The organism is Brachybacterium phenoliresistens, from assembly GCF_039530785.1.
GTDB classification, from domain to species: domain Bacteria; phylum Actinomycetota; class Actinomycetes; order Actinomycetales; family Dermabacteraceae; genus Brachybacterium; species Brachybacterium phenoliresistens.
Window position 1 is genome coordinate 902,623 of sequence record NZ_BAAAOW010000001.1, and the last position, 50,094, is coordinate 952,716.

A 50,094-nucleotide genomic window follows, 5' to 3' on the forward strand; every position below is an offset into this window, starting at 1 on the left:
TGCCGTCGGCGGCCGGGACGCGCACGCGGCCCACGACGCCGGCGACCGCGAACAACGTCACGATATACGGCAGCATCAGCAGGAACTGGCTGGGGATCCCGGCGCCGGCGCCCGCGGGCACGGTGCCCAGGCGCAGCTGGAGCGCATCGGCGAAGGCGAACAGCAGCGCCGCGGCGAGCGCGCCGACGGGGTGGTACCGGCCCAGGATCATGGCGGCCAGGGCGATGTAGCCCTTGCCGGCGCTCATCTCCTCGCCGAAGGCGACACCGGTGCCGATGGTGAGGGTCGCCCCGCCCAGGCCCGCGACGGCCGAGCCCAGCAGGACGTTGGACCAGCGGGTGCGGTTGACGTCGATGCCGACGGTGTCCGCGGCGCGGGGGTGCTCGCCGACGGCGCGCACCCGCAGCCCCCAGCGCGTGCGGAACAGGGCGATGGTCAGCACGATCACGATGATCCACATGAGGTAGACCAGCACGGTCTGCTCGAACAGGACCCGGCCGATGAGGGGGAGGTCCGCCAGGACGGGGATGCGCAGGGTGGGCAGGCGCAGCGGGGCGTTGAAGGTCTGGGGGTTCTGCTCCATGACGGTGCCGAAGAAGAAGCTCGTCAGGCCGATCGCGAAGACGTTCAGCACCACGCCGACGATGATCTGCTGGACCTGGTAGCCGATCGCGAAGGTGGCCAGCAGGGCGCCGATGATCATCGCCATGATCGGCGCAGCGAGCAGGCCGATCCAGGCGCTGCCGGCCACCGAACCGATGAGCACCGCTCCGAAGGCGCCGAAGATCAGCTGGCCCTCGATGGCGATGTTGATGACGCCCGCACGCTCGGACAGCACCCCGGACAGGGCGCCGAAGGCCAGCGGCACGGCGAGCACCATCATGGTCTGCAGCATGGCGCCGAGCGCGACCGTGGAGCCATGGAAGGCCCACGTGAGGAAGGAGAGCACCCACAGCGCTCCGAAGCCGATCAGCAGCGGGGTGCGCAGCCGGGCCAGGGACGCGCGGGCGGCGGCGCCGAGGTACCAGAACGCGGCCGCCACGGCCAGCGCGAGCGCCGCCAGCGTGATCGCGACCGGGGCGGTGGGCACGGCGATGTCCTCGGGGATCAGCCCGCCGGGGTTGAGGTCGTCGGCATCGGCCAGGTGGTAGGCCGTGCTCGTCCCGCCCGGCGAGCCGAGCCCGAACACGATCAGGGCCAGCAGGCCGAGGGCGGTGAGGGCCGCCGGGAGGTGCCACCAGCCGCGGGGCCGCTCCGTCGCGCGGGATCGGGACTGCTGCGGCGCCGGGGCGGCGTCACGGTTCAGGGCCGCGGTGCTCATGCGGTCCCTCCCTTCGAGGTGTCGTCCGGGCTGTCGGCCGGAGGGGGCCCGATCGCGGGGTCCTCCTCCGAGGAGGGAGGCGCCGCCGTGCCCTCGGGCGTCGGGGCGGTGCCCCCGTCCGCGGCGTCGGCGCCGGCTCCGGCGGAGGCGGCCGCCGTGCCCGCCGAGGCGGAGGCGACGGCGGTCGGCGCCGCCGCCCGGCGGCGCGGGCGGGGGTCGCGGGGCCGGTCCACGGATCGCAGGCCGATGAGCGCACGCACCATCGGCGGAGCCGCGATGAACAGCACCACGAGCGCCTGGATCACCTGCACCAGGTCGATGGGGGTGCCCTGGCTGGTCTCCATGAAGCGGCCGCCGGTGGACAGGGCCGCGAACAGCAGGCCCGCCAGCAGGATCCCGACCGGGCCGGAGCGGCCCAGCAGGGCGACGGTGATCGCGTCGAACCCGATGGACCCGGCGATGCTGCCGGTCAGGCGCTGCTCGGTGCCGAGCACGTGGACGCCGCCGGCGAGGCCCACCAGGGCGCCGGCCACGAACATCACGCCGATGGCGCTGCGTCCCACGTCGATGCCGGCGACCTCGGCCGCGCGGGGGTTGGAGCCGACGGCGCGGAAGCGGAAGCCGAGGGTGGAGCGGTTCATCAGCCACCACAGGAACACCACGGCGAGCACAGCGAGCAGCAGCCCTGCGTGCAGGCGGTGGTCCTCCCCCGCCAGCAGCGGCAGGCGGGCGTCCGCGGAGATCGACGGGGAGGTCGGCTGGGCCCGGTTGGCGCCGGTGAACGCGGCCGTGGTCAGCGCGTAGGCCAGGGCGTAGGTCGCGATCCAGTTCAGCATGATGGTGGAGATGACCTCGCTGGCGCCGAAGCGGGCCTTGAGGAAGCCGGCGATCGCGCCGTAGAGGCCGCCGCACACGATCGCCGCGATCACGCAGGCGAGCAGGTGGATCACCGGCGGGAGGTCGACGGCGAAGCCGACGTACCCGGCGGCGGTCGCGCCGGCGATCAGCTGGCCGGTGCCGCCGATGTTGAACAGGCCGGAGCGGAAGGACACGGCCATGCCGACCGAGGCGATGATCAGCGGGGTCGCGACGGTGAGGGTCTCCAGCAGGGGCGTGAGGCCCGCGGCCAGGGCGGGCAGCAGGACGTAGAGGCCGGAGCCGCCGCGCTCGCGCACGTCCTCGGCGGTGCGGGAGAAGCCGTTGGGGTCGAAGATCGACCCGCGGAACATGTCCGTGTAGGCGGCGGAGATCTCCCGCCAGCAGGCCACGAAGGTGTCGGAGGGGCGGGCGAAGAAGTAGCCGAGCGCGGCGCGCACCTCGGTGCTGGCCACGAGGATCAGCAGCGAGCCGATCAGGAAGGCGAACACGAAGGCCATCACCACGACCAGCAGGTTGCTGCGGGCGATGCGCCGGGCGAGATCGGCGGAGGACGCGGAGCCCTCCGGAGCGCCGGGCGTGCCCGGGTCCCCGGGCTGCGCGGCGGTGCCGGGGGCGACGGGCCGCGCCTCCCCTGCGGACGTCTCGCTCATGCGATCTCTCCTTCGTCGACGAGCTGGGTGTCGGTGGTGCGCGCACCGGCGGCGACGGCCTCGCGGGCCGCCTCGACCGTGTATCCGGCCATCATCAGGCCCAGCACGTCGCGGTCCTCGTCGGCCGGGACGATGCCGAGGATCGCGCCGCGGTACATCACCGCGATGCGGTCGGAGAGCTGGATGACCTCGTCGAGCTCGGTCGAGACGATGATGACGGGGGTGCCGCGGTCGCGCTCGGCGATCAGCCGGCGGTGCAGGAACTCGATCGAGCCGACGTCGACCCCTCGGGTGGGCTGGGAGGCGATCAGCAGCGACAGCTCGCGGCCCAGGGCGCGGGCCATCACGACCTTCTGCTGGTTGCCGCCGGACAGGGTGGAGACGTGGTCGTCGATCGAGCCGGTGCGCACGTCGTACTCGGCGACGTCGGCGGTGGCGCGGGCCCGGATCGCCGCGGGGTGCAGGGCGAGCCCGGTGCCGAAGGGGGCGCGGCGGTGCTGGTCCAGGATGAGGTTCTCGGCGACCGTGAAGTCGGGGACCAGCGCGTCATGGGTGCGGTCCTCGGGGACGAAGCCGACGCCCTCGTCGAGGATCTGACGGGTGGTGCGGCCCACCAGCTCGGTCCCGTGCAGGCGCACGGAGCCGTGGGCGTTCTTCTGCAGGCCCAGCAGCGCCTCGGTGAGCTCGGTCTGCCCGTTGCCCTGGACCCCGGCGATGCCGAGGATCTCCCCCTCGCGGACCTCGAGGTCGATGCCGTCCAGCGGGGCGGAGCCGTCCTCGTCGGTGACGCCGAGCCCCCGGACCTCGAGGGCGACGTCCCCGGTCCGGGCGGGCTCCTTGACCAGGCTGAGCTCGACGGCCCGCCCCACCATCAGGGACGCGAGCTCGGTCTGGTCCGCCGTGGGCTCGGCGGTGCCGACGACCTTCCCGCGGCGGATCACGGTGATGCGATCGGCGACGGCCTTGACCTCGCGCAGCTTGTGGGTGATGAAGACGATGGAGGTGCCCTCGTCGCGCAGCTGGCGCATGATGCCCATCAGCTCGTCCGTCTCCTGCGGGGTGAGCACGGCGGTGGGCTCGTCCAGGACGAGCACCTCGGCGCGCCGGGAGAGGGCCTTGATGATCTCGACGCGCTGCTGGGCGCCGACGGGCAGGTCCTCGACGACGGCGTCCGGGTCCAGGTCGAAGCCGAAGCGCTCGGAGATCTCCCGCACCGCCCGGCGGGCGGCGCCCAGGTCCAGCAGCCCGCCCGAGGTCGGCTCGTGGCCCAGCACCACGTTCTCGGCCACGGTGAACGGCGGGACCAGCATGAAGTGCTGGTGGACCATGCCGATCCCGGCACGCATGGCGTCGCCCGGGCCGGAGAAGCGCACGGGGCGGTCGTCCAGCAGGATCTGCCCGCCGTCGGGGCGGTACAGCCCGTACAGGACGTTCATCAGCGTGGACTTGCCGGCGCCGTTCTCCCCCAGCAGGCTGTGGATCTCTCCGGGGCTGACCACCAGGTCGATCGAATCGTTGGCCACGAAGGTGCCGAAGACCTTGGTGATCCCTTGGAGCTCGAGCTTCACGCCTGCTCACTTCCTCGCGAGACGAGTCGGGGTGGCGGGGCGATCGTCTCGCCGTCCGTCACCGGGGATGCGGTCCCCCGCACCGGCCGGCGGGCGCCCGGCGGGCGCCCGGCGCGAGGCATCGGGGAGGAGGACCGGGGCGGCCCCCGGACGCGAGCGCGCCGGGGGCCGTCCCTGCGGGGCAGGGCCCGGGATCAGAGGTTCTGCGGGGACGCCGGGGACTCCACGACGATCGTCCCGTCGATGATGTCCTGGCGCAACTGGTCGACCTCGCCCTGGAGCTCGTCGCTGACCATCGACTCGAGCTCGTGGTACGGCGCGATGTCCACGCCGCCGTTCTCGAGGGTGCCGATGTACGGCTCGTTGTCGAACTCGCCGGAATGGGCGGCGACCGTCACGTCGTGCACCGAGGTGGTGATGCCCTTCTGGACGGAGGTGAGGATCAGCGGCTTGGCCTCGGCGTCGTCCAGGGACTCGTAGCCGTCGGTGTCGACCCAGATCACGTAGCGGCCCTCGCCCTCCTTGGCGGAGGCCAGGGTGCCCGAGCCGACCGGGCCCGCGACCGGCATGACGATGTCCGCGCCCTGGGAGTAGAACGTGTCCGAGAGCGCCTTGCCCTTGGCCTGGTCGGAGAAGTCGCCGGTGAAGGACCCCTTCTGCCCGGCCTTGTCCCAGCCGAGGAGCTCGACGTCCGTGCCGTGGACCTCGTTGTACTTGGCCACGCCGTCGGCGAAGCCGTCCATGAAGATGGTGACCGTGGGGATCTGCACGCCGCCGTAGGTGGCGACCTTGCCGGTCTTGCTCGAGCCCGCGGCGACGTAGCCGGCGAGGTAGGCGGCCTGGGCGGTGTCGAACGACAGCGGCTTGACGTTGTCCAGCTCGATGGGGCTGCCGTCGGCGTCCTGCGCGGTGGAGTCGATGATCGCGAACTCGACGTCCTCGTGCTTCTGCGCCTGCGAGCCGGTGGCCGGGGCCAGCATGAACCCGACGGTGAAGATGAGGTTGCAGTCCTGGGCGACGAGGTTGTCGATGTTGGTCGTGAACTGCGAGGGGTCGGTGGACTGCGCGGTGGCGGTGGTGATGCCGAGCTCGTCCTTCGCCGACTGCAGCCCGGTGTAGCCGGACTCGTTGAACGACTTGTCGTCGAAGCCGCCCTCGTCGGAGACCATGCAGGCCTTGAAGTCGGAGACGGCTGCGCCGCCGCCGTCGCTGCCCTCGCCCGCCGGTTCGGGGGCGGAGCCGCAGGACGAGAGGGCGAGGACGCCGGCCCCGGCGAGGGCGGCGACACGGGCGATGTTCTTCACGGAACCTCCAAGGAGCGGGACGACGGCCGATGCCCACCGGCTCCGGGGAGCTCGGCCTGTCGCAGGGATGCATCCGTGACTGTAGTCCGCCCCCTTAGCACAGGAGGCCGCTTCGCGGCGCGGCGGTCCGAACGTTATGAAATCGACGCTCAGGTGACCTGGCGGTAACGGCCCGGGGCCGCGCCGGATCGGGGCTCAGACCAGGGGCAGGTCGCGCTGGATGCAGGTCGCCGCGAGCACGGAGGCGCCGATCCCGATCGCCCGCTCGTCGATCACGAGGTCGCCCATGTGCAGGTCGTAGGTGCGCCCGCCGGGGGTGCGGGTGCCCAGCCGGGCCAGCGCCCCGGGGACCTTCTCGAGGTACCAGGCGAAGTCCTCGCCGCCCAGGGACTGCGCGGTGGGGTCGACGTTCTCCGGCCCGATCACGCTCCCGGTCGCGGCCTTGAGGACCTGCACGCTGAAGCGGTCGTTCTCCACCGGCGGGACGCCGCGGTCGTGGTCCACGTGCGCCTCGACCTCGTAGGGCCGCACCAGGTCCGACAGGAGCGTCTCGAGCAGCTCCTCCGCCCGGTCCCAGGCCTCGTGGTCCAGGCAGCGCAGCGTGCCCTCGAGGGTGCCCGAGGACGGGATGGCGTTGAAGGCGCTGCCGGCGTGCACCGAGCCCCAGGTGAGGTTGACGCCGCTGCGCGGGTCCATGCGCCGCGTCAGCGCGGCCGGCAGCTGGGTGATCACGGCGCCGAGGGCGTAGACGAGGTCCTGGGTCAGGTGGGGACGGGAGGTGTGGCCGCCCGCGCCGCGCAGCTGCACCCGCACGGGGTCGGTCGCCGAGGTGATCGGCCCGGCCTTCAGGCCGACGTGCCCCACGTCCACCCCGGGATCGCAGTGCAGGGCGAAGATCGACTCGACGCCTTCGAGCACGCCCTCCCCCAGCAGCTCGAGGGCGCCGCACGGGTGCTTCTCCTCCGAGGGCTGGAAGATCAGGCGCACGGTGCGGCGCAGCAGCCCGGCCTCGGCGACCTGCACCAGCGCCATCGCGGCGCCGAGCACCGAGCTCATGTGCACGTCGTGGCCGCATGCGTGGGAGACGCCCTCCACCTGGGAGCGGAAGGACATGGTGCCGAGCTCGGGGATGCCCAGGGCGTCCATGTCCGCGCGCAGGGCGATCGCGGGCAGGCTCGCGTCGCTGCCGGGGATGTCGCAGATCGCGCCGGTGCGCGGCATGCGCACCGGCCTCAGGCCCAGGGACTGGAGCAGCGAGACGACGTAGTCCGTGGTCTCGAACTCCTCGTGGCTGAGCTCGGGGTGGCGGTGCAGGTGGCGCCGGATCGCCCGCAGCTCGTCGCGCCGCGACCCGATCGTGCGCGCGATGATCCCGTCCGCGCCGAGGGCCGCCCTCGACTCCTGCTCCACCTGGGTCACGTGGTCCCGCCTCCTGCGCCGTCCGTCCGCTCCAGCTCCGGAAGACTAGCCCAGGTCCCCCAGGCCCGCCTCGTCCAGTCCGCGCACGAGGGCGCCGAGGTCCTGGGCGCGCTCGTCGGCGATCACCAGCAGCACGTCCTCGGTCTCGACCACGCTGATGCCCTGCACCCCGACCAGGGCGATCAGCCGGTCCGATGCGCCGTGGACGGTGGCATGCGATCCGGCGGCCAGCACCCGGGCGCCGCCGAGCGCGACCACGTCGTCCTCCGCCTGCGCCGCGGCCGGCCCGTCGGCCCGGGCGGCGCGCAGCTGCCGGGCCAGCGCCGCGAAGTCGCCCACGTCGTCCCAGGCGAAGTCCGCGGGGACCACGGCGACCCGCCCCTGGGCGGCGAGCGGCTCGGCGAGGGCATGGTCGATGGCGATCGCGGTCAGGGAGGGCCAGATCCGCGCGAGCGCATCGGCCGATGCCCCCTGGGCCGCGATCTCCCGCGCCCCGGCCGCCAGCGCCGGGATCTGCACGGCGAGGGCGTCCAGGAGCACGGCCGCCTTCACCACGAACATCCCGGCGTTCCAGAAGAACCGTCCGGTCGCCAGGAACGCCTCCGCGCGCTCCCGGTCGGGCTTCTCGACGAACTGGGCGACCGGCCGGGCGCCGGTCCCCGCGAGATCCGCCTGCGCGCGCTCGCCCCCGTGCTCGCCGGCCCCGCCGGGGGGACCTCCGGCCGCGGACTGCTCGATGTAGCCGAATCCCGTCGCCGGGGAGGTCGGCGTGATCCCGAGGGTGACCAGGTATCCCTTCTCCGCCGCCGCGCGGGCGCGGTCGACCGCGGCGGCGAAGGCCTCGTCGTCGCCCACCAGATGGTCGGCGGCGAAGGAGCCGATGACGGCGCCCGGGTCCTCGCGCTCGGCGACGGCGGCGGCCAGGGCGATGGCCGGCATGGAGTTGCGGGGGCTGGGCTCGGCCAGGACCCGGGCGCGCCCTGCGGCCTGCTCGGCGACCTCCGCCGCGTGGGTCGTCCCGGTGACGATCAGCGGGGGACGGTCCGCCAGCGGCAGCACCCGGTCCAGGGTCTGCTGGAGGAGGCTGCGGCCGCTCCCGGTGAGGTCCAGCAGGAACTTGGGGCGCGACCGGCGCGACAGCGGCCACAGCCGCGTCCCGGCTCCCCCGGCGGGGATCACGGGGACGAAGGGACTTTTTCTGACACCGGCGGCGTCCGCCGCGGCATCGAATGTCTGCCCGGACACATCCGGGGTGGCGGGGCTCGGCTGGGACCGTGGCATGACCGAAGCCTACTGGGCCCTCGGGGCCGGTGACGCGCCTGCTCAGGGCGCCCGAGGATGCTGACACGGTGTTAGGCTGAAGCAGCCCCAGCCGAAGGCGATGACGACGTCGCCGCGACACCGCTCGCATCGATGTCCCCGTCGCGCCCCTTCGGCACCGACTGTCGTAACTGGAGGACTCCGTGGCTTCTGCCCAGTCCGGGACGCTCTATCGCGGACGCGAGGGAATGTGGTCCTGGGTCGCCCACCGCATCTCAGGAATGCTCATCTTCCTGTTCCTCCTCGTGCACGTGCTCGACACCGCCCTCGTGCGCGTGTCCCCGGAGGCGTACAACGAGGTCATCGGCCACTACAAGCTGGTCGTATTCGGACTCGGGGAGATCGGCCTGGTCGGCGCGATCCTCTTCCATGCCCTGAACGGCCTGCGCATCATCCTGGTGGACTTCTGGTCCCAGGGCACGAAGCGCCAGCGCCTCCTGTTCTGGGTCGTCGTCGCGCTGTGGGTCGTCCTCATGGCCGGCTTCGTCCCCCGCCAGCTGATGCACATGTTCGGAGCGTGAGATGACCACCAGCACCATCCCTGACCCGAGCACCCGCTATCGCCGCACCGGCATGCGCGGCATGAACACCGAGTTGCTCTCCTGGCTGTTCATGCGCGCCTCCGGCGTGCTGCTGGTCTTCCTCGTGTTCGGGCACCTCTTCGTGAACCTGTGGCTGGGCGAGGGCGTCCAGCGCATCGACTTCGCCTTCGTCGCCGGCAAGTGGACCTCTCCCTTCTGGCAGACGTGGGACCTGCTCATGCTGTGGCTGGGCCTGATCCACGGCGGCAACGGCGTGCGCACCATCATCAACGACTACGCGCACCGCTCGACGCCGCGCCTCGTGCTCAAGGCGCTGCTGTACGCCGCCGTGCTGATCACGATCGTGCTGGGCACCCTGGTGATCTTCACCTTCGATCCCTGCCCCGTCGGGGCGGATCCGGACCTCCTTCCCTCCATCTGCCAGTCCTGAAGCGGAGCCCTCATCCATGCAGACCCATACCTATGACGTGGTGATCGTCGGTGCCGGCGGCGCGGGGATGCGCGCAGCGCTCGAGTCCTCGAAGCGCGCCCGCACCGCGGTCCTCACCAAGCTCTACCCGACGCGCTCCCACACCGGCGCGGCGCAGGGCGGCATGTGCGCCGCCCTCGCCAACGTCGAGGAGGACAACTGGGAGTGGCACACCTACGACACGGTCAAGGGCGGCGACTATCTCGTCGACCAGGACGCCGCGGAGGTCATGGCCAAGGAGGCCATCGACGCGGTGCTCGACCTGGAGAAGATGGGCCTGCCCTTCAACCGCACCCCGGAGGGCAAGATCGACCAGCGTCGCTTCGGCGGGCACACCCGCGAGCACGGCGAGGCGCCCGTGCGCCGCTCCTGCTACGCGGCCGATCGCACCGGCCACATGATCCTGCAGACGCTCTACCAGAACTGCGTGAAGCAGAACGTGGAGTTCTTCAACGAGTTCTACGTGCTGGACGTGCTCATGACCGGCGATCCTCGCGACGAGGCCGAGGTGCGCGCCTCCGGCGTGGTCGCCTACGAGCTCGCGACCGGCGAGGTGCACATCTTCCGCGCCAAGTCCGTGGTCTTCGCCTCCGGCGGCTTCGGCAAGATGTTCAAGACCACCTCCAACGCGCACACCCTCACCGGCGACGGCCCGGCGATGGCGCTGCGCCGCGGCATCCCGCTGGAGGACATGGAGTTCTTCCAGTTCCATCCGACGGGCCTGGCGGGCCTGGGCATCCTGCTGTCCGAGGCGGCCCGCGGCGAGGGCGGCATCCTGCGCAACGCGCAGATGGAGCGCTTCATGGAGCGCTACGCCCCCACCCTGAAGGATCTCGCCCCCCGCGACGTGGTCGCCCGCGCGATGGCGAACGAGGTGCGCGAGGGGCGCGGCTGCGGCCCCAACAAGGACTACGTCCTGCTGGATCTGACGCACCTCGAGCCCGCGCACATCGACGCGAAGCTCCCCGACATCACCGAGTTCGCCCGCACCTACCTGGGCGTGGAGCCGTACACGGAGCCGGTCCCGGTGTTCCCGACGGCCCACTACGGCATGGGCGGCATGCCCACCAACATCAGGGGCGAGGTGCTGCGCAACGAGACCGACGTCGTCCCGGGCCTGTACGCCGCCGGGGAGGTCGCCTGCGTCTCCGTGCACGGCGGCAACCGTCTGGGCACCAACTCCCTGCTGGACATCAACGTCTTCGGGCGGCGCGCCGGGATCTACGCGGCCGAGCATGCGGCGGGCGTGGAGCTGGCCGAGATCGAGCCGGGCCTGGAGGCTCCCACCGTGGAGCTGCTGGAGCGCCTGCGCGACCGCCCGGCGACCACCGATCGCATCGCCGACATCCGCCGAGACCTCCAGGAGACCATGGACGCCAACGTCCAGGTGTTCCGCACGGAGGAGACCTGCCGCACCGCCCTGGCGGACATCCAGCAGCTCAAGAAGCGCTACGAGACCGTCGCGGTGCAGGACAAGGGCCGCCGCTACAACCTCGACCTGCTCGAGGCGGTCGAGCTCGGCTTCCTGCTGGACCTCGCCGAGGTCGTCACCGTCGGCGCGCTGAACCGCAAGGAGTCCCGCGGCGGCCACTTCCGCGAGGACTTCGAGAAGCGCGACGATGTGAACTACCTGTGGCACACGATGGCCTACCGCACGCGGGAGGGCGAGGAGGGCTTCGAGGGCACGGACATCCGTCTGGGCACCAAGCCGGTCGTCATCACCCGCTACGAGCCGAAGGAGCGTACGTTCTGATGACCGCCGTCGCCGAGAAGCCCGAGACCCAGGGCGCCGCGGAGATCCCGTCCTTCGAGGTCACCCTGCGCATCGCCCGTTTCGACCCCGAGTCCGGAGCAGGCGCCGCCTGGCAGGACTTCACCCTCACCATGCACGGCACCGACCGCGTGCTGGACGCCCTGCACGAGATCAAGTGGCACCACGACGGGTCCCTGACCTTCCGCCGCTCGTGCGCGCACGGCGTGTGCGGCTCCGATGCCATGCGCATCAACGGCCGCAACCGTCTGGCCTGCAAGACGCTGCTGAAGGACCTGGACATCTCCAAGCCGATCACCGTCGAGCCCATCAAGGGCCTGCCGGTCGAGAAGGACCTCATCGTGGACATGGAGCCGTTCTTCGACTCCTACAAGGAGGTCATGCCGTTCCTGGTGGCCCGCGGCCAGGAGCCCAGCCGCGAGCGCCTGCAGTCCGCCGAGCAGCGCGAGGTCTTCGACGACACCACCAAGTGCATCCTGTGCGCGGCGTGCACGTCCTCGTGCCCCGTCTTCTGGACCGACGGGCAGTACTTCGGCCCCGCCGCGATCGTCAACGCGCACCGCTTCATCTTCGACTCGCGCGATGACGCCGGCGAGCAGCGTCTGGAGATCCTCAACTCGAAGCAGGGCGTGTGGCGCTGCCGCACCACCTTCAACTGCTCCGAGGCGTGCCCCCGCGGCATCCAGGTCACCAAGGCCATCGCCGAGGTCAAGCAGGCCGTGATCCGCGGCCGCGTCTGACCTGGCGCACCCCTCTCAGCACGCATCGTGAGGCCGGCGGCCGGGATCCGAGAGGATCCCGGCCGCCGGCCTCACGGCGTCCATGGACTCGACCCGGGCGAGCGCCACCGCGCCGGCCCCTTGACGGGTCAGGAGCAGCGGATCCCTCGGGGTACGGGACGGGACCGGCGGTCCGCCCGCGGCGGCACGGCGGGCAGGATCCGCTCAAGCACGCGCCCGGGAGTCCTCCGGCACGGTCCAGCCGGTGGCACGGATCCACTGGGACAGGTCCCGGACGGACGGCTCGATCTCCCGCACCGCCGCGATGTCCGAGGGGTGCTCGGACGCCTTCGCGAACTCGCGGAACATCACCCGGTCGAGCTCCGTGGGCAGCACGCTCAGGGGCAGGGCCTCGTAGCGAGCCGGGATCCCTGCGTGCGCTCCGAAGGCCGCGGCGATCTGCGCTCCCGTCAGCTCGTCGCCGATGACCTCGACGGCTCCGCCGGGGACGACCACGGTGCCGAGCAGGATCGCGGCGGCGATCCGGCCGATGTCTCGGATGGAGACCAGCTTGAGGGGGACATCCTCCGGCAGCGGCATCCTCACCAGGATCGTGCCGTCCTCCATCGTCGGCGCCATCACGGTCGTGAAGTTCTCCATGAAGCCCGTCGGACGGACCATCGTCGCCCGCAGGCCGGAGCGCCTCAGGTGCTCCTCGATCCGGTGCTTCGAATCATGGTGCGGCACTCCTGTCTCGCGCTCCGCCCCGAAGACGGAGGTGAACACGACGTGCGGCACGCGCGCCGCGACCGCCGCGTCGACGAGGGCGGTGCCGATGCGGACCTCCTCCTCGACCTGCTCGAGGCTGTCGGCCTCCGGGGTCATGAAGGAGAAGGCGTCGACCGCCGCCAGGGCGGCGACCACAGACGCCGGATCCTCGATCCGGACGCCGGCGAGCTCGACGCCGCGAGCCGCCAGCGCCTGCGACCGGTCGGACTCCGGGGAACGGACGAGGGCCCGCACCCGTGCACCTCGCTCCAGGAGCGCGTCGACGACCGCCCCGCCCTGCTGACCCGTCGCGCCGAAGACGGCGATCGTGTCTGTTCCCTGCATACTCATCGCTGCCACCTCTCATTAGTTCATGGCATGAACAACACTAGTTCATGCCGTGAACCATGACGAGGGGGGGTCCCGGGAACTGATCGACGGATCGAGGGAGGCGTCAGGACGACGAGGAGGCCGAGACGCCCGAGGCGTCCACGACCGCGGTGACGGTGCGCTCGAACTCCCGTCGGTCCTCGGGGCCGAGGCCCTCCGCGATGTCGGGCAGGAGCCTGTCGGTCTCGGCGTAGATGGCCTCGGCGAGCACCTTCCCCGTCGCCGTCACGCCGAGCGTGATCGCCCGCCGGTCCTGCTCCGAGGTCGTCCTGCTGACCAGGTCGCGCCGCTCCGTGCGGTCGACGAGCTGGCTCAGCGCGTTCTTGGTCATGCCGAGCGAGGCGGCGAGGTCCGTCATGCGGCGCGGCTCGTCCTTGATCGCGCACAGGAGGGTGGCCTGCGTGGGGGTCAGGTCGTGCTCAGCGCAGATCTGCGCGTACCGACGCTGGATCAGGACCGAGAGCCAGAAGAGCCTGTCGCCGTAGCCCACGCCCGCTTCCTCTCTTCCGGAGCCGAGGTCCCATCCTATCGCCGCGGGCCGACTCGCCCGATCGGTGCGCAGCAGCCAGCGTCGGCCGCCAGCTCGCTCCGCGTCATCCGGAGGCGCGAGGGTCGGTGCGACCACACCTCCGCGTCCACGTCCGGCGACGGCGGGCTGACGCCCTGCCCATCCGTCCGCCAGGTCGCCGGGACGCAGAGCGGTCGAGCTGCTCAGGAGTAGCTGATCACCAGCGGGGCGTGGTCGGACCAGCGGGTGTCGTAGCTCGGGGCGCGGTCGACCTGCGCCGAGGTGGCGCGGGCGGCGAGCTCCGGGGTGGCGATCTCGTAGTCGATCCGCCAGCCGGAGTCGTTGTCGTAGGCCTTCCCGCGCTGGGACCACCAGGTGTAGGGGCCGGGGCCGTCGCCGTGCAGGGTGCGGTGCACGTCCACCCAGCCCAGCTCGCCCATGAGGCGATCGAAGTAGGCCCGCTCCTCGGGGAGGAACCCGGCGGACTTCAGGTTGCCCTTCCAGTTCTTGATGTCCCACTCGCCGTGGGCGATGTTCAGGTCGCCGGTGAGGACCACGTGGCGGCCGTCGGCCCGCAGATCCGCCAGCCGCTCCATCATCACGTCGAGGAAGGCGTACTTGTCGGTCATCGTCTGCGGCTTCTCGACGTTGCCGGAGTGCATGTAGCAGGAGATCACCGTGAGCTCCTTCCCGTCGCCGAAGGGGTCGGCGAGGTCCGCCTCGAGCCAGCGGCCGGTGTGGGCGTCCTCCTCGAGGCCGGGCAGGCCGCGACGGACGGCGTCGAGGTCCACGTCCTCGCGCTCGGTGCGCACCGCGATCGCGACCCCGGCGCGGCCCTTGAGCTGCGAGGCCTCCGCCGCGACGGACCACCCCTCCCCCACCAGGTCGGAGACCAGCTCGTCGGGAGCCCTCACCTCCTGCAGGGTGATGACGTCCGCGGTGGTCGCGGCGATCCACTCGGGCATGCCCTTGCGGGCGGCGGCGCGCAGGCCGTTGACGTTGACTGTGGCGATCGTGAGGCTCATGCGCCCCAGTATTCCAGGGGGCGGGGACACCGCGCGGCCGCGCGCCGGGCCCGCGTCAGAGGATCGCGTCGCGGGGATCCCAGTTCTCCTCGAACCATTCGGCGAGCGCCCCGGTGTCCAGGTAGGTGCCCTCGGCCCGGCTCACGGAGATGTCGGCCGTGTCCACGAGGGCGGCCCCGGGCCCCAGGATGTTCTGCATCGAGGCGCTGTCCTGGAAGGAGGCGGCCACGCCGTCGGGGTCGTGCTCCAGCCGGTGCTCGACGCTCTCCTGGTAGCGCGGGATCGAGTGGTTGTCGCCGAGGTCGTAGGAGATCGTGGGCAGGTCGACCTCGTGACGGTGGGACGGGGTGCCCCACAGGTCGTGCGGGTTGCCGTCCAGGCCGGGCACCACGTCGGGCAGCCCGATCGCCGTCGAGGTGGAGGGGCCCAGGGGCGAGGAGCCCGGCAGCGGGATCGCCACCGGCTCGTGGGCGAAGTTCAGGGTGTTCGTCGTCGGCGGGACGGGGGCCAGCTCGACCGGGCTGCCGACGGTGACCACGTCGGTGATGCGCCATCCCTGCGGTCCTCCGTTGACGCTCGGATCCGCCGCGAGGTTGGAGGCGACGATGCCGCCCTGGGAGTGCCCGGCGAAGACGACCTCGGCGCCGTAGGGGATCCCCGCGGCCTCCATCGCGGCGTGCACCGCCTGCGAGGAGTCGGTCTCGTGCCCCAGCAGCGCGCCCGGGTTCTGGTTCCAGTCCATCGGGTTGCCGTCGAGGTCGATCGGCCCGAGGGTGTTGCTCATCCGACCGTGGGACCCGGGGACGTACACGATGTAGCGCGACTCGCCGTCGGCGCCGAGGATCTCCTGCACCCGGATCGCTGTGGCCTGGTCCGTCTGCGCCCGCGCCACGGTGTCGAGGTTGGCCAGCAGGTCCACGAGGTCGCGGGGCGCGGTGAGGTCCTCCGCATCGGGCCGGGTGATGTGCTCCGGGCCCAGCGGGGCGATGTCGTCGTGCGGGTCGTCGTAGGGTCCCGTCGCCAGCCCCCGGTGGAAGGCGTCGGGGACGCTCCCGCCGCCGATCCGGAGCGCCGCGGACCCGTCGCCCGCCGAGGTCGTCTCCTGCTGCGCGGCCTCGGCGAGCAGCGTGCTGCGCCGGGCACGGCAGAGCCCCGCCGCCGCGGTGACCTGGACCAGGTCGATCAGGGCCTGGTGACGGAAGGCGTCCGCGTCGGGGCCGGTCCAGGCGACCTCCCGCACCGTCGCGCCGAGGCGCTCCCCGAGCGCCTCGAGGCGCTCGGCACCGACGGCGAGGCGCTCGGCGTGCTCGCGCACCTGCTCGACATCCATCCCCAGGAACGTGCTCATCGGGCCTCCCCTGCTCGCGGCGCACGTGGGATCCCTCCACGTCCGAGAGCCACGATAGGTGCCCGGTGCCGCCGGGACCATGGGCAGAAGTCCCCATCGGCCGGCCGGCCCCGCCCCGGCGGGAGCAGCGCCCGGGGCCGGGAGCAGCGCCCGGGCCAGGGGCAGCGCCCGGGCCGGCGTCACCGCCCGGGGCGGGGCCCCGTGCGGGGATCAGGCGGTGCGGTCGATCCCGGCGGCGCGCTCGGCCGCCTCGACGACGTTGGTCATCAGCAGCGCGACGGTCATGGGGCCGACGCCGCCCGGGTTCGGGGACAGCCACCCGGCGACCTCGGCGACGGCCGGGTCGACGTCGCCGTGCACGGCGTACTTCCCGGTCTCGGGGTTCTTCTCCCCGCGGGTGACGCCGACGTCGAGGACGGCGGCGCCGGGCTTGACGTCATCGGGCGTGACGAGGTGCTTCACCCCTGCGGCGGCGATGATCACATCGGCGCGGCGCAGGTGCTCGGACAGGTCGACGGTGCCGGTGTGGGTGAGGGTGACCGTCGCGTTGATCGCGCGCCGGGTCAGCAGCAGCCCGACGGAGCGGCCGATGGTCACGCCGCGACCGACCACGACGACGTGCTTGCCCTTCAGGTCGAGGTCGTGGCGCAGCAGCAGCTCGATCGCGGCGCGCGGCGTGCACGGCAGCGGCGAGGTGATGGGGGCGTTCACGTTCAGCACCAGGCGGCCCAGGTTGGTGGGGTGCAGGCCGTCGGCGTCCTTGTCGGGGTCGATCCGCTCCAGGATCGCGTCGGTGTCCAGGTGCTTCGGCAGCGGCAGCTGGACGATGTAGCCGTGGCAGCTGTCATCGGCGTTGAGACGGTCGATGACCTCCTCGACGTCCGCCTGGGTGGCGTCCCCCGGCAGCTCGATCTGGATGGAGTTCATGCCGATGGACTCCGAGCGGCGGTGCTTCATGCCCACGTACAGCTTCGAGCCGGGATCCTCGCCCACCAGCACGGTGGCGATGCCGGGGGTGATGCCGCGCTCGCGCAGCGCGGCGACGCGCTCGGCGAGCTCCTGGGTGATGGCCTTCGCGGTGGCCTTGCCGTCGAGGATGGAGGCGGTCATGGCAGTCCTTTCCGGGGTGCCCCGTGCCGTGCGGCGACGCCCGGGGCCTGTCGACGAGATGGCCGATGCGGCCGAGGGGGCGGGACGCGCGCGGGCCCGGCGGAGGGCCGGGCCCGCGCGCGGCGAGCCGGGTGGGGCGGGAGGGCCCCGGTCGGCTCAGAACTGCTGCTCAGTACTGCTGCAGATCGGCGTACAGCGGCTTCGCGTCGGCGAGGGCGGCGGTGCGCTTGCGCAGGGACTCGAGGTCCGCGCCGCCGGTCAGCGCCAGGGCGATCACGTCGGCGATCTCGGTGAACTCCTCGTCGCCGAAGCCGCGGGTCGCCAGCGCCGGGGTGCCGATGCGCAGGCCGGAGGTCACGCGCGGCGGGCGCGGGTCGTTGGGGACCGCGTTGCGGTTCACGGTGATGCCGACCTCGTGGAGGATGTCCTCGGCCTGCTGGCCGTCGAGCTTCGACTCGACCAGGTCCACGAGCACCAGGTGGACGTCGGTGCCGCCGGAGGCGACCTTGACGCCGGACTCGCGGGCGTCGGCGGCCTGCAGGCGCTCGGCGAGGATGCGGGCGCCGTCCAGGGTGCGCTGCTGGCGGGCCTTGAAGTCCTCGGTGCCGGCGACCTTGAGGGCCACGGCCTTGGCGGCGATCACGTGCATGAGCGGGCCGCCCTGCTGGCCCGGGAACACGGCCGAGTCGATCTTCTTGGCCCACTCCTCCTTCGCCAGGATCAGGCCCGAGCGGGGACCGGCGAGGGTCTTGTGCACCGTGGTGGAGACGACGTCCGCGTGGGGGACGGGGCTGGGGTGCAGGCCCGCCGCGACGAGGCCCGCGAAGTGCGCCATGTCGACCCACAGCAGCGCGCCGACCTCGTCGGCGATGCTGCGGAACGCCGCGAAGTCCAGGTGACGGGGGTAGGCGGACCAGCCGGCGACGATCACCTTCGGCTTGGCCTCGAGGGCGAGGGCGCGCACCGCATCCATGTCGACGCGGCCCGTGGCCGGGTCCACCTCGTAGGCGGCGATGTCGTACAGGCGGCCGGAGAAGTTGATCTTCATGCCGTGCGTGAGGTGGCCGCCGTGGGCGAGGGACAGGCCCATGAGGGTGTCGCCCGGGCGGGCCAGGGCGTGCATCACCGCGGCGTTCGCGGTGGCGCCCGAGTGCGGCTGGACGTTGGCGTGCTCGGCGCCGAACAGCTCCTTGGCGCGGTCGATCGCGATCTGCTCGGCGACGTCGACCTCCTCGCAGCCGCCGTAGTAGCGCTTGCCGGGGTATCCCTCGGCGTACTTGTTCGTGAGCACCGAGCCCTGCGCCTGCAGGACGGCCCGCGGCACGAAGTTCTCCGAGGCGATCATCTCCAGCGTGCGCTGCTGGCGGGCGAGCTCCGCGTCCAGGACGCGGGCGATGTCCGGATCGAGATCGGCGATGGACTGGTCGGTGACGTTCACGGGGCCTCCTGTGAGGGGACGATGCAGCGGGCCGGAGGACGGCCGGACCCATCCTAGGTCGGGGGGGTCGGGCGTCGAGGTCGGTGGTCAGATGTCGATCCCGAGCCGGACGGGCTCCGGCTCGAGGCGGATGCCGAAGGCGGACTGCACGCCGTCGCGGACGGTCCGGGCCAGCTCGGCCAGGTCCTCGCTGGTGGCCCCGCCGCGGTTGGTCAGGGCCAGCGAATGCTTGGTCGACAGCGAGGCCCGCGGGCCCACGGCGAAGCCGCGGTCGAAGCCGGCGTGGCTGATCAGCCACGCCGCGCTGGTCTTGACCCGCCCCTGGCCTGCGGCGTAGCGCGGCGCGTCCGCCGGGAGCGCCGCCGCCTGCTCGGCGCCGAGGATCGGGTTGGTGAAGAAGCTGCCGGCGCTCCAGGTGTCGTGGTCCTCGGCGTCCAGGACCATGCCCTTGCCGCCGCGGATGGCGAGGACCTGCTCGCGCACCTGCTGCATCGGCGCGCGCTCCCCCGCGGCGACCCCGAGGCGCTGCGCGAGCTCCCCGTAGCGGATCGGGGCCGAGAGGCTGCCCAGCCGGTGCTGGAAGGTGACCGAGAGCACCACGTAGCGCCCCGTCGCCGAGGGCACGGGCCCCTCGTAGGGGGTGCGCTTGAACAGGGAGTCGCGGTAGGCGAAGCCGCAGTCCGCGGCGTAGAACGTGCGCACGGCGCGATCGTGGCGGTCCCAGGTGCGCACCCGGGTGATGGTCTGGGAGACCTCCTGCCCGTAGGCGCCGACGTTCTGGATGGGCGTGGCGCCGACGGTCCCGGGGATGCCGGAGAGGGCCTCGATGCCGATCATGCCGCGGGCGACGGCGTAGGCGACCGCGTCGTCCCAGCTCGTCCCGGCGAAATGCTCGATGGTGGCCCCGCCGCAGGTCGCCTCCAGCGGGGTGATCTCGGCCGGGTCGGCGGGGATGCCGTCGGGCTCCCCCGCCGCGGGGATCTCGCAGCTCGCATCGAGCAGCGGCGGGCTCCCGGGGTCGCGGACCAGCACGACGGTCCCCTCGAACGGGGCGTCCGAGGCCACGAGGTTGGAGCCGCCGCCGAGGACGAGCAGGCTCTCGCCGCGCTCGTCGGCGCCCGCGACCGCGGCGATTAGCTCGTCCTGCGTGCGCGCCTCGATCAGGGTGCGGATGCTGCCGCCGATGCGCAGCGTGGTGAGATCGGCCAGGCGCGCGGTGCTCACGCGGATCGCTCGTCGATCTGCACGCTCACCCGGGCGCGCCCCAGCACGGCGGTGCCGTCGACGCTCGCCTCGAGGCTGAGCTGGACGGTTCCCGCCTCCGGATCGATCTTCCCGACCACGGCGCGCACCGCGAGGGTGACGGATCCGGTCGCGGGCACCTCGAGGGGGGCGGAGAAGCGGGTCGAGCAGGCGGTGATCCGTGCCCCCTCGCCCAGCGCGTCCGCGACGACGTTCACGGCGGTGCCCATGGTGAGCATGCCGTGCGCGATGACACCGGGCAGGCCCGCCTCGCGGGCGGCGGTGTCGTTGTAGTGGATGGGGTTGAAGTCGCCCGAGGCGCCGGCGTAGCGCACGAGGCTGTCCCGGCTGATCTCGCAGGCGCCGGCCGCGAACTCCTGGCCGGTCTCGAGCTGGTCGAGGGTGAGGGGGGTGGTCGTCGTCATGGCTGCGGTGCGATCCTCTCGCGGGGTCGGCCGAAGGGCCGAGGGGCTCTGCGGGCTGGGGACGGGTGCGCTCACTCGCCGCGCACGACGAGCATGCTGCGCACGACGGCGACGGGGTCCCCGGCCTCGTCCGCCACGTCCACGCGGGTGGTGACCATGGTGTGGCCGCCGGCGGAGCGGACGCGCTCGACGGTGAGCGTGGGCACCAGGCGGTCCCCTGCCACGACGGGGCGGGCCAGCTCGAAGGACTCCTCGCCGTGGACGACGCGGGTGAAGTCGATCCCGGCGGCCGGGTCCTCGATGTACTGGGCTTCGGTGGCCTGGGCGAGGGAGACGAGGAAGGTCGGCGTGGCCACGACGCCCCGATGGCCGGCTGCGGCGGCGGCCTCGGGATCCGTGTGGATCGCGCTGGCGGCGCCGGTCGCGCGGGCGAACTCGGCGATCTTCGCGCCCGAGACGACGTGGACGGGGCCGGCCGGGTACGTGCGGCCGGCGAAGGAGGGATCCGGTGCGGATGCCATGGCAGTCTCCTCGGAGCGGACGCCCCCGCGTGCACGGGTCGCGTCAGAGAACGGGATTCACAGGGTCAGGAATGCGAGAAGGCCACACGGGAACCTGTCCCGGGTGGCCTCCACAATGCGATACCGCGTTCTCAGCGGGTCTCGCGATGCGCCGTCTGCTTGCCGCAGGTCGGGCAGAACTTGGACAGCTCCAGCCGATCAGGGGTATTGCGACGGTTCTTCTTGGTGATGTAGTTGCGCGCCTTGCAATCAACACACGCCATGGTGATCTTGGGACGCACGTCAGAGCTCTTGCTCGCCACGGCTGGCCTCTTTCCTCTGGGGCGCGCCTGCCGACGTGCCTCGTGGGTCCCCATGCTGGGGGGTGTGAACATGCACTCCGGCCGGAACCGGTGTGGTACCGAGGGCGGGGATCGAACCCGCGACCTCACGATTATGAGTCGTGCGCTCTAACCGTCTGAGCTACCCCGGCCTGACGGATCGAGCGGCCCGGTCTCGGAATGAGACCGGGCCGCCGCATCCATCAGAGCCCTGAAAGGGAATCGAACCCTTGACCTTCTCCTTACCATGGAGATGCTCTGCCGACTGAGCTATCAGGGCAAGCCCCGAGAACTTTACCTTCGTCCTGCCTCTCGTGCAAAACTCGGATCCGTTCCGGTGCCTGGGATCACATCTCTGCAATCCTCGGCGTGGCAGGTGAGGGATTCGAACCCCCGTAGGCATAGCCAGCTGATTTACAGTCAGCCCCCTTTGGCCACTCGGGTAACCTGCCAGGTCTGGACCGCCCGTGGCTTCCGTTGTCTCTCGGAGCCCCTCATGCGGACCTCAGCAAGCATACGGGTGATCGGTCCCGAGCGCGAACCGGAAGGGCCTCATCGGCCCATGAGGCTGATCACAGGCCCCCGAGGTGCGCCGGGAGCCTCCCGACTGCTAGGGCGGATCGGGCGCGGATGCCCCCGGCCACGAGGCCCCGCTCTCCGAGCCTCCGGCCCCCTCCCGATACCCTGGGGGCGTCGCGCGGGCGCCCGCGCGACGTCCGGATGCGGCGCCGCCGGCGCCCAGCAGCGAAAGGTGAGGTGGACATGGCCGACTCCTCGTTCGACATCGTCAGCAAGCTCGACCGCCAGGAGGTCGACAACGCCGTGAACCAGGCGGTCAAGGAGGTCGGGCAGCGCTACGACTTCCGCGGCACGGATGCGTCCCTCAAGCTCTCCGGCGACGAGATCGTCATGAGCGCCAATGCGGAGGAGCGGGTGATGGCGGTCCTGGACGTGCTCCAGACCAAGCTCCTGCGCCGCGGGATCTCCCTCAAGGCGATCGAGGTCGGCGAGCCGAAGCAGTCCGGCAAGGAGGTCCGCCTGGTGGCGACCCTCAAGGAGGGGATCGCCACCGACGAGGCCAAGAAGATCTCCAAGCTCATCCGCGACGAGGGACCCAAGGGCGTCAAGGCCCAGATCCAGGGCGACGAGCTGCGCGTGAGCTCCAAGAGCCGCGACGACCTCCAGGCCGTGATCGCCCTGCTCAAGGGCAAGGACCTCGACGTCGCGCTGCAGTTCATCAACTACCGCTGACGTCCCCCGACGTCCGCCGACGGTCCCCGGCCGCCGCGGGAACCGGACGCCGGGGCGCCCGGGACGCCCCGAGGCCCGGGGCGCGCCGGGCAGGGATCCGGCGGGCCCCCTCCCGTCCCGGGCGGCGGACCTGCCGGGACGACGACGAGCCCCACGCCGCAGATGCGGCGTGGGGCTCGTGCGCGAGAGCGGGCCTCGCGGCCCGGCGCTCACTGGCCGTTGGAGGCGGTGTCCTGCTCCTCGGCGTCGACGCGCAGCTCCTCGGCCTTGGCCGAGATGGCCTCGACGAGGCCCGCCACGGGACCGGAGACGAAGGAGTTCCAGTCCGAGGTGTACTGGTCGTAGTCGGGGCCGATCCACTCGACCGAGGTCACCACGGAGGTGACCGAGTCGATGATGTCGAGGATCTCGCTGCCGGTGGTGTCGATGAAGGTCGCGACCTCGAGGCCGGCCTCGGTGTCCATTCCCTTGAAAGCCATGGTGTTCTCCTGGAGTCAGATCTGTGCGAAGAGGTGGGGAGCCCGGACGGGCCTCACTGGGAGGAGGTGTCGGTCTGCTGCTGGGCGTTCTGGATGGCGCGGTCGGAGAAGTCCTGGGCGCCCTGCACGACCTGCTGCACGAGCTGGCCGATCTGATCGGCGAACTCGCCGCGGTAGCGGTCGGCGTCCTCGCCGGTCCAGTCGAGCTCCTGGATGCGCGCGTTGGCCCCGTCGAACTTGCCGCGCACGTTCTCGCCGGCGGTGCTGATCTGCGTGGCCATCTGCTGGACGGCCGCCGGGTTCATACCCTTCTTCATGATTTCCCCTTCGTGGTGATGTCACTTCGGTCCACCTGGTGCGTGGCCCGCCGCGGACCTTCCCGCGCCCCTCGGAACCTTGCCCCCGAGGTGATGCCTCAACACTAGGACGCCGCTCCACGCCGCACCATGGGGAGAAGTCCCCATCACTCCTCCCCACACAGAAGTGCAGGTCAGAGCACATTTCGGGGGGATCGGCCATCCACAGGGCCGTCTGCGGGCCCGGGATGCGGAACGGCCGCGCCCCGAGGGGGCACGGCCGTCGGCACGCGGAGATGCGCGGGTCAGTCGATCTCGATCGCCACGGAGTCCTGGATCGCGCGCAGCTGCTCGATCTCGGCGTCGGCGGAATCCGCCCCGCAGCTGCCCACCAGCTCGATCACGTCCACGGCGCTCTCCCCGCGCGGGATCACCGCATAGCGCGCGGCCTGGACCACGGTGGGCCGGCCCGGCTGCGTGTAGCCGTACTCGCTGGCCACCCAGGTGCGCCCGCCGACCTCGATCTGCCCGGTGCCGAGCTCCTCGAGCTCGGGCAGCTCCGCCTTGCGCTGGGCGAGCCCCGCCTCGGCCTGCGCGATACCGAACCCGGGCGCGAAGCGCTGCACGGTGACGACCACGTTGGCGCGGAAGCGGCCCTCCACGCGCGGCTGCGCGACGGCGATCTGGACCCCGGGCACGATCAGCGGCTCCCAGTGGTCCGGGACGTCCAGGCGGATGCGAGGATTCCCCGGGAACGCCGCACTGGGGTACGTGTACTGCTGGGGCATGGAGAATCTCCGTTCGTCCTCGCTGGCGCTGACAATCTACCAGGGCCGACGCAGCCCGCAGCGGGATGTCCCTGCTGCGGGCTGCGTCGGCCCTGACCGGCGGAGCCGGGTGGTGATCAGTTCGCGGAGGTGTCCGACTGCTCGTCGGCGTTGCGGTCCGCGGTGTCGCCGAGCTCGGAGACGGACTGCATGATCTGCTGGAGGGCCGGGACCATCTCCCCGGACCACTGGCCGCGGAACTGATCCGCATCGGGTCCGGTCCAGTCGACGGCCTCCAGCCCGCTGGTGAGCTCGCGCTCGATGGTGCCGATCTCCTCCGCGGCCTCGCGCAGCTGCGAGGCCATCTGGCGGACCTCCTCGACGATCATGCCCTTGTTCGTGTTCATTCCCAGACCCCTTCTGCGTCCGACGGATCGCGGTGCGCCGGGCCGCGCCCCGTCACGGGGCGCCGCTCCTGCTCGACAGTGCCACTGTAGGCAGGAGCGGGGGCGGGGACCATGGGGAGGAGTACCCATGTGGACAACCCCGGCCCCCGGCGGGCGGGCTACTCGGTCTTCTGGGCCACCTGCAGCTTGACCGCGCGGCCGCCGTGCACGAGGAATCCGCGGCCGGGCGGGAATTCCGCACGGCGGATCCGCCCCAGGGGCGTGCCCAGCAGCATGTCTCCGTCGGTCTCCCCCGGCTGCAGCAGCAGTCCGCGCCGCCCGGCCTTGAAGGGCTGGGCGAGCACGTACGCCTGGGACCAGGAGGCCGATTCGTTCTCGCCCACCACGAACTGGCCCTCACGGGTGCAGGCGCGGATCAGCTTGTCCAGGTCCGCCTCGACGCCGCTGCCGGTGAAGTCGGCGACCCCGTCGATGAACAGGGCCAGCCGGCCCTCGCCGACCGCCCCGGACTCGACCGTCCCGCGCAGCTGGGCGGCGAGATCCTTGACGGTCTCCGGGTCGGAGGCCTCCACGTCCCAGATCGGCAGGCCGGTCAGGGGGGTGCGCCGGGCCGAGAAGCGGACCCGCCGCATCGGCGAGTCCATCGCCGAGAGCGAGGTGGCGATGGTGAGCATGGCGGTGGTGCGCCCCGAGGACATCGGGCCCGTGACCATGAACGCCCCGCGCGGCTCGAAGGTGACCTCCGCGAGGGTCTCGTCGCCCACGCCGAGGACGGGACGGCCGCCGACGACCGGGCGCAGCCGCGAGAGCTCGACCCGCTCGGGAAGACGCTCGATGGCCGGCGCCTCCGGCACCCCGGCCCGGCGCATCGCCTTGGCCAGCTCGGCCACCTCCCGGGACTGGATCGCCACGTTGGAGTCCCCGCCGTGCACGGCGATCTGGACCTCGTGGCCGTCGAGGATCGCCCGCCCGGGCGGCGAGGCGGCGTCGAGGATGTCCTTGTCCACGCCGAAGGCGCCGTAGTCGTCGGCCGAGGCCATCCGGTGGATCAGCCGGCGCTGGATGGAGGATCCCAGCGAGGTGGGGATGGCGTTGGGGCGGTCGCCGGTGACGATCACGTGCACGCCGACCTGGCGGCCGTCGGTCGCGATCTGCACGAAGGTCGTGAACCACTTCGAGAGGTTGGAGAAGTCGTAGGCCTCGCGGAAGGAGGCCATGCCGTCCACGAGCAGCAGGATGCGCGGGGTCTCGGGCCTGCCCGCGAGCTCCCGGTACTCGGCGACGCTGCCGGCCCGGACCTCCGAGAAGCTGCGCGAGCGCTCGTCGACGATGCCGCGCACGGTCCGCAGCAGGCGGATCACGCGCTCCTCGTCGTCCCCGGAGATGATCGAGCCCACGTGCGGGAGCTCCTCGAGCATCGACAGGCCGGAGGCCCCGAAGTCCAGGCCGTACACCTGGACGGGCCCGCCGCGCACGGTCGATGCCGCCGAGATCGCGATGGTGCGCAGGGTCGTCGACTTGCCGGAGCCGCCGGTGCCGTAGATCGCCATGTTCCCGTCGCGGTCGGGCAGGTAGGAGACGGTCGGCTGGGCCTGGTCCTCGGGCACGTCCATGACCCCGATGAGGAGGTCCTCGTCGGTGCGGCGCGAGGGCAGGCGCGAGAGGTCGTAGGCCTGCGCCAGCTCGGACAGCCAGGGCTTGCGCGGCGCGGGGACCCCGGCCTCCTGGGCGGCGGCCCGGATGGTGCGGACCATCCGGGAGATGTCGTTGGGGCCGGGGTCGGTGACCGCGGCCGTCGGCGGCGCGGGGATGTCCCACTGCTCGCCGGTGCCGAAGTCCTTCTCGACGATGTCGATGCGGGCGCGCTCGGGCTCGTGCGTGGTCCAGCCTCCGGCGTACCCGGTCTGGAAGGTGGCGATGCGCCCCGGCCCGGTCTTCGCGGCGGCGCGCCCGGGGATGCCGGGGTCGAAGTGGGCGGCCATCACGTCGCCCAGGATGTCCTTGGAGTCGGCCTCGTCGGCCATGCGCAGCGCGATGCGCAGGTTGGTGTTGGCGCGCAGGTTGTCCTTGATGACGCCGGCGGGACGCTGCGTGGCCAGGATCAGGTGCAGGCCCAGCGAGCGGCCGCGGGCGGCGACGTCCACGACGCCGTCGACGAACTCGGGGATCTCCTTGGCCAGGGCCGCGAACTCGTCGACGATGATGATCAGGCTCGGCGGGGCCTCCGGGTCGCCGGTGCGCTCGAGGGAGACGAGGTCCTTGGCCTTCTTCCGGTTCAGCAGGTGCTCGCGGTAGTGCAGCTCGGCCCGCAGCGAGGTGAGCGCGCGGCGCACCAGATGCGGGGACAGGTCGGTGACCAGGCCCACCGCGTGCGGGAGGGTGACCGCGTCGGCGAAGGCGGCGCCGCCCTTGTAGTCCACGAACAGGAAGGTCACCCGGTCGGGGCTGTGCGCGGTGGCCATGCCCATCACCCAGGCCTGCAGGAACTCGGACTTGCCGGCGCCGGTGGTGCCGCCGACCAGAGCGTGGGGGCCCTGGGTGCGCAGGTCCAGGTGGAAGGTGTCCTGCCCGTTGTGGCCGATGAGCCCGCGCAGGTCCGCATCGTGCTTGCGCCGCACCGGCTCGGAGCCGTCGCGCGGGGTCAGGGAGCTGTTCTCCTTCCAGCGCTCGATCACCGCACCGGGCTGCTCGGCCATGGCCATGCCCGAGAGCTTGAGGTACGAGATCGCGCGCGGGAGGTCGGAGTCGTCGTCCACGGGCACGCCCGCGTCGATCACCGGCGACAGGTGCCGGGCGACCCCGGCGGCGACCTCGACCGAGACGGTCTCCACCGACACCGGGTAGAACTGCTCGCCCAGGCGCACGTGGCCGGCGCCGGCGCCCTCGACGGCCTCCTCCACGGCGATGTAGGTGCGGCAGGCGGCCGGCAGGGCCAGGACGTTGGCCGCGCACCAGATGACGTGCACGCCCACGTCGGGCCCCCGCTCGGCCACGCGCACCAGGCGGGCCCGGTCCACCGGGGCGTCGTCCTCGATGATCACCACCAGGGAGGGGGTCTGCGGCTCCGGCGGGACCGGCGGCTCCTGGGTGACGTCCGGGCTCATCGGGGTGCGCAGGGAGGCGGGCGCGCCGCCGCCGCGCTGCTCGATGAGCTCCTCGATCCGCGAGAGCAGCGAGGAGCCGCGGCCGGGGGTGTCGGCCAGATGGTCGCCGGGCAGCGGGGAGTGCGGGCTGGAGGTGTGCGGCAGCCACTTCAGCCAGTGCCATGACTCCCGCGAGGAGCGGGAGGTGATCGCCGCGATCGCGACATCGGCCGGCGAGTGCAGGCCGAACAGCTGGGTGACGATGCCGCGGGCGACGCCGTCGGCCTCCTCGCCGCTGCCGGCCACGCCGATGTTCCCGGCGTAGCGCAGCTCGGCGACGATCGGCACGCCGGCGAGGGTGCGGTACTCCTCGTGGAGATCCTCGAGCTGGTCCCAGTACTTCGGGATGGCGTCGTTCTCCCCCGGCATGTCGATGCCGACCCTGGACTCCGCGATCCCGATGCCCAGGCGCACCGAGGCGAACTGGTGGTGCTCGGGGCGGTGCGTCCACAGCAGCCGGCCCAGCCGGAAGGCCGCGTCGACGGTCGCGGCCGCCGCAGGGTTCTCCGCCAGGCGCACGGACCTCTCCACGTCCTGCGCCTCGGTGATGCGGCGGCGCAGCGAGGCCAGGCCCTCCTCGAAGTTCTTGATCTGCCGCTCGAGCTGGCGCTTGTTCTGCAGGCGCCGGTTGAGATACGCGGCGGTCGCCATCATCGGCATCATGAAGACGAACATCAGCGAGAACGGGCTGCCGGTCATCGCGAACATGAAGCCGCCCATGATCAGCGGCGCGAACATCAGGAAGACCGGGAACGCCTGGGGCTGGGGCTCCTTGGGCGGGGTGGGCGCCTTGAGCGGCCGATAGGGGAAGCGGGGCACCACGCGGGGCGCCCGGTTGAACTCGACCACCGGCGAGCTGGGGGCGGTCCCGCCCATCCGCTGCAGGGACACGATCGCGAAGGTCGTCCCGCCGATCAGCACCGTGTCGGCCGGGCCGATGGCCGCGCGCTGGACCCGCTCCCCGCCGATGACCACGCCGTTGGAGGACTGCAGGTCCACGATCTCGACGGTCTCGGCGACGTTGATGCGGGCATGGCGCTTGGAGAGCATCGGGTCGGCGATCCGGATGTCCACATCGCCCTCGCGGCCCACCACGCTGGACCCGCTGGGCAGCGGGAACTCGCGACCGGTCTCGGGCCCGGACAGGACGCGCAGCAGCGCCACCGCCGCGCCGCGGGACTCGGCCCGGGTCTCGTACTCGGAGCTGGAGCGGGCGATGGAGACGACGCTGCCGGAGCGCAGCCCCGCCTGGATCAGGTCGACGGTGCGGTCCAGGGACCGCACCCCGCCGGCTCCGGGCCCCGCGCCGGGGTCCTGGACCTGCAGGGTCAGCCCCTCGGGGAACTCGGCGCCCGCCCGGAGGGGGTCCGCGCGGTAGAGCGCCTCGGCGACGTCGGCCACCGTCGCGGTGGCATCGGCCGTAACCTCGAGGTCGGTGAGGCGGTCCTCGGGGCGGCGCAGGGTGAGCTTGATGCGCATGGGGGCAGGTCAGTCCTCGTCCGTGGGGTGGGTCGCGGCGTGCGCGGCGGCCGGCGGTCAGTCCTCGTCGACGTCCGCCGGGGCCCGGTCCAGCAGGGGCAGGTCCTCCGCCGTGACCAGGCGGGAGAAGACGGCGTGCTCGACCAGGCGGGCGCGCCGGTTGCTGGCGAGCTTGCCGGGCCCGCCCCGCAGGCCCCGCACCCCGAGCCGGTCGAGCTTGTCGCAGACGTTGTCGAGCTTGCGGTTGAACTTGGTGCGCTGCCAGCCGAGGCGGTCCGCGGCCTGCGCGGACGTCGGCACGGCGCTCATGCCGGTCCCGTCGCGCGTGAGCATCGGCTCGGCCAGCGCCAGGATCAGCAGCTTCTGGCTCTCGGTGAGGGCGACCGAGCCGACGGTCGTCTCCCCCACCGGATCGTTCGCGCTGAGTGTCCGCTCGAACTCGGGCGACTCCGCGTGCACGGACAGCTCGTAGGTGGTGGGGCCGGCGGTGAAGACGACCTTCGTCTCGTCGAAGACGAGCGGGAGGCGGGCTCCGGGCGCGAGCCATGCCTGCATCGACCCGGTGCCGTCGGTGACGGTCGCCGACAGCCGCGAGCCGATGTTCACCAGCCACCACAGCGCGTCGACCTGCACGATCGAGAGGAACTTCCGGTGCAGGAAGGGGTTGTCCTCGTCGACGCTCAGATCGGCCTCGCGGCCGATGGTCAGCTCGTCGCCCTCCCCGACCCGGAACCATTCACCGCAGTACTCGACGGAGATCGTCGATGCCATGCTCCTCGCCTCCTTCTGCGCGCCCCGTGGGCACTCTCGATCCGATGATGTGTGCGGGGTGCGCCGCCCGGCGCCCTCGCCGGGCCCGTCCCGCCCGTCCCCCCGGTCATGTCTCCCCGGACAGACAGACGGTCTCCGGGGCGCTCGCCCCGCCGGAGTCGTTGATGGTCCGCACCGCGAGGCAGGCGCCGGGCTGGTTGGGCGGCAGGGCGATCACCCGGGACTGATGGACCCGCTCGTAGACCGGCGCCGAGTACCGCCCGTACCCGTCGGGGAGTTCCACCCAGGTCAGCTGGATGTAGTCGTCCTCGGTCATGTCCGCGGGCATCGTCCAGGAGACCTTGACCTTGCCCGGCTCGGGGCCCTGGCCCTCGGCGATGATCTGCAGCGTGACCCCGGTCGGCGGGGAGAGCCGCGAGGCGCCGCCGGCGGGGTCCTGGATCTCCGCGGTCGGCGGGGCCTCCTGCGCGCTCGGGAACGCCGTGCGCACCGCGATGGTCGCTCCGATGCCCAGCACCAGCACCAGCACGCCGGCGAGCGCGACGAACGGCCAGGCGGGGACGCGACGGGCGCTGCCGGACCCCTCCGCCGCGCTCCCGGGGGGCGAGGCGGGGCCCGCGTCCGGGGACGGCGGCGGGGCGACGGGACGCAGCATCGTGGCGTCCCCCTCCCCGCCGGTCCCGGCGGCCGGGGCGGAGGAGGCGGAGGCGCCGCCGGCGAGCGGCGGGGCGATCGCGGCGTAGCGGTCCGATCCCGCCGGGGCCATGGCCCCGGTCGCCGGGCCCGAGGGCGGAGAGGTCATCGCTCCGGCGGCCCCGGGACCTGCGGACTGCGCCGGGGGGCCCGTCACCGCGGCCTCCGGGTCCACCGTCGCGACCTTGCGGATCCGGGTGTGCGCATCCAGCTCGTCGTCCTCGCCGCCGGGCCCGGCGGCCGGGGCCGGTGCCCCGCGGTCGTCCAGCACGTCCATCTGGGTGATGGGCAGGGACAGCTGCATCTCCACCTGCTGCAGGGCGCGGCCGAAGGCCAGGGCGGAGTCGTAGCGGCCCGCCGGGTCCTTGGCCATGGCGATCGACAGCACGCGGTCCAGCGCCTCGGGGACGTCGGGCCGCAGCAGCGGGGCGAGCGGCTCGGAGGAGATGCGGTGGATGAGATCGGAGGCGGTGTTGCGGCGTCCCGGCAGCTCGAACGGGGTGCGCCCGGCCAGGAGCGAGTACACGGTCGCCGAGAGGGAGAAGACGTCCGAGCGCTGGTCGGCCCGCGGCGGGTCCGCGAAGAACTCCGGCGGCGACCAGGGGATCGACATGCCCTGGCTGTCCTCGAGGTCCTCACCGCTGTCGGCGACGATCGAGATGCCGAAGTCCGTCAGCGCGGGCCGGTTGTACTCGGTCACCAGGATGTTCGCGGGCTTGATGTCGCGGTGCAGGATCCCGGCGCGGTGCGCGGTCTCGACGGCCCCGGCGATCTGCACGCCCACCCGCAGCGCCTCCGCCACGGTGATCCGCTCCTTGCGGAAGCGCACCCCGTAGTTGGGGCGCGGGCAGTACTCCATGACCAGGTAGGGCCGATGGTCGGCGGAGACGTCGGCGGTGTGGATGGTGACGATCGAGGGATGCGTCGACATGGTCGCCATGACGTTCGCCTCGCCGTCGAACTGGCGGCGCACGGAGTCGTCCAGGACGTTCGCCAGCAGCACCTTGATCGCCACCCGGCGCTGGGGGCGGAACTGGCGGTACAGGAACACGTCGGCGAAGCCGCCGGAGCCCAGCAGCTTCTCGTACTGGTACCCGGGAAGCTCGGGATGCGGGGAGGGCGGGCGGGTGCTCATCCGGCCTCCCGCATGCGCAGGCGGACGCCGTCGCCCAGGTCCAGGATGTCCAGGTCCTGGAGCATGACGGCGTGGTGGGGCGAGAGCCGCCGCGGGACCGTGCCCTCGCGCAGGAGGGTGGTGCCGTTGGTGGTGCCGAGGTCCAGGGCGACCACGTGCCAGCCCTCCAGGCGCAGCTCGAGGTGTGATCGCGAGATGTCCTGCTGCGGGCTCGGCACGGTGATCAGCTGCGGGACCTCGCGCCCGCTGACGCGGGAGGCGCGCGGTTTGCGGCCGATGATCGCGGAGCGGTCCAGGCGGAAGCTCTCCCCCGTGCTCAGCTCGATGCGGCCCAGGGCGGGGCGCGGCACGGAGCGCACCGGGCCGGCCAGCGGTCGCCCGCAGGCGCGGCAGGTCGACAGCTCCGGCGGGTTGGCGTGCCCGGCGTCGCAGAGCAGCCCGGACAGCAGCACGGGCGCCGACGAGGCGGTCGCCCTCTGCCCGCGGGGAGCCTGGCGCGGCGATGCCGGGTGCGCCGGGGCCCCGGGCGCCGGTTGCTGCGGTCGCGGCGAGGGCGCCGGCTCCCCGCGGCGAGGCATCGCGGGCGGGGGCGCAGACGCAGGGGCGGGTGCTGCCGCGGGCGCGGGCACGGATGCTGCCGCGGGCGCTGGCGCGGGTGGTGCCGCAGGCGTGGGCGCTGCCGCAGGCCGGGGTGCGGGAGCGGGATCCTGCGCGATCGGGGCCGGCGCGGGCCGCGGCGGCTGCGGGCGCTCGGCGACGCGGACCTGCGGGGAGGCGGGCTGGCCCTGCGGAGCCGCCGCGGCAGGTCCTGCGGCGCGTCGGGCGGCCGTGCGTGCGATCTCGGGCGCCTCGCGGCCCACTCCGGGCACCCAGTCGATGAAGTCGCCGATCGCCGCCGAGGCGGGGCCGGCGGCGGAGGGCGCCGAGGCGGCGGGCTCCTCCTCCGGCTCGGGCGCCGGGGAGCCCTCCCCCAGCTCCTGGGATGCCGTCGCCCCGGCGGCGGAGGTCGCCTCGTGCGGCTCCTCCGCGCTCTCGTCGCCGATGCGGATCGCGGCGTCCTCGATCCGGCGGTGCACCGTCGGGCCGAACAGCACGTCGTAGGTGCCGGTGGCCTCCAGATCCGGGGAGGCTTGCGCCGGGTGCCCGGCGGCCTCCTGCGCCGGCTCTGCGGAAGGGGCCGGGGGCGGCGTCGCGGCAGGGGCGGGGGCGGGAGTCCGGGCGGGGGGCGTGAGGGGGCCCGCGGGGGCGGGGCGGCGCGGCCGCGGCGTCGGAGCCGGCGCATCGTCGCCCTCCTCGATCGGGGCGACCAGCGTGATGGCTCCGGGCTCCTCGTCCTCGGGCTCCGGAGGCGTCTCCGGGCCGTGCGGGGGCGCGGGCTCCGGCGCGGGATCCGCCGCGTCCGCGGCGCGCTGCGGCTCCGAGGGGGCGCTCGCCGCGGTGCGTCCCCGGTCGAACAGGGAGGTGCTCACCAGGCGCCGTCGGGCGCCGGGTCGGGGCCCGCCGGCTGCTGCGGCGGCCGGGGTCCCCGCCGGGGCCGCGGCCGCCGTCGCCGCCGGTCGAGGGTCCGGCGCGGCCGCCGCCGGGCGAGGGTCCGGCGCGGTGCCGGCGGTCTCGGGCTCCGCAGTCGGCGCGGCGGGCGGGGACGTGGCGGGCGCGTCGGCCGCGGGCGCGGGCGCGGAGGGATCCGGGGCGCTCCGTGCCGGTTCGGCGGGCTGGTCCGCGCGGGAGGGGGCCGCGCCGCCGAACAGTCCGTCGAAGACGCTCGGCGCCGACGGGGCGGCGCTCTCCGCGGCGGCGGGTCGTGCGCTGGTCGTCGTCGCGGGGCGGCGCACGGTCGCGGGACGGCGGGCGGCGGGGGCCGCCGGCCGGGGCGGCGCGGGCGCCGGCGCCGGATCCGAGGCGGGTGCCGGGGTGGACGGCGCGGGGGCGGAGGCCCGTGCGGCCGGGGCGGGCCTCGAGGCCTTCTCGGCCTTCTGCTCGGGGGTCTCGATGGAACGGCCGTCCTCTGCGACCTGTCCGGCGAGCGCCTCGCGCTCCTCGGCGGACAGCTGCGCGGGATCCACGGTCATCTGGACGAAGCCGCGCACCCGGGCCATCCCCTCCCCCAGCCGCAGCCCGCCGGTGCTCTCCTCGGCGGGCAGGTCGCCGAAGGCCAGGCGCCGCACCCCGGATGCCTCGACGACGGCGACGGGCTCATCGGCCGTGCCCGCGACCAGGCGCCGGCCGGCGGCGTCGTAGACGGCGAGGGGGCTCGTGCCCTTCACCACGAGGGCGGCGGACGTCCCGGAGACGAGGCCGATGAGGATCGAGGGGATCTTCTCGACGCCCTCGAGCCCGGCGGCCTCCACGATCGCGTCGAGGATCCGGGCGGGGGCCGGCGGCTCCGCCAGCACGGTCCAGACCGCCTCGATCACCGGCTTGCGCACACCGGGCACGAGGAGGGCCCATCCCGCCTCCCGGACGATCAGCGTCGCCGGTCCCGGCTGGAACCACACGCCGAGCCCCAGCAGAGGGGTCTGCTCGTTCACGAGGCCGCGCTTCCCGGGATCGGCCGGGGCAGGGTGTCCTCGTCGATCTCGACCAGCTCGCCCGGCTGCTCCGCCGCGGCATCCCCGGCGCGCTCCGTGCCCGGGGTCGAGGCGGCGGCCTCGAGCACCACCACGGTGACGTTGTCATGGCCCCCGGCGGCCAGGGCCAGCTCGACGAGGTCGTCGCACACGATCTCCACGGACGCGGGGCTGCGCAGGAGGCGCTCGATGGTCGCGTCGTCGACCTCGCCGGACAGCCCGTCCGAGCAGATGAGGATGCGATCGCCGATCTCGGCGGGGATCAGCCAGTAGTCCGGCTCCGAATCGGGCCCTCCGCCCAGCGCCCGGGTGACCATGTGCCGATGGGGGTGGCGCAGGGCCTCCTGCGGGGTGATCTCGCCGCGGTCCATGAGCTCCTGGACCACCGAGTGGTCGACGCTGACCTGCTCGAAGATCTCGTCGGAGAGCCGATACACGCGCGAGTCGCCGAGGTTCAGCACGACCCAGTAGGCGATGTCGTCGATCACCATCGTCGCGACGAGCGCGACGGTCGTCCCGGCGGAGAGCATCCCGCCGCCGCCGACCTCGCCGATCCGCCGGGCGGCGCTGCGCAACGCGTCGCCGAGCTGCTCGATGGTGACCGGCGGGCCCAGCGTGAGCTTCTCGAACTCCTCGACGGCGATCGCGCTGGCGACCTCGCCCGCATTGTGGCCGCCCATGCCGTCGGCGACCAGGTAGATCGGGGCGGCATCGAGGAAGGAGTCCTCGTTGGTCGCCCGCACGTGCCCGACATGCGTGCTGGCTGCGGAGACGACGCGGATCGCCCCGGGGAGCTCTCGGGCGGAGGAGGAGGGGCCGATCACTGATCCCTCTCCACGGTGAGCACGCGATCGCCGATCGCGACCTGCGCGCCGGCGGGGAGGATCGTCGCGGTGTCCTGGACGAGTCCCTCGCGCGTGCCGTCCGGGTGGACGATCGCCGAACCGTTGGTGGAGCCGAGGTCGGTCACGAGGACGTCGTCGCCGGTGCCGTCCACCCGCAGATGCGTCTTGGAGACGGACCGGGTGTCGTCCTTGATGACGAAGGGCTTCTCCTGGTCCCCCGCGGCGGGGTTGCGCCCGACCACGACGGTGCGCTCGGACCGGAGCTCCGCCCCGTCGTCCATGCGCAGCGTGATGCTGCGGCGCACGGGAGCGGGCGGGATCACCGACAGGCGCGTCGCCTCGAGGTCCTCCTCGACGTCGTCGGTCGCGAGGGCGCGGGTGCGGTCGTCGACCTCGTCCCACGGGCCGCCGGAGGTCTCCTCGGCGACGGCCGGGGCCGACGGCGCCGGCGCGACGGGGGCGGCCGGGGCGGGCGCGGCCGGGGCGGGCGCGGCCGGGGCGGCGGTCCCGGCGTCCTGCTGCGGCGGAGCGGGAGCGGCCGGGGTGCCCCACGCGTCCTGCGGGGCCGCCGGCGCCGGGGATCCCCAGGTCTCCTGCGGTGCGGCGGGCGGCGCCGGCGTGCTCCAGGCGTCCTGCGCATCGGCCGCCGGGGAGGACCAGGCGGCCTGTGCGGGCGGCGCCTCCTGCGGCGCGGGGCCCTGCCCGGCGGAGGGCGCGGGCGTGCTCCAGGCGTCCTGCGCGGCGCGCGCCGCGGAGGACCAGGCATCGTGCGCGGGCTCGGCGGCCGCCTGCGGAGCGGGCGCCGGAGCGGGCGCCGGGGCGGGCGGCGCCTCCTCGGCGGGGGCGGGCGGCGCCGGCGCCCACGGGTCCGCAGGCTGCGGGGGTGCCGGGGCCGGGGCCGGGGCCGCGCCCCATGCCGGAGCCGGCTCCGGCGCGGGGGCCGGCGGCGCGGACGGGGCGGAGCCGGACGGGGCCGCGGAGGAGGAGGCGCTGCCGTACGGGCCGGCAGGATCCCAGGCCGAGGGAGTGGGCTGGGCCGGATCCCAGCCGGAGGGCGCCGGGGCCGCGGAGTCCGCCGAGGCTCCCGAGGTCGCGGGATCGGCCGACCACGCGGAACCGGGCTGGGCCATGAGGTTCTCGTGCGCGGTGACCGGGACCGAGCTGCTGGGCATGTAGTGCTCGCTGCTCGGGCGCTGGAAGTCGTCCGGGCGCGGCTGGAAGGGATCGCGGCCGGACTTCACGTCGACGACGACCGAGTCCACGGCCCGGTCGTGGAAGCCGCGCAGCAGCTTGCGGGGGTCCAGGAACAGCGACAGCGCCATCAGGAGCGGGAACACCCCGTAGACGACGGCGCGCCCCAGGGCCCGCAGGAAGCCGATGGGCCTCCCGGTGCTCAGCCGCACCGTCCGCAGGCCGGCGATGAGCTTTCCGGGGGTGAACCCCTTCGCGCCCTGCAGCCACAGCAGCACCACCACGTAGGCGGTCGGCAGGGCGACGCCGATGCCGATGAGGATCTGCGCGAGCAGCGTCGCCTCCTGCTGCACGACGAGCAGGGTGCTGCCGATGATCAGCGGGATCGCGACGATCCCCTGGATGATGCCGTCCACGATCGCGGCCACGAGCCGCTTGCCGGGCGTGGACGGCGCGCAGCCGTCCAGCGGCGCATCGAGCGTGCCGATCCCCGGTGCGGCCTGCGTCGAGGGCGCTCCGGGGGCCGAGGCGTGTCCGGGCACGGGCGGGGGGCCTTGTTCGTCCATTGCTCGATCGTACTGGTCCTGCGGGCGCAGCGTCGTGCCGTCGGGAGCGGGCGCCGGCCCTGTCCCGCGGCCGAGCAGCTCGATCCCCTCGTCGGGGCCCTCGCCCTCCCGCTCGCCTCCCGAGCCGTCGCGCTCGCGCGGGCGCGGGGCCTCGGTCCAGGCGCCGGGGGTGCGCGTGCCGTGCCGCTCGTACGGCGACGGGGCGTAGCGGGTCCCGCACTCCCCGCAGAGCACGGCGCCCGGCGCCAGCAGGGCGGCGCAGCTCTCGCAGTATCGGTTGCCTGGGGCGGTCATCGGTCCTCCTGGGTGCTGCGGGTCGTGCTGGTCGTGCTGGTCGTGCGGGGGATGCGGGTCCGGCCCCGCGGGATCGCCGCGCCGATCCTGTCGAGGAGACGGCCGATGCCGCGGGGCTGCGCCGGCTCGGGGACGCCGCGGCCGCGACGGGCGGCGCGCTGCTCGGCCTGGGCGCGGGAGCTCTCGCGCCGTGCATCCAGGCGCTGCCGGTCCCGGGCTGCGGCGCGGCGCAGGGCTCGGCGGCGGCGGAACGAGCGCAGGGAGAAGCGCCCGAGCAGACGTCGATGCCAGGGGACGGCGGCCAGCAGCGCCGCCCGGGAGTCCATCACCTGGGCCCAGTACTCGTCGACGGCGGCCTGCGGCATCTCCTCGGGTCCGAACACGCCGCGATCGGCGCGCTCGGCCAGCACCGCGATGCCGGCACCGGGCAGCTCGGCCTCGATCTCGGCGGCCAGCTCACGCCGGGTGACCAGGACATCGGCCGGACGGCCCAGGTCGGCGCGGACGTCCAGGAGCTCCTGCCAGCCGCCGTCGATGCGCTCGGCGGCGCTGCCGCGGGTGCGACGGTGCGCGCGCCGGCGCGCCTTGGCCAGGGCGATCGCGGCGAGCAGCGCCCCGAGCAGCAGGAACGGACCGGATCCGGCGGCCGCATAGACGGCCCAGGAGGACGTCTGCGCGGGGTCCTCCTCCTCTCCGGGCGCGTCCTCGCTGGTCGCGCCCGGCGGCGGGCTCGGCGGCTCGGCGGGCGGCGGCGGGGGCTGGGCGACCTGGGGCCGCGGCTTCTCGACCTTGTTCTTCTCCGGCTGGGTGGGCGTGTCGTCCTGCTCGGGGGTCGGGTCGAAGCGGACCCAGCCCTGGCCCTCGTAGGCGACCTCGACCCAGGCGGTGACGTCGTCCCCGGTGATGGTGGCCTCGCCGGCCGAGCCGGCCGGGACCTCGAAGCCCATCACCACCCGGGCGGGGATCCCGACCGAGCGCGCCAGCACCACCGTGAGCGCCGCGTACTGCTCCTGGTCGCCGATGCGGCCCTGGGGCATCGCGGTGACGTCCTCGGCGTCGTAGGAGATCTCCTCGGCGAGCATCGCGTTCAGGCGGCTGGCGCCGTGGCCGGGCAGGGACAGGGTGTCCTCGGGGTCCACGCCGTGGGAGAAGTACCCGGTGGACTGCATGGTGGCCGAGAGGTTCTGCATCTTGGCGTAGTCGTCGTCGGTGTCGCCGACGGCCGCCTCGGCGAGCTCCTTGTACTCCGCCGGCAGGTTCTCGGGAAGCGGCGGCAGGTCGATGTCCGCGAACTCCATCTCGTCCTGCTCCTGCGCCGTGGGGTGGCGGTACGGCTCGTAGACGAGGTCGTAGGACTCCCCCGAGCCCAGCACCGAGGCGTCCACCGCGGTCTGGGAGACCTGGTTGAGGTAGAGGTTCTCGGCGAGGTCCCCGCCCTCCCCCAGCGCGTCGATCCGGTCGGTGCGGGAGCCGAGGGTGGGCATCCACACGCCGCGGTACTCCCCGATCGTGACCGTCGCGGTGCGCGCCGCCGGAGAGGCCTCGTGGAGGTCCACCCCGGTGGCCGTGCGGAGGAAGGCCCCGGAGGGGCCGGTGCGCTCCGTGCTGCTGGCGACGGCGAAGGTCTGCAGGTCGTAGCGGTCGAGGGTGGCCAGGCGCACCAGCTCGCCGTCCTCGACACCGGTGACGGTGAACAGCTCCGCCTCCCGCTGGTGCTTGAGGTAGCCACGGAACTCGGTGAGCGGGGAGACGTACTCGTCCGGGTCGAAGGGCGGGGTCATCGTGTCGCGCAGGGCGAACCGGGCCGTTCCCGGCGGCGGGTCCAGCAGGGCCTGCGCCCCGGCGGTCGCCCCGCAGGCGATGACCAGCACGAGCCCGCCGCCGATCACGCGGCGCCGCAGGACGGGGTTCCGCCACGAGCCCGGACGCACCGTGTCCGAGATGATGGTCGAGCGCGCCGACGCCAACCGGGCGCTCTCGAAGCGCCACGTCAGCCAGGCCAGGGAGATCACGGCGACGCCGATCCCGCGGAGCATCGGCGCGACCGCGGCGGACGTGCCGAAGGCGACCGAGACCAGCAGCAGCGCGAGGGGGAACAGCCAGGCCAGCGCATAGCGGCGGGTGCGCAGCACGATGCTCATGCCCGCCACCGACAGCAGCAGCGTGCTGATCCAGACCACGCCGAGGACGCCGTGCGCGGAGCCGACGGGCGTGGACACCGTCAGCATGGCCTTCCAGGCGGTGATCGGCGCGACGAGCAGCTCGCGCAGCGACGCCAGGGTCGGGATCACGTGGAAGAGCGCGTGGGTGGGTGCGGCGAAGGTCGACCCCAGCAGCAGGTGCAGCACGAGGGTGGCGAGGGTGACCCGCAGGACGCCCCAGCGCCAGCGGGCGCCGACGAGGGCGACGATCGTGCCGACCGCCAGGGCCATCACGCCCGCGAGCAGGTAGTCCGCCCCGCCGTAGGCGTCCTGCAGCCCGAGCACGGCGAGCAGGAAGAGCACCGCCATCACGGCGATGTCCACGGCGCGCGGGCCGTGGCCGCGGGTCTCGAAGAAGGTCGTGTCCTCGCGCATCACGCCACCGCCCGCAGGGCCTTGGGGAGGTCGGCGAGGGTCCCGAGCGTGACCAGCTCGAGGGAGCCGATCGACGAGCGGCGCACCTCGGCGCCCTCCTCGCAGCGGACGGCGACGGCGAGGATCCCGGCGGGCAGCCGGGTCGCGGCGGCGTTGAGCTCGCGCGGGGTCGCCTGGGAGCCGACCACGAGCATCACGGCGGAGGCGTTCGGGGCCAGGTCCGCGGCCTTCTGGCCGAGGTCGTGCAGGCGCGCCCCTCCGCCGATCCGGTCCAGCACCGTGTAGTCGTCCATCATCGGACGGTAGGCGCGGGTGCGCTGGACGGCGTCGACGGTGAAGGCGGTCAGCTCCTTCTCCTCGCGGAAGGTCTGGGCGGAGATGGAGGCTGCCGCGGAGACGGCCAGCTCGAACTCGTCCTCGGAGGCGTAGTCGAGGTGCCGGTTGTCGAGGGCGACGACGATGTGGGAGCGCCGCGTCTCCTCGAACTGGCGGACCATGATCTTGCCGGTGCGGGCGGTGGTGCGCCAGTGCACGTGCCGCCGGTCGTCCCCGGGGGCGTAGTCGCGCAGCGCATGGAAGGCGATGTCGGAGCTGGACAGGTCCGAGGAGGGCGTCCCCTCGAGGTCGCGGAGATAGCCGCTGGCGGCCTCGTCCAGGCGCACCGTCTGCGGATGCACGTACAGCTCCTGCGCCTTCGCCCAGGTCACCTGGCGTCGCATGAGGGAGAGCGGGTCGTCGCGCACCGAGCGCACCGGCCCGACCACGAGCACGGCGCGGCGCCGCGTGGGGACGGCGAACAGCTCCTCGTGCTCGGCATCGGGCTCCAGGCGCGGCACCATGAACTGGGCGGTCGCGCTGCCGACGGCGAGCTCGATGCGCGCCGGGAGGATCCCGCGGCGGCTGGGGTTGCGCACGCTCACCCGGCCCACCGCCCGCGTGCCCACCACGACGCGGTGGGTCTGCAGGTCCAGCGTCACCTCGTAGGAGGAGCGCCCCAGCACGAACAGCGCCGCGACCAGCAGCGGGATGCTCAGGGCGAGCCCGATCGCGGCGAGCTCGGTGACGTGCAGGCCGAGGCCGACGGCCCAGGCGCCGACCGCCGCGGCGAGCACCGCCCACCCGATCGGGGAGACCAGGTCGAGCAGCGGCCGCACCCGGCGGTCGACGACGCCGGCGGCCGCCTGCCGGGCGCGCGCGAGCGCCGAGGGGCCGTCGGCCGCGGGGCCGGAGGGGGCCGACGGGTTCTCCGTCGCGGGGGCCGGCGCGGTCATGCGCTCTGCTGCCGCGCCTGGGGCGGCGCCACCTCGCTCAGGATCCGCGTCATCACCGACCGCGCCGTCGCCCCGGAGAACTCGGCCTCCGGGTCGAGCACGAAGCGGTGCAGCCAGACCGGTCCGACCAGGGACTTGACGTCGTCCGGGGTGACGTAGTGGCGGCCGTGGACGGCGGCCCACACCTTCACCGCGCGCATCAGCGCGAGGGCGCCGCGGATCGACACGCCGACCCGCACCTCGGGGGCCAGGCGGGTCTCCTCCATCAGCCGCGAGACGTACTCGAGCACGGCCGGATCCACGTGGACGGTCGAGGCCAGCTGGGTCATGTCGTCGACGGCCTGCAGCGAGATGCGCGGGACCAGCTGGCGGCTGCGGTCGCGGACCGCGGAGCCCTGCAGGATCTGCACGCTGGTGGCATGGTCCGGGTAGCCCAGGGAGGTCTTCATGAGGAAGCGGTCCAGCTGCGCCTCGGGCAGGCGGTAGGTGCCGGCCTGCTCGATGGGGTTCTGGGTGGCGATCACCAGGAACGGGCTGCCGACCTCGTGGGTCACGCCGTCCACCGTCACGCGGCCCTCCTCCATCACCTCGAGCATCGCCGACTGGGTCTTCGGGGAGGCGCGGTTGATCTCGTCGGCCAGCACGATGTTCGCGAACACCGGGCCGCGGTGGAACTCGAAGGCCTTGGTGTTCTGGTCGTAGATCGTCACGCCCGTGACGTCGGACGGCAGCAGGTCCGGGGTGAACTGGATCCGGGTGCTGGTGCCCTGCACCGTCGCGGCGAGCGCCCGGGCCAGGGAGGTCTTGCCGGTGCCGGGGGCGTCCTCGAGCAGCACGTGGCCGGGGGCGAGCATCGAGGTCAGCACGAGGCGGACGATCTCGTTCTTGCCCATGACCGCCTGGCCGACGCTCTGGACGAGCTTGTCGAAGGTGTCGGCGAACCAGCGGGCCTGTTCGGGGGTCATTGTCACGGTACGGGGTTCCTTGCTTCAGTCGTCCTGCGCGGGGCGGTCCATGCCAGGGCCGCGGTCACCACTTCTTGTCGGGGTGCTCGAAGTTCCCGACCTTCTTCCCGTCCACGAAGACGTCGACGTTCGAGAGCGGGATGCCGTAGTAGAGGTAGCTGTTGTACTGGCCGTGGTAGCTCCAGGTGCCGTCGGCGTTCGGCGTGACCGGGAGCTCGCGTCCGTACCCGGCCCGCTTGAACTCCCACCACCCCTCCGGATCGGCGTTGTTGGTGTACATCGTCAGCGTGTAGGTCCTGTTCGGGTCGAGGTCCTTCAGCGCCACGTCGATCTTCCGGCAGTACACCGGGGAGTCGCAGGTCGGCGGGTTGTTCTCCCGCGCGATCACCGTCATGCCGGCGAACTTCGGCTCGGGAGGCGTATAGGTGCTCGCCTGCCGGGGGCTCTCGACGGTGTCGCTGACCTTGCCCTTGGTGTTCCAGGCGCGGGCCTGGAAGGAGACGTTCTGCCCCGAGGAGGCCGTCTTCTCCACCGGACCGGAGTAGGTCTTCCAGCCCTCCCCGTCGATGTTGTACTCGAGCTTGTCGATCCCGCCGGCACCGCCGTCGCCGTTGGCGGACACCTCGAAGCGCACCGGGCAGGTCTTGCTGCCGGTGCAGGCGGAGGCCGAGGAGCTCACCGTGGGCTTGGCCGGCTTCGTGTACGGCGTCACCGAGTTCGAGGGCTTCGAGAGGTCGCTGAGGCCGCCGGATGCTTCGAACCGGTTCCGGGTCTGCACCGTGAAGGTGTACGCCTTCCCGTTCTGGAGACCGGTGAGGGTGACCGAGGTGCCGTTCTTCACGACCTCCTCGCGCCCGCCGCCGGTGACCACATAGTCCTGGATGGCCGTGCCGTTGCCGTCCGCCGGATCCCAGGAGACGGTGACGGTGCCGTCGGGCCCGTCGTTGGTGCTCTCGTCCATCGTCGCCGAGACGTTCTTCGGCGGCGCGGGCTTGGCCCAGGCGGTGACGGCGTTGGACGCGGCCGAGGCCTGCGTCCCGTCGCCGACGGAGTTCACGCCGACGTAGGTGAACGTGTACTCGGTATCGGGATCGAGGTTCGTGAAGCTCGTGGAGCGGGCGTCGCCGCCGTCCACGCGCTTGCGGGTGCCGTCGGAGGCGGTGACCACGAAGCCGGTGATCGGCTCGCCGTTCGCCTCGTCCGTGCTCATCCCCGGCCAGGAGACGTCGATTCTGCCGCTGCCGGAGCGCTCCGCCGACGGGGTCCCCTTCGGCTTCTTCGGCTTCCCCGCCGGGTGCTCGGCCGATGACCAGTCGGACCAGTCGGAGGCGTCCTCGGCGGAGTTGTGGGCGCGCACGCGGAACATGTAGTTCGTGCCGTTGCTGAGCTCGCCCCACACCAGCGAGGTCTCCCCCGCCGACAGCCCCGTGCGGGTCTCTCCCATCTGCCCCGATCCCGTCCGGATCTGCAGGTCGTAGCCCTCGATCGCGGAACCGCGGTTGACCGGTGCCCGCCAGGCGACGGTGAGCTCGCCGTCGCCGCGGGTCGCCCTCGGCGCGTCCGGCTTGTCGGGGCGCACATCGGGCCGGGCGGTCGCCGACGGGGCGGAGGGGTCCGAGGGGCCCACGCGGTTGGTCGCCACGACCTGGAAGGTGTATTCGGTGTCGTTCTCGAGGCCGTCGACGGTGCAGATCGTGGACGTGCAGGCCCGGTCGACGCCGGGGCCGCTCGCGCTGGAGACCGTGTAGGAGGTGACCTCTGCGCCGTTGTCCGCCCGCGGGACGAAGTCCAGCTTCACGAACCCGTCGCCGGTCTCGAGGATGCGCGGCGCCGAGGGCGCCTCGGGCTTGCCGATCACGTTGACCTGCAGCGTCCCCGTGACCCGGCGATCGGGATCGCCGGTGGCGTCCTGGACCGTGTAGGTGATGGTCGCGATCCCGTGGAACTCGGGATCGGCGGTGACGGTCACGGCCTCCCCGGCGATCTCGGCCTGGACCTCGGCCGTGTTGGTCCCGACGCCGGTGATGGTGCGCGGCTCGCCCGGGAACGGGTTCGAGGCGTTCTCGAGCACCGGGTAGGTGCCGCTGCGTCCGGCGTCGAGCTCCTCCTCCGCCAGGACCGTGGCGATCAGCGGCTTCGAGGAGCCCTGCACGCTGACCTGCACGATCGCGGTGGCCGGAGGGTTCGTGCCGTCGCTCGCGCTGACCTCGACGTCGACGATGGTGCCCTTGGGGACGGCCTTGTCCGCCTGCGCGGTGAGCGTGGAACCGTCCAGGGTCACCCGGACGCCGGAGACCGTGGCGGACTCGCCGAGGGCGAAGGTCAGCGCCTCCTCCTCCGGATCGGCGGCCAGGCTCGCGAGGTCCAGGGTCGTGGCGGCCGCGCCCTGCTCGGTGCGCAGCACGGTGCCCTGCATCGTCGGCGGGAGGTTCACGTCGTCGGCCAGCACCGTGATCGGGATCGTCAGCGTGGAGGTCGCGGCCGTCGCGTCCCCGGGCGCGCCGTCGGTGACGGGGACCGTGATGGTGTCGGGCCCGGCATAGCCCTCCTGCGGGCGGTACAGCAGGTGGGTGCCGTCCACCGCGATCTCCGAGCCGTCGGAGTGGTTCGCGCTCACCGCGTCGGGGTCGGAGATCGTCACGTTCTCGGCGCCGGGCCGCACCCGCACGAGCTTCGGGTCGGTCAGGTCGATGGCCAGCTCGGCGTTGTGGCCGACCTCCAGGGTCCCTCCGGTCCAGACCGGCTGCTGCTTGGCGGTGCCCGGCACCCAGATGTACCCGGAGGCCTTCTGGTCGTCCATATCGGTGACCGTGTACCGGATCCGCTGCTGCTCCTCCTGCGGGGTGATGCGGACCAGCCCCTTCTCGTCGGCGGTCACCCCTTCGGGGCTGCCCTCGAGCGCGAAGCCGAGGTCCAGCGCGCTGCCGTCGGGATCGAAGTCGTTGGCCAGGGCGTCGACCTCCACGGTCTCCGCCTCGGGATCCAGCACGTCGGCGGCGTCGACGAAGTCGTCCACGGCCACCGGCGCCCGCAGCGGCGCCTCGCCGTCGACCTTGACGATGGCGGTGGCCGGGGTCGAGGCGATCCCGTCGGAGGCCGCGTAGGTCACCTGGTAGGTGCCGGGCTCCACCGGGGTCCGCACCGTCACGTAGGGAGAGGACTCCCCCGGCGCGGGCTCGATGAGCTCCAGCCCCTCCTGCGCCTGGACCGCGCTGCGGTCGATCGACAGCGGCGCCCCCTCGGGGTCGGAGTCGTTCTCCAGCACCGGGATCTGCACGATCCGGTCCGGACGCACTTCGACGGTGTCGTCCACGGCGGCCGGAGGCAGGTTCACGGCGGCCGGCTCGGCGATCCCCACCGAGATCTCCCCGGTGCCGATGGCGCCCTGGCGGTCCATCACCTGGTACCGGAAGGTGTCCGTCCCGTGCTGACCGGGGGCGGGGGTGTACTCGAGCCACTGGCCGGTGGACTCGGTGATCGTGCCCAGCTGCGGGGTGGGGCTCGAGATGCCCATCAGCAGCACCGAGTCGCCCTCGTCGTCGACACCGCTGGTCGGCACCGGGATCCGCACCGGGGTGCCGGCGACGGTGCGCGCCTCGATGTTCGGGGGGCGCGGCGGATCGTTGCTGCCGTCGGCGGGGACGATCCGGAGCGTGACCGTCGCCGCGTCCTCGCGGCCCGTCTCGTCGATCACGGTGTACTCGAAGCTGACCTCGCCGCTGGCATCCGGGGCGGCCGTGAAGCGGACGGCGTCCTGGACCACCTCGAGGGTCCCCGAGGACGCCACGGCGGAGGGATCGGACACCTCCTTCACGTGCAGCGGGGAGCCCGTCGGCGAGGAGTCGTTGGCCAGGACGTCGAGGCTGATCACGTCGCCGGCGCGGACGACGCCGGAGTCCGCGACCGCGATCGGGATGGCGAACTGCGTGTCGCTGTGGACGACCATCGCGCGCACGGTCCCGGTGGCGCTGTCGGTGCCGTTGGCGACCTCGTAGGTGATCGGCACGGGCTCGGTCCCCGCCTCGCTGCCGGGCTCGGCCTCGATCCGCAGCAGGTGGTGGTCGAGGATCGTCGCCTTCAGCCCGCTCTGGGGCGGCACCTCGACGGAGTTGAGGACCAGCACCCCGCCGGAGGGGTCGACGTCGTTCTCGAGCGGGTCCACGAGCGTGGACCGGCCCGTGGTCACCATGGCCATGTCGTCCACGGCGACCGGCTTCAGCGCCTCCTCGGTGGGCGCGGACACGTCCACCCGGATGAGGCTGGTGGCGGTCTGCGCCCCGGAGCCGACGGTGTACTCGACGTAGAAGGAGCCCTCCGTCTCGCCCCGGACCGTCACGGTGCCGGAGTGGGCGTCCATCGTCACGTCGAGACCCTCCGGCTGCGAGGGCGTCACCCCCAGCAGCTCGAGGTCGCCGCCGTTGGGGTTCACGTCGTTCAGCAGCGGTTTGAGCGTGACCGACCGTCCCGCGGCGATGCGCGCATGGTCGGCGGTCACCAGCGGCGGCAGCTCGTCGTCCGTCACCGATTCGACGATCAGGGTGCCCTCGCCGGTCTCGCCGTGCTCGTCGACGAAGGACAGCGAGACGGTCTTCTCCCCCGGGCTCTTGCCGGCGTCGTTGACGGTGATCAGCCCATCGGCCGTGAAGGTGACGGTGTCCTCCGGGTCCATGGTCGCGTTGGAGAGGTAGAAGGCATCGCCCTCGTCGTCCTGGTAGTACGGGAGGATGTTGAAGGACACGGACTGCCCGGACCGGACCTGGATCTTCGTGGCGGCGACGTCCTCGTCGGCCGGTCGCGGACCGGTGTTGGTCGACTCCGGCTGCACGGTGAGGTCCACGGCGGCGGTGGCCTTCCCGCCGCGCCCGTCGTCGACCTCGTAGGTGAAGCTCGCGGCGCCCGTCGCGTCCTCGTCGACGGTCACCTGCAGCTGCGTGCCCCCGCGGATGGGCGTGACCGTGCCGATGCCCGGCTGGTCGCCCACGACCTTCGCGGTGAGGAGGTCGCCGTCGGGATCGGTGTCGTTGCGCACGACGGGCAGCACGATGTTGCCGCCCGCCCGCACGCCGAAGGCATCGGGGTTGGCCGTCGGGGGCTGGTTCTCCTCGCTGCGCTCGGCGTCGACGTTGGTGATCTTGGAGGTGAGCGTCTCCTCGTCCTCCTGCTGCTGCTTGTCCGTCTCGATGTCCTGGGTGAACTCCCAGTCGTCGACGAGCTGCATCTCGTCCTGGATCTTCCAGGACTTGCCGGAGCTGCGATCGTTGAGGACCACGAGGCCCTGGTTCACCCGCAGGGTCAGGTTCGCGTCCTCGTCGGCCCCCTCGATCCGCGAGCCGCTGGTCTCGCCGTCGCCCGCACAGGCGCGCAGCGCCGTGTTGGCGCCCTTCCAGGCCCCGTATGCGCACCCGGAGATCTGGACGGGGACGACCGGCTTCCCGGTACCTCCGGACGGGTGCGCTGCGGCATCGGCCCCGTCCAGCGGGACCTCCACCAGCGCCGAGCTGGTGGCCAGGACGACGATCCCCTCCGCGGAGGCATCGCCGGGCTGCTGCAGCCTCGCGCTGGAGGCGTCGATGCCCTGGGCGTTGAGGTCGTACTCCCTGCCCTTCATGCCGATGCGCAGCAGGCTCGCGGAACGGTCGAGGATCACCGGCTCCTGCCCGACGATGGTCAGCTCGAGGGACTCCTCGTCGTCGCTGAGCCCCGCGATGTCCACGGGGGCGTCCTTGGCGGGCTTGGTGGTGTCCTCCGCGCGGGGGAAGCGCATCAGGCTGCCGCCGTCCAGGACGAACACCGTCCCGTCGGTGCCGACGGTGACGACGGGACGATGCCCGCTCGCGGTGTAGACGGGATCGGGCGCGGTCGCGGGGCTGAACGCGGCCGCCTGCTGGGGGGTCAGGATCCATACCCGGCCGTCTCCCGCGGCGATCGTGACGCGGTCCCCGCCGAGGCCCACACGGGAGTCCACCGGCAGCTCGACCGCGGAGAGCGTCTCGACCCCGGCGGTGTTGACGGGCTTGTATCCGCGGTCGCTCATGACCAGGACGTGGTAGCCGGACTGGAGGACGTCGATGGCGTCGCCGGGTGTCGCCAGACGGGCGTCGAGCTCCTCCGCGTCGACGTTGATGCGGCCGATCATCCCGTCGGCGTCGTTGGTGACCCATACCCCGCCGTCGTTCACCTCGACCTCCGAGGAGGAGAGCCCGTCGTAGGCGACGGCGAACCCGGTGATCACGAGGGCGGCGACGGCGAGCACGGCCGCAGAGACGGCGCTGGTCCGCCGGCGGCGCCTGCGGACTCCGGTCGTGACGGACATGCGGTCGTACCCCTATCGATTCACCGGGACGGATGCCGTGGAGGACGGCTGGTGCCCTCCGGCGCACGACGCGGTCGCACGGGCGGCCCCATCCCGGCCAGGCCTCCCCGCGAGACCTGGGTCCCGTCTGCACAACGCCTCACAGACTACTAGGAGCCCGGGGAGGGAGCCACGACTGGGGACGAAGCGTGGTACGAATGGCATTGCCGGGTGCCGCTGCGGCCCGGCCAGGGGCCGGCGGGCGTGGATCGCCGCCGGCGTCCGATGCTCAGCGCTGGCGGTCGACCATCGAGGCGGTGAAGGCGTGCAGCGCATCGCGCACCGGGGACGCCGGGAGCTCGTCGAGGATCGCCTCGGCCTCGGCGGACATCCGCTGCGCCAGCTCGCGGGTGCGCTCGAGGGCGGGGTCGCCGCGCAGGAGCTCCACGAGCTCGGCCAGCGACTCGTCGCTCGTGAGGTCGCCCTCGAGCCGATCGATGATCTCCTGGGTGCGCGCGTCCGGGGATTCGGCGTGGCGCTGGCGCACCAGCAGGGTGGGCATGGTGGGGACGCCTTCGCGCAGGTCCGTGCCGGGGGTCTTGCCGCTGGAGCCGGCGGACACCGCGAGGTCCAGCACGTCGTCGGCGAGCTGGAAGGCGACGCCGACCTTCTCGCCGTAGCGGGTGAGGACGTCCGCGCTGTGCTCTCCGGCGCCGGACAGGGACGCCCCGAGGCGACCGGCCACGGCGATGAGGGAGGCGGTCTTGTCCGCGAGCACGGAGAGGTAGTGGTCGAAGGGGTCCTCGTCGGGCTTGGGGCCGACGGTCTCGTGCAGCTGACCGAGGCAGAGCCGCTCGAAGGTCTCGGCGTGCCAGCGCACCGCGTCCAGGCCGAGGGAGGAGCTCAGCGCGCTCGCACGGGCGAACAGGAAGTCCCCGGTGAGGATGGCGACGGAGTTGTTCCACACCTGATGTGCGGCCTTGGCCCCGCGGCGGGTGACCGCCGAGTCCATCACGTCGTCGTGGTACAGGCTGGCGAGGTGGGTGAGCTCGACGAGGACGGCCGCATCGAGCACCTCCTCGCGGGTGACGTCCCCGAGGGAGGCGGCGAGGAGCACCAGCATGGGGCGCACGCGCTTGCCGCCGGCGTCCATCAGGTAGCGGCCGGTCCACTGGACCATGTCGTCCGAGGTCGCGACGCTGTCGCGGAGACGCTGCTCCACCTCGACGAGTCGATCGGCGACGGACTGCGCCAGATCCTCGTCGATGTCGGGAACCGCCGACAGCGTGGTACGCATCGTTCTCCTCTTCTCCGCCAGGAGCGCCGTCTCCGGCGCGCGGCGCGCGTCAGCACGCCGGGCGCCAGTCTACCGACCCCCCGGGGATCGGGACGGGACGGAAGTCCCTCACAGTGGCGGACCTGACGACCCGCTCTCCCGTCCGCACGCGGAGCCGGCGCCGTCCGGCGAGAACACGGCCGGCAGCGCGGCTCCCGGACACGTTCTCTCCCCCTCCCCCGGCAGGGCACACCTCGTGCGAGGGGCACGCCTGATGACCCGTCCGGCGCGCGCAGGCACGACGAGCGTCGGCAGCGCAGGAACGATCTGCTGCGCCCTCCGGATGGCTGATCGATCGCGGGCCCTTTCGACACGGCGACACCTCATGAGGCCGGGGGTCGATCACCCGGCACCAGGTGCCGGCGCCGTGTCTCCGGGGCGAGAAGCACAGCCCGCTGCCGTGGCCGCTTCCGCTTCTCTGCGCACCCCGCGCTGACGAGCGCAGACGCGATAGGCCGGCAGACGGCTACGGCTCCCCCCCCCCACTCCGGGCGCCTTGGAATGCGAAAAAGCCCCGCTGCACGATCGGCAGCAGGGCAAAACAGAAACGGGTCTGGGGAATGACGAAGCGGGTGACACCCGGTCCTCGACCTGCGCGCCACCCATCGGATGGCTGCGGCAGGGAGGACACCATGATGTCACCCGCTCCGTACTAGAAGAATGTCCGGCGGCGTCCTACTCTCCCACACCCTCCCGAGTGCAGTACCATCGGC

The 50,094-nt window shown here is 72.9% G+C and carries 36 protein-coding genes and 3 tRNA genes (1 of these 39 only partly in view); 5 read left to right on the forward strand and 34 right to left on the reverse strand.

The annotated features are described in order from the left end of the window. From ABD234_RS04140 to ABD234_RS04165, 6 genes are all read right to left on the reverse strand, one after another. A protein-coding gene (locus ABD234_RS04140) for an ABC transporter permease (RefSeq protein WP_344354202.1) crosses the window boundary here: on the reverse strand, positions 1-1,321 show its 5' portion. The gene continues 20 nt to the left of window position 1, outside the view; the window shows 1,321 of its 1,341 coding nt (coding positions 1-1,321); the start codon lies at positions 1,319-1,321; its stop codon lies off the left edge, out of view. Further along, a complete protein-coding gene (locus tag ABD234_RS04145) occupies positions 1,318-2,850 on the reverse strand; it encodes an ABC transporter permease (protein ID WP_344354204.1) in 1,533 nt (510 codons plus the stop codon). Before ABD234_RS04145 ends, ABD234_RS04140 begins: the two co-directional genes overlap by 4 nt. Further along, the gene (locus ABD234_RS04150; protein WP_038372823.1) at positions 2,847-4,418 is read right to left on the reverse strand and encodes an ABC transporter ATP-binding protein; all 1,572 of its coding nucleotides are present in this window, start codon (positions 4,416-4,418) and stop codon (positions 2,847-2,849) included. The genes ABD234_RS04145 and ABD234_RS04150 overlap by 4 nt, the downstream gene beginning before the upstream one ends. Before the next feature lie 194 nt (positions 4,419-4,612). Next, complete coding sequence (locus ABD234_RS04155) at positions 4,613-5,722, reverse strand: BMP family lipoprotein (protein ID WP_038372822.1); 1,110 nt, start codon at positions 5,720-5,722, stop codon at positions 4,613-4,615. 195 nt (positions 5,723-5,917) lie between these two features. After that, entirely contained in the window at positions 5,918-7,141 is a 1,224-nt protein-coding gene (locus ABD234_RS04160; protein WP_344354207.1) for an amidohydrolase, read from the reverse strand. Between the two features lie 45 nt (positions 7,142-7,186). Next, positions 7,187-8,422 (reverse strand): mannose-1-phosphate guanylyltransferase, encoded by a 1,236-nt coding sequence (locus ABD234_RS04165; RefSeq protein WP_344354209.1) that lies wholly within the window; start codon positions 8,420-8,422, stop codon positions 7,187-7,189. A 182-nt stretch (positions 8,423-8,604) separates the two neighbouring features. Here ABD234_RS04165 and sdhC point away from each other — a divergent pair, with 182 nt between their 5' ends. From sdhC to ABD234_RS04185, 4 genes are read left to right on the forward strand one after another with little or no spacing between them, the layout of a single operon-like run. Continuing rightward, positions 8,605-8,982: a succinate dehydrogenase, cytochrome b556 subunit gene (sdhC, locus tag ABD234_RS04170; protein WP_084148495.1), complete on the forward strand. Its 378-nt coding sequence runs from the start codon at positions 8,605-8,607 to the stop codon at positions 8,980-8,982. A gap of 1 nt (position 8,983) precedes the next feature. Next, a complete protein-coding gene (locus ABD234_RS04175; RefSeq protein WP_344354210.1) occupies positions 8,984-9,433 on the forward strand; it encodes a succinate dehydrogenase hydrophobic membrane anchor subunit in 450 nt (149 codons plus the stop codon). Positions 9,434-9,449: 16 nt separating this feature from the next. Continuing rightward, the gene (gene sdhA / locus ABD234_RS04180) at positions 9,450-11,225 is read left to right on the forward strand and encodes a succinate dehydrogenase flavoprotein subunit (protein WP_344354211.1); all 1,776 of its coding nucleotides are present in this window, start codon (positions 9,450-9,452) and stop codon (positions 11,223-11,225) included. After that, on the forward strand, positions 11,225-11,983 hold the full coding sequence (locus ABD234_RS04185) for a succinate dehydrogenase iron-sulfur subunit (RefSeq protein WP_038372815.1): 759 nt from the start codon (positions 11,225-11,227) through the stop codon (positions 11,981-11,983). The genes sdhA and ABD234_RS04185 overlap by 1 nt, the downstream gene beginning before the upstream one ends. A 204-nt stretch (positions 11,984-12,187) precedes the next feature. On the opposite strand, the gene ABD234_RS04190 is transcribed toward ABD234_RS04185, so the two are convergent. The 13 genes from ABD234_RS04190 to ABD234_RS04250 all read right to left on the reverse strand — a co-directional run bounded on the left by ABD234_RS04190 (position 12,188) and on the right by ABD234_RS04250 (position 21,509). After that, positions 12,188-13,081 carry an NmrA/HSCARG family protein gene (locus tag ABD234_RS04190; RefSeq protein ID WP_344354213.1) on the reverse strand — a complete coding sequence of 298 codons (894 nt, stop codon included), beginning with the start codon at positions 13,079-13,081 and terminating at the stop codon, positions 12,188-12,190. A 103-nt stretch (positions 13,082-13,184) separates the two neighbouring features. Beyond that, positions 13,185-13,610 carry a MarR family winged helix-turn-helix transcriptional regulator gene (locus ABD234_RS04195; RefSeq protein WP_344354215.1) on the reverse strand — a complete coding sequence of 142 codons (426 nt, stop codon included), beginning with the start codon at positions 13,608-13,610 and terminating at the stop codon, positions 13,185-13,187. A gap of 221 nt (positions 13,611-13,831) precedes the next feature. Beyond that, complete coding sequence (locus ABD234_RS04200; protein ID WP_344354217.1) at positions 13,832-14,653, reverse strand: exodeoxyribonuclease III; 822 nt, start codon at positions 14,651-14,653, stop codon at positions 13,832-13,834. A gap of 55 nt (positions 14,654-14,708) precedes the next feature. Next, a complete protein-coding gene (locus ABD234_RS04205; protein WP_038372814.1) occupies positions 14,709-16,001 on the reverse strand; it encodes an alpha/beta hydrolase family protein in 1,293 nt (430 codons plus the stop codon). 210 nt (positions 16,002-16,211) lie between these two features. Further along, entirely contained in the window at positions 16,212-17,111 is a 900-nt protein-coding gene (locus ABD234_RS04210) for a bifunctional methylenetetrahydrofolate dehydrogenase/methenyltetrahydrofolate cyclohydrolase (protein WP_038372813.1), read from the reverse strand. Positions 17,112-17,280: 169 nt separating this feature from the next. Continuing rightward, positions 17,281-18,549 carry a serine hydroxymethyltransferase gene (gene glyA / locus ABD234_RS04215; RefSeq protein ID WP_038372812.1) on the reverse strand — a complete coding sequence of 423 codons (1,269 nt, stop codon included), beginning with the start codon at positions 18,547-18,549 and terminating at the stop codon, positions 17,281-17,283. Positions 18,550-18,636: 87 nt separating this feature from the next. Continuing rightward, entirely contained in the window at positions 18,637-19,773 is a 1,137-nt protein-coding gene (locus ABD234_RS04220) for a UDP-N-acetylmuramate dehydrogenase (protein WP_344354221.1), read from the reverse strand. Beyond that, a complete protein-coding gene (locus ABD234_RS04225; RefSeq protein WP_344354223.1) occupies positions 19,770-20,216 on the reverse strand; it encodes a MaoC/PaaZ C-terminal domain-containing protein in 447 nt (148 codons plus the stop codon). Before ABD234_RS04225 ends, ABD234_RS04220 begins: the two co-directional genes overlap by 4 nt. A 71-nt stretch (positions 20,217-20,287) precedes the next feature. Next, complete coding sequence (locus tag ABD234_RS04230) at positions 20,288-20,737, reverse strand: MaoC family dehydratase (protein ID WP_038372807.1); 450 nt, start codon at positions 20,735-20,737, stop codon at positions 20,288-20,290. A 131-nt stretch (positions 20,738-20,868) separates the two neighbouring features. Beyond that, positions 20,869-21,039, reverse strand: a complete 171-nt coding sequence (rpmG, locus tag ABD234_RS04235) for a 50S ribosomal protein L33 (RefSeq protein ID WP_029360274.1) — start codon at positions 21,037-21,039, stop codon at positions 20,869-20,871. Positions 21,040-21,132: 93 nt separating this feature from the next. After that, a tRNA-Met gene (locus ABD234_RS04240) sits at positions 21,133-21,209 on the reverse strand. A gap of 55 nt (positions 21,210-21,264) precedes the next feature. Further along, positions 21,265-21,337: transfer RNA gene (locus ABD234_RS04245), tRNA-Thr, on the reverse strand. A 90-nt stretch (positions 21,338-21,427) separates the two neighbouring features. After that, positions 21,428-21,509, reverse strand: a tRNA-Tyr gene (locus ABD234_RS04250). 310 nt (positions 21,510-21,819) lie between these two features. Here ABD234_RS04250 and ABD234_RS04255 point away from each other — a divergent pair. After that, on the forward strand, positions 21,820-22,308 hold the full coding sequence (locus ABD234_RS04255; RefSeq protein WP_344354224.1) for a YajQ family cyclic di-GMP-binding protein: 489 nt from the start codon (positions 21,820-21,822) through the stop codon (positions 22,306-22,308). A 209-nt stretch (positions 22,309-22,517) separates the two neighbouring features. Here the strand turns inward: ABD234_RS04255 and ABD234_RS04260 are convergent, their stop codons facing one another. From ABD234_RS04260 to ABD234_RS04330, 15 genes are all read right to left on the reverse strand, one after another. Further along, positions 22,518-22,787, reverse strand: a complete 270-nt coding sequence (locus ABD234_RS04260; RefSeq protein ID WP_232226345.1) for a hypothetical protein — start codon at positions 22,785-22,787, stop codon at positions 22,518-22,520. A gap of 53 nt (positions 22,788-22,840) precedes the next feature. Next, entirely contained in the window at positions 22,841-23,104 is a 264-nt protein-coding gene (locus ABD234_RS04265) for a WXG100 family type VII secretion target (protein ID WP_344354227.1), read from the reverse strand. 284 nt (positions 23,105-23,388) lie between these two features. Further along, the gene (locus ABD234_RS04270) at positions 23,389-23,871 is read right to left on the reverse strand and encodes a DcrB/PsbP domain-containing protein (protein WP_344354229.1); all 483 of its coding nucleotides are present in this window, start codon (positions 23,869-23,871) and stop codon (positions 23,389-23,391) included. 116 nt (positions 23,872-23,987) lie between these two features. Continuing rightward, the gene (locus ABD234_RS04275) at positions 23,988-24,257 is read right to left on the reverse strand and encodes a WXG100 family type VII secretion target (protein ID WP_051486876.1); all 270 of its coding nucleotides are present in this window, start codon (positions 24,255-24,257) and stop codon (positions 23,988-23,990) included. A 158-nt stretch (positions 24,258-24,415) separates the two neighbouring features. Continuing rightward, a complete protein-coding gene (locus tag ABD234_RS04280; RefSeq protein ID WP_344354231.1) occupies positions 24,416-28,879 on the reverse strand; it encodes a type VII secretion EssC family protein in 4,464 nt (1,487 codons plus the stop codon). Between the two features lie 57 nt (positions 28,880-28,936). Continuing rightward, positions 28,937-29,650 (reverse strand): FHA domain-containing protein, encoded by a 714-nt coding sequence (locus ABD234_RS04285; protein WP_038372802.1) that lies wholly within the window; start codon positions 29,648-29,650, stop codon positions 28,937-28,939. A 106-nt stretch (positions 29,651-29,756) separates the two neighbouring features. Further along, positions 29,757-31,478, reverse strand: a complete 1,722-nt coding sequence (locus ABD234_RS04290) for a serine/threonine-protein kinase (protein WP_344354234.1) — start codon at positions 31,476-31,478, stop codon at positions 29,757-29,759. Next, entirely contained in the window at positions 31,475-34,006 is a 2,532-nt protein-coding gene (locus ABD234_RS04295; RefSeq protein WP_344354236.1) for an FHA domain-containing protein, read from the reverse strand. Before ABD234_RS04295 ends, ABD234_RS04290 begins: the two co-directional genes overlap by 4 nt. After that, a complete protein-coding gene (locus ABD234_RS04300; protein ID WP_344354238.1) occupies positions 34,003-34,869 on the reverse strand; it encodes a PP2C family protein-serine/threonine phosphatase in 867 nt (288 codons plus the stop codon). The genes ABD234_RS04295 and ABD234_RS04300 overlap by 4 nt, the downstream gene beginning before the upstream one ends. Further along, the gene (locus tag ABD234_RS04305; protein WP_344354240.1) at positions 34,866-36,941 is read right to left on the reverse strand and encodes an RDD family protein; all 2,076 of its coding nucleotides are present in this window, start codon (positions 36,939-36,941) and stop codon (positions 34,866-34,868) included. Before ABD234_RS04305 ends, ABD234_RS04300 begins: the two co-directional genes overlap by 4 nt. Next, positions 36,938-39,517, reverse strand: coding sequence for a transglutaminase-like domain-containing protein (locus ABD234_RS04310; RefSeq protein WP_344354242.1), 2,580 nt, complete (start codon positions 39,515-39,517; stop codon positions 36,938-36,940). Before ABD234_RS04310 ends, ABD234_RS04305 begins: the two co-directional genes overlap by 4 nt. Continuing rightward, positions 39,517-40,788, reverse strand: a complete 1,272-nt coding sequence (locus ABD234_RS04315; protein ID WP_051487220.1) for a DUF58 domain-containing protein — start codon at positions 40,786-40,788, stop codon at positions 39,517-39,519. Before ABD234_RS04315 ends, ABD234_RS04310 begins: the two co-directional genes overlap by 1 nt. Next, on the reverse strand, positions 40,785-41,759 hold the full coding sequence (locus tag ABD234_RS04320; RefSeq protein ID WP_038374753.1) for an AAA family ATPase: 975 nt from the start codon (positions 41,757-41,759) through the stop codon (positions 40,785-40,787). Before ABD234_RS04320 ends, ABD234_RS04315 begins: the two co-directional genes overlap by 4 nt. 58 nt (positions 41,760-41,817) lie before the next feature. Next, positions 41,818-48,066, reverse strand: a complete 6,249-nt coding sequence (locus ABD234_RS04325) for an Ig-like domain-containing protein (RefSeq protein WP_344354246.1) — start codon at positions 48,064-48,066, stop codon at positions 41,818-41,820. 268 nt (positions 48,067-48,334) lie between these two features. After that, complete coding sequence (locus ABD234_RS04330) at positions 48,335-49,342, reverse strand: polyprenyl synthetase family protein (RefSeq protein ID WP_038374756.1); 1,008 nt, start codon at positions 49,340-49,342, stop codon at positions 48,335-48,337. Between the last annotated feature and the right edge of the window lie 752 nt (positions 49,343-50,094).

What these genes read in the sequence shown, in the direction of transcription:
- ABD234_RS04145 (WP_344354204.1), bottom strand. Translation starts at nt 2,850, where the DNA reads ATGAGCGAGACGTCCGCAGGGGAGGCGCGGCCCGTCGCCCCCGGCACC.
- ABD234_RS04165 (WP_344354209.1), bottom strand. Translation starts at nt 8,422, where the DNA reads ATGCCACGGTCCCAGCCGAGCCCCGCCACCCCGGATGTGTCCGGGCAG.
- ABD234_RS04175 (WP_344354210.1), top strand. Translation starts at nt 8,984, where the DNA reads ATGACCACCAGCACCATCCCTGACCCGAGCACCCGCTATCGCCGCACC.
- sdhA (WP_344354211.1), top strand. Translation starts at nt 9,450, where the DNA reads ATGCAGACCCATACCTATGACGTGGTGATCGTCGGTGCCGGCGGCGCG.
- ABD234_RS04185 (WP_038372815.1), top strand. Translation starts at nt 11,225, where the DNA reads ATGACCGCCGTCGCCGAGAAGCCCGAGACCCAGGGCGCCGCGGAGATC.
- ABD234_RS04190 (WP_344354213.1), bottom strand. Translation starts at nt 13,081, where the DNA reads ATGAGTATGCAGGGAACAGACACGATCGCCGTCTTCGGCGCGACGGGT.
- ABD234_RS04200 (WP_344354217.1), bottom strand. Translation starts at nt 14,653, where the DNA reads ATGAGCCTCACGATCGCCACAGTCAACGTCAACGGCCTGCGCGCCGCC.
- ABD234_RS04205 (WP_038372814.1), bottom strand. Translation starts at nt 16,001, where the DNA reads ATGAGCACGTTCCTGGGGATGGATGTCGAGCAGGTGCGCGAGCACGCC.
- ABD234_RS04210 (WP_038372813.1), bottom strand. Translation starts at nt 17,111, where the DNA reads ATGACCGCCTCCATCCTCGACGGCAAGGCCACCGCGAAGGCCATCACC.
- ABD234_RS04225 (WP_344354223.1), bottom strand. Translation starts at nt 20,216, where the DNA reads ATGACGACGACCACCCCCCTCACCCTCGACCAGCTCGAGACCGGCCAG.
- ABD234_RS04230 (WP_038372807.1), bottom strand. Translation starts at nt 20,737, where the DNA reads ATGGCATCCGCACCGGATCCCTCCTTCGCCGGCCGCACGTACCCGGCC.
- ABD234_RS04255 (WP_344354224.1), top strand. Translation starts at nt 21,820, where the DNA reads ATGGCCGACTCCTCGTTCGACATCGTCAGCAAGCTCGACCGCCAGGAG.
- ABD234_RS04260 (WP_232226345.1), bottom strand. Translation starts at nt 22,787, where the DNA reads ATGGCTTTCAAGGGAATGGACACCGAGGCCGGCCTCGAGGTCGCGACC.
- ABD234_RS04265 (WP_344354227.1), bottom strand. Translation starts at nt 23,104, where the DNA reads ATGAAGAAGGGTATGAACCCGGCGGCCGTCCAGCAGATGGCCACGCAG.
- ABD234_RS04270 (WP_344354229.1), bottom strand. Translation starts at nt 23,871, where the DNA reads ATGCCCCAGCAGTACACGTACCCCAGTGCGGCGTTCCCGGGGAATCCT.
- ABD234_RS04275 (WP_051486876.1), bottom strand. Translation starts at nt 24,257, where the DNA reads ATGAACACGAACAAGGGCATGATCGTCGAGGAGGTCCGCCAGATGGCC.
- ABD234_RS04280 (WP_344354231.1), bottom strand. Translation starts at nt 28,879, where the DNA reads ATGCGCATCAAGCTCACCCTGCGCCGCCCCGAGGACCGCCTCACCGAC.
- ABD234_RS04285 (WP_038372802.1), bottom strand. Translation starts at nt 29,650, where the DNA reads ATGGCATCGACGATCTCCGTCGAGTACTGCGGTGAATGGTTCCGGGTC.
- ABD234_RS04290 (WP_344354234.1), bottom strand. Translation starts at nt 31,478, where the DNA reads ATGAGCACCCGCCCGCCCTCCCCGCATCCCGAGCTTCCCGGGTACCAG.
- ABD234_RS04305 (WP_344354240.1), bottom strand. Translation starts at nt 36,941, where the DNA reads ATGACCGCCCCAGGCAACCGATACTGCGAGAGCTGCGCCGCCCTGCTG.
- ABD234_RS04310 (WP_344354242.1), bottom strand. Translation starts at nt 39,517, where the DNA reads ATGCGCGAGGACACGACCTTCTTCGAGACCCGCGGCCACGGCCCGCGC.
- ABD234_RS04315 (WP_051487220.1), bottom strand. Translation starts at nt 40,788, where the DNA reads ATGACCGCGCCGGCCCCCGCGACGGAGAACCCGTCGGCCCCCTCCGGC.
- ABD234_RS04325 (WP_344354246.1), bottom strand. Translation starts at nt 48,066, where the DNA reads ATGTCCGTCACGACCGGAGTCCGCAGGCGCCGCCGGCGGACCAGCGCC.
- ABD234_RS04330 (WP_038374756.1), bottom strand. Translation starts at nt 49,342, where the DNA reads ATGCGTACCACGCTGTCGGCGGTTCCCGACATCGACGAGGATCTGGCG.